The sequence below is a fragment of the Bacillus sp. V5-8f genome (assembly GCF_002863565.1).
Lineage (GTDB): Bacteria > Bacillota > Bacilli > Bacillales > DSM-1321 > Peribacillus.
The window spans coordinates 1-57671 of record NZ_PGUW01000026.1; the positions used below are offsets into that span (position 1 = coordinate 1).

49 protein-coding genes and 3 pseudogenes (1 of these 52 running past the window's edge) are annotated in these 57671 nt (G+C 34.3%); 14 read left to right on the plus strand and 38 right to left on the minus strand.

Annotated elements, in window-relative coordinates; all coding sequences use genetic code 11:
* Positions 1-825 precede the first annotated feature (825 nt).
* The 9 genes from CUU64_RS20420 to CUU64_RS20460 all read right to left on the minus strand — a co-directional run bounded on the left by CUU64_RS20420 (position 826) and on the right by CUU64_RS20460 (position 17618).
* A complete protein-coding gene (locus CUU64_RS20420; RefSeq protein ID WP_101635520.1) occupies positions 826-1071 on the minus strand; it encodes a hypothetical protein in 246 nt (81 codons plus the stop codon).
* Between the two features lie 1600 nt (positions 1072-2671).
* Entirely contained in the window at positions 2672-2863 is a 192-nt protein-coding gene (locus CUU64_RS20430) for a hypothetical protein (protein ID WP_257985611.1), read from the minus strand.
* 418 nt (positions 2864-3281) lie between these two features.
* Positions 3282-3416 (minus strand): hypothetical protein, encoded by a 135-nt coding sequence (locus CUU64_RS22820; RefSeq protein WP_257985612.1) that lies wholly within the window; start codon positions 3414-3416, stop codon positions 3282-3284.
* 477 nt (positions 3417-3893) lie between these two features.
* On the minus strand, positions 3894-4970 hold the full coding sequence (locus CUU64_RS20435; protein WP_101635522.1) for an HNH endonuclease: 1077 nt from the start codon (positions 4968-4970) through the stop codon (positions 3894-3896).
* Entirely contained in the window at positions 4963-6495 is a 1533-nt protein-coding gene (locus CUU64_RS20440) for an AAA family ATPase (protein WP_101635523.1), read from the minus strand. The genes CUU64_RS20435 and CUU64_RS20440 overlap by 8 nt, the downstream gene beginning before the upstream one ends.
* A gap of 402 nt (positions 6496-6897) precedes the next feature.
* Positions 6898-12798 carry an ATP-binding protein gene (locus CUU64_RS20445; protein WP_101635524.1) on the minus strand — a complete coding sequence of 1967 codons (5901 nt, stop codon included), beginning with the start codon at positions 12796-12798 and terminating at the stop codon, positions 6898-6900.
* A 994-nt stretch (positions 12799-13792) separates the two neighbouring features.
* Complete coding sequence (locus tag CUU64_RS20450; RefSeq protein ID WP_101635525.1) at positions 13793-15361, minus strand: hypothetical protein; 1569 nt, start codon at positions 15359-15361, stop codon at positions 13793-13795.
* An 863-nt stretch (positions 15362-16224) separates the two neighbouring features.
* Entirely contained in the window at positions 16225-16443 is a 219-nt protein-coding gene (locus tag CUU64_RS20455; protein ID WP_101635526.1) for a hypothetical protein, read from the minus strand.
* A gap of 278 nt (positions 16444-16721) precedes the next feature.
* A complete protein-coding gene (locus CUU64_RS20460; RefSeq protein ID WP_101635527.1) occupies positions 16722-17618 on the minus strand; it encodes an HNH endonuclease in 897 nt (298 codons plus the stop codon).
* 251 nt (positions 17619-17869) lie between these two features.
* Between CUU64_RS20460 and CUU64_RS20465 the strand changes: the two genes are divergently transcribed.
* A complete protein-coding gene (locus tag CUU64_RS20465) occupies positions 17870-18085 on the plus strand; it encodes a hypothetical protein (protein WP_101635528.1) in 216 nt (71 codons plus the stop codon).
* 15 nt (positions 18086-18100) lie between these two features.
* Here the strand turns inward: CUU64_RS20465 and CUU64_RS20470 are convergent, their stop codons facing one another.
* The 6 genes from CUU64_RS20470 to CUU64_RS20500 all read right to left on the minus strand — a co-directional run bounded on the left by CUU64_RS20470 (position 18101) and on the right by CUU64_RS20500 (position 25684).
* Positions 18101-18367 carry a hypothetical protein gene (locus CUU64_RS20470; protein WP_101635529.1) on the minus strand — a complete coding sequence of 89 codons (267 nt, stop codon included), beginning with the start codon at positions 18365-18367 and terminating at the stop codon, positions 18101-18103.
* Positions 18368-19947: 1580 nt separating this feature from the next.
* A complete protein-coding gene (locus tag CUU64_RS20480; RefSeq protein WP_101635531.1) occupies positions 19948-20286 on the minus strand; it encodes a helix-turn-helix domain-containing protein in 339 nt (112 codons plus the stop codon).
* Positions 20287-21031: 745 nt separating this feature from the next.
* Positions 21032-23650, minus strand: coding sequence for a TrlF family AAA-like ATPase (locus CUU64_RS20485; RefSeq protein ID WP_257985613.1), 2619 nt, complete (start codon positions 23648-23650; stop codon positions 21032-21034).
* A gap of 147 nt (positions 23651-23797) precedes the next feature.
* Entirely contained in the window at positions 23798-24544 is a 747-nt protein-coding gene (locus CUU64_RS20490; protein WP_101635532.1) for a hypothetical protein, read from the minus strand.
* A gap of 433 nt (positions 24545-24977) precedes the next feature.
* Entirely contained in the window at positions 24978-25343 is a 366-nt protein-coding gene (locus CUU64_RS20495) for an LAGLIDADG family homing endonuclease (protein WP_101635533.1), read from the minus strand.
* Positions 25286-25684, minus strand: a complete 399-nt coding sequence (locus tag CUU64_RS20500) for a hypothetical protein (protein ID WP_101635534.1) — start codon at positions 25682-25684, stop codon at positions 25286-25288. Before CUU64_RS20500 ends, CUU64_RS20495 begins: the two co-directional genes overlap by 58 nt.
* Before the next feature lie 758 nt (positions 25685-26442).
* Here CUU64_RS20500 and CUU64_RS23260 point away from each other — a divergent pair.
* Positions 26443-26703, plus strand: a complete 261-nt coding sequence (locus CUU64_RS23260) for a hypothetical protein (RefSeq protein WP_101635535.1) — start codon at positions 26443-26445, stop codon at positions 26701-26703.
* Between the two features lie 100 nt (positions 26704-26803).
* On the opposite strand, the pseudogene CUU64_RS20510 reads toward CUU64_RS23260, so the two are convergent.
* From CUU64_RS20510 to CUU64_RS20525, 6 genes and pseudogenes are all read right to left on the minus strand, one after another.
* Positions 26804-27178: pseudogene (locus CUU64_RS20510) on the minus strand (DUF1643 domain-containing protein); the annotation flags it as partial.
* Positions 27179-27190: 12 nt separating this feature from the next.
* A complete protein-coding gene (locus CUU64_RS22825; protein WP_257985614.1) occupies positions 27191-27316 on the minus strand; it encodes a DUF1643 domain-containing protein in 126 nt (41 codons plus the stop codon).
* A gap of 1081 nt (positions 27317-28397) precedes the next feature.
* Entirely contained in the window at positions 28398-28856 is a 459-nt protein-coding gene (locus tag CUU64_RS20515; protein WP_101635537.1) for a hypothetical protein, read from the minus strand.
* Positions 28857-29059: 203 nt separating this feature from the next.
* On the minus strand, positions 29060-29197 hold the full coding sequence (locus tag CUU64_RS22255; RefSeq protein ID WP_180954698.1) for a hypothetical protein: 138 nt from the start codon (positions 29195-29197) through the stop codon (positions 29060-29062).
* Positions 29198-29738: 541 nt separating this feature from the next.
* The gene (locus CUU64_RS20520) at positions 29739-30605 is read right to left on the minus strand and encodes an ADP-ribosylglycohydrolase family protein (RefSeq protein WP_101635538.1); all 867 of its coding nucleotides are present in this window, start codon (positions 30603-30605) and stop codon (positions 29739-29741) included.
* Between the two features lie 276 nt (positions 30606-30881).
* Positions 30882-31436 (minus strand): hypothetical protein, encoded by a 555-nt coding sequence (locus CUU64_RS20525; protein ID WP_101635539.1) that lies wholly within the window; start codon positions 31434-31436, stop codon positions 30882-30884.
* A 181-nt stretch (positions 31437-31617) separates the two neighbouring features.
* Here CUU64_RS20525 and CUU64_RS20530 point away from each other — a divergent pair, with 181 nt between their 5' ends.
* Together CUU64_RS20530 and CUU64_RS20535 are read left to right on the plus strand one after the other, a co-directional pair.
* Positions 31618-31998 (plus strand): hypothetical protein, encoded by a 381-nt coding sequence (locus CUU64_RS20530; RefSeq protein WP_101635540.1) that lies wholly within the window; start codon positions 31618-31620, stop codon positions 31996-31998.
* A 34-nt stretch (positions 31999-32032) separates the two neighbouring features.
* Positions 32033-33055, plus strand: a complete 1023-nt coding sequence (locus tag CUU64_RS20535; protein WP_101635541.1) for a uracil-DNA glycosylase family protein — start codon at positions 32033-32035, stop codon at positions 33053-33055.
* 1119 nt (positions 33056-34174) lie between these two features.
* On the opposite strand, the gene CUU64_RS20540 is transcribed toward CUU64_RS20535, so the two are convergent.
* From CUU64_RS20540 to CUU64_RS20550, 3 genes are all read right to left on the minus strand, one after another.
* A complete protein-coding gene (locus CUU64_RS20540) occupies positions 34175-34807 on the minus strand; it encodes a hypothetical protein (protein ID WP_101635542.1) in 633 nt (210 codons plus the stop codon).
* Positions 34808-35116: 309 nt separating this feature from the next.
* Entirely contained in the window at positions 35117-36019 is a 903-nt protein-coding gene (locus tag CUU64_RS20545; protein WP_101635543.1) for a hypothetical protein, read from the minus strand.
* Between the two features lie 27 nt (positions 36020-36046).
* Positions 36047-36892, minus strand: coding sequence for an STAS domain-containing protein (locus tag CUU64_RS20550; protein WP_101635544.1), 846 nt, complete (start codon positions 36890-36892; stop codon positions 36047-36049).
* A gap of 720 nt (positions 36893-37612) precedes the next feature.
* On the opposite strand from CUU64_RS20550, the gene CUU64_RS20555 reads away from it, so the two are divergent.
* Positions 37613-38338 (plus strand): hypothetical protein, encoded by a 726-nt coding sequence (locus tag CUU64_RS20555; protein WP_101635545.1) that lies wholly within the window; start codon positions 37613-37615, stop codon positions 38336-38338.
* A gap of 192 nt (positions 38339-38530) precedes the next feature.
* Here the strand turns inward: CUU64_RS20555 and CUU64_RS20560 are convergent, their stop codons facing one another.
* Positions 38531-39160 carry a DUF1643 domain-containing protein gene (locus tag CUU64_RS20560; RefSeq protein WP_180954699.1) on the minus strand — a complete coding sequence of 210 codons (630 nt, stop codon included), beginning with the start codon at positions 39158-39160 and terminating at the stop codon, positions 38531-38533.
* A gap of 607 nt (positions 39161-39767) precedes the next feature.
* Complete coding sequence (locus CUU64_RS20565; RefSeq protein ID WP_101635547.1) at positions 39768-40052, minus strand: hypothetical protein; 285 nt, start codon at positions 40050-40052, stop codon at positions 39768-39770.
* Positions 40053-40303: 251 nt separating this feature from the next.
* Between CUU64_RS20565 and CUU64_RS20570 the strand changes: the two genes are divergently transcribed.
* A complete protein-coding gene (locus CUU64_RS20570) occupies positions 40304-40501 on the plus strand; it encodes a hypothetical protein (protein ID WP_101635548.1) in 198 nt (65 codons plus the stop codon).
* 342 nt (positions 40502-40843) lie between these two features.
* On the opposite strand, the gene CUU64_RS22830 is transcribed toward CUU64_RS20570, so the two are convergent.
* The 4 genes from CUU64_RS22830 to CUU64_RS20585 all read right to left on the minus strand — a co-directional run bounded on the left by CUU64_RS22830 (position 40844) and on the right by CUU64_RS20585 (position 42475).
* Positions 40844-40984 carry a hypothetical protein gene (locus CUU64_RS22830; RefSeq protein ID WP_257985615.1) on the minus strand — a complete coding sequence of 47 codons (141 nt, stop codon included), beginning with the start codon at positions 40982-40984 and terminating at the stop codon, positions 40844-40846.
* A 151-nt stretch (positions 40985-41135) separates the two neighbouring features.
* Positions 41136-41387: a nuclease-related domain-containing protein gene (locus CUU64_RS22835; RefSeq protein WP_257985616.1), complete on the minus strand. Its 252-nt coding sequence runs from the start codon at positions 41385-41387 to the stop codon at positions 41136-41138.
* A 414-nt stretch (positions 41388-41801) separates the two neighbouring features.
* Complete coding sequence (locus tag CUU64_RS20580) at positions 41802-41993, minus strand: hypothetical protein (RefSeq protein WP_048008527.1); 192 nt, start codon at positions 41991-41993, stop codon at positions 41802-41804.
* 35 nt (positions 41994-42028) lie between these two features.
* The gene (locus CUU64_RS20585; RefSeq protein WP_101635549.1) at positions 42029-42475 is read right to left on the minus strand and encodes a YaiI/YqxD family protein; all 447 of its coding nucleotides are present in this window, start codon (positions 42473-42475) and stop codon (positions 42029-42031) included.
* 508 nt (positions 42476-42983) lie between these two features.
* Between CUU64_RS20585 and CUU64_RS20590 the strand changes: the two are divergent.
* Positions 42984-43106, plus strand: a pseudogene (locus CUU64_RS20590) (hypothetical protein); the annotation flags it as partial.
* Positions 43107-43155: 49 nt separating this feature from the next.
* Here the strand turns inward: CUU64_RS20590 and CUU64_RS20595 are convergent.
* Positions 43156-43437, minus strand: a complete 282-nt coding sequence (locus CUU64_RS20595) for a hypothetical protein (protein ID WP_101635550.1) — start codon at positions 43435-43437, stop codon at positions 43156-43158.
* Between the two features lie 76 nt (positions 43438-43513).
* On the opposite strand from CUU64_RS20595, the pseudogene CUU64_RS20600 reads away from it, so the two are divergent.
* Positions 43514-43645 (plus strand): annotated as a pseudogene (locus CUU64_RS20600) (tyrosine-type recombinase/integrase); the annotation flags it as partial.
* Positions 43646-43734: 89 nt separating this feature from the next.
* Here CUU64_RS20600 and CUU64_RS20605 read toward each other — a convergent pair.
* Both CUU64_RS20605 and CUU64_RS22260 read right to left on the minus strand, forming a co-directional pair.
* Positions 43735-44136, minus strand: a complete 402-nt coding sequence (locus tag CUU64_RS20605) for a hypothetical protein (RefSeq protein WP_101635552.1) — start codon at positions 44134-44136, stop codon at positions 43735-43737.
* A 218-nt stretch (positions 44137-44354) separates the two neighbouring features.
* On the minus strand, positions 44355-44516 hold the full coding sequence (locus tag CUU64_RS22260; protein ID WP_180954714.1) for a hypothetical protein: 162 nt from the start codon (positions 44514-44516) through the stop codon (positions 44355-44357).
* A 669-nt stretch (positions 44517-45185) separates the two neighbouring features.
* On the opposite strand from CUU64_RS22260, the gene CUU64_RS20615 reads away from it, so the two are divergent.
* From CUU64_RS20615 to CUU64_RS20630, 4 genes are read left to right on the plus strand one after another with little or no spacing between them, the layout of a single operon-like run.
* Positions 45186-45482, plus strand: coding sequence for a hypothetical protein (locus CUU64_RS20615; protein ID WP_101635554.1), 297 nt, complete (start codon positions 45186-45188; stop codon positions 45480-45482).
* Between the two features lie 22 nt (positions 45483-45504).
* A complete protein-coding gene (locus tag CUU64_RS20620; RefSeq protein WP_101635555.1) occupies positions 45505-45837 on the plus strand; it encodes a hypothetical protein in 333 nt (110 codons plus the stop codon).
* 15 nt (positions 45838-45852) lie between these two features.
* Complete coding sequence (locus CUU64_RS20625; protein ID WP_101635556.1) at positions 45853-49503, plus strand: multicopper oxidase domain-containing protein; 3651 nt, start codon at positions 45853-45855, stop codon at positions 49501-49503.
* 21 nt (positions 49504-49524) lie between these two features.
* On the plus strand, positions 49525-50361 hold the full coding sequence (locus CUU64_RS20630) for a hypothetical protein (RefSeq protein WP_101635557.1): 837 nt from the start codon (positions 49525-49527) through the stop codon (positions 50359-50361).
* An 81-nt stretch (positions 50362-50442) separates the two neighbouring features.
* Here CUU64_RS20630 and CUU64_RS20635 read toward each other — a convergent pair whose 3' ends face one another.
* The gene (locus CUU64_RS20635; protein WP_101635558.1) at positions 50443-51222 is read right to left on the minus strand and encodes a hypothetical protein; all 780 of its coding nucleotides are present in this window, start codon (positions 51220-51222) and stop codon (positions 50443-50445) included.
* A gap of 160 nt (positions 51223-51382) precedes the next feature.
* Here CUU64_RS20635 and CUU64_RS20640 point away from each other — a divergent pair, with 160 nt between their 5' ends.
* Complete coding sequence (locus tag CUU64_RS20640; RefSeq protein WP_257985617.1) at positions 51383-51796, plus strand: hypothetical protein; 414 nt, start codon at positions 51383-51385, stop codon at positions 51794-51796.
* A gap of 12 nt (positions 51797-51808) precedes the next feature.
* Positions 51809-52222, plus strand: coding sequence for a FixH family protein (locus CUU64_RS20645; RefSeq protein ID WP_101635559.1), 414 nt, complete (start codon positions 51809-51811; stop codon positions 52220-52222).
* A 3-nt stretch (positions 52223-52225) separates the two neighbouring features.
* On the opposite strand, the gene CUU64_RS20650 is transcribed toward CUU64_RS20645, so the two are convergent.
* The 4 genes from CUU64_RS20650 to CUU64_RS20675 form a co-directional block, all read right to left on the minus strand.
* Positions 52226-53770: a copper resistance CopC/CopD family protein gene (locus CUU64_RS20650; RefSeq protein ID WP_101635560.1), complete on the minus strand. Its 1545-nt coding sequence runs from the start codon at positions 53768-53770 to the stop codon at positions 52226-52228.
* A 544-nt stretch (positions 53771-54314) separates the two neighbouring features.
* The gene (locus CUU64_RS20660) at positions 54315-54884 is read right to left on the minus strand and encodes a hypothetical protein (RefSeq protein WP_101635562.1); all 570 of its coding nucleotides are present in this window, start codon (positions 54882-54884) and stop codon (positions 54315-54317) included.
* Between the two features lie 67 nt (positions 54885-54951).
* A complete protein-coding gene (locus CUU64_RS20665; protein WP_101635563.1) occupies positions 54952-55140 on the minus strand; it encodes a hypothetical protein in 189 nt (62 codons plus the stop codon).
* 1940 nt (positions 55141-57080) lie between these two features.
* On the minus strand, positions 57081-57671 hold the 3' portion of the coding sequence (locus tag CUU64_RS20675) for a YcnI family copper-binding membrane protein (RefSeq protein WP_101635564.1). It continues 57 nt past the right edge of the window; the window shows 591 of its 648 coding nt (coding positions 58-648); the start codon falls outside the window, past its right edge — the gene reads right to left on this strand; the stop codon is at positions 57081-57083.

Sequence of the window (57671 nt, forward strand, 5' to 3'; positions counted from 1 at the left end):
AACTCTGGTTGATCAGTTATATCAATCGTAGCAGCGGGTTCATCCAACGAGGGAAGAGGAATTTGTTCATATTCCCATTCTAAGTCATCCTCGATATCCTTTTCATCAAAGGTGAGTTCTTTATCATCCTCAAGGTTGAAATCCACCTCTTCCTTAATTAAGAATTTCATCATATGTATCCCTCACTTTTATCTCTTATTAATTATACAAAACAGCAGTGCAGAATAATGGAACCATAAATAAAAATCCTTTAAAGGGACAGTTCTTTATGACGACTGAAAAATTATAACGGATAATGAAAACAAAATGCAGGGTAGATTTGAAAATGTGTTCGGAGGCTTAGAAGACCATTCTTCATTAGGTGAGCCTGACCATTATTATGATTGGCAAAATGCACTTGAAGAACTTAGAAAAATAACTAAACAATGATGTGAACATATAAATGCTAAAAATATTTAAATCAAGAACAATTGTATTACTTGCACATGCACATTTCCTGATATGGTTGTAAATGTTAACAAATGTATTTTTATTGTTTTAAATAAAGTAAACCAATTAACCTAAGAATCAAATGGAATGTGACCTGAATCATATTTTAAGATGTTTATGAAATTCTATGATGAAAACGAAAGAACCGACAGTTAATCGGTTCTTTTTAATTAGGAGAAAACTCATTGAGATTTCGCGATTGGAAATCCACCTAAATATTTATAGAAAACGATTTCATCACCTTTTCCTTCATCTGCCCATTTAATTGAGTGGTAGAAAATGCAAGCCGCAATATTTAAATATGATTTTGCTCGGTCCACTGCTGCATTCCAAAATTTAAAAGCACATTCGTTTGGGATGTTTCACTTTATTGAGAGATTTATTTTTATCTAGCTGTTTTTCAATTTCCTTTAACACTGATTTAGTAACGGCACTGTTGTAGTAAAGTCTCTCTGCATATTTGGTTGTACTATACTTAGTTACTCCTTTAACCGAAGCAGCCTCTGTTTTGGAAGCCCCTGGTAAACAAAAAACTCCTAATGCTAATGAAAAAGCTATTAAAATACTGATTACTTTTTTCATGTTAATTCCCCCTGTTCATAGGTGGTTTTATATATAGAGTAAATATGTTCTTTAAGGCGTGTGTTACAAATAACAAGCCCTTAGTATATATTTTCACCTTTGCCTTGCTGCTTTGCAAGCGTCACCACAATACGCGTTAGAACCTTTAAGAACACTACCAATCTGTCTTTTACTAGGTTTTTCGATATATTTACGACACGTTTGACATTATATATGCATTAAATTGCTTTTTATATAGCCAAATACTTTGCCCTAAGATGTGAAAAATAGCACCTTCGTAAAAATTTTTATCTTCTTCCAAGGGATATAATAGTGTTATATTATTCAATTCGAATTCTTCTTTCCAGACTCAAGGTTTCGTTCTTCTTCATCTAAATGATTCAAAAATTCAGATATCTGTTTACCTAATTTAGCTTCATCAGTTGAATAGTAATCTAGTAAGGGGTCGTTATTGTCGTTAGAAAACAATAGAAAGTATTCTAATCCTTTTTGTAAATGCAGGAGAGGAAATTTATAAAAACAAACAAAGTCTTTTGTATCATAGAGTTGTGGATACATATCTTCTCCGAATTGATTTATTGCTTTAAGCTTATGTTCTTTGGTAAGAATATGACACTGGACATATTGGGCAAATACTAATTCTGCCGGGGCGTGAACAAACTCTGGATACGTATTTGATGCTCTTATTAAAAAATTTCTTAATTGTTTTCCTTGAAAAACTCTAAATTAACAAAGTCCAAGAACCAAAACTGACCTCTTTCCATAGGAACCGTTACCGCCCTTTATATTTTGTTTTTTTTGCGTCTTGCAGCTTTGCAATTTTCACTACAATAAGAATTTAAACTTTAATAGAATCCGAGATATGTTTCTTACTTACGTTATCTATAAATTTTTGGCACACTGCACAAATAACAAAAGCATCTAACTTTTTTATAATTAGAAATGCTCTGAGCTAAAACTGATTCTAAGCAGCTGTATAAACAAACTCATCTTCCTCGGCAGAGTCTAAAAGCATTGTGTTAAAAAGTCGGAATTGTGCTTCCATAGGTAACCCCGATTCATCTTCTGGAAAATTATTAAAAAATTGTTGATTTCTTCCACTAACGAGAAATAAGACCTTCAGCACAAAGATTCTCGCTGGTCTTTTTGTTTTGATTTTCGTTAGGAATTACAATTGGTTTTGTAAGATAATCTTTTTAATTCTGTTCATAGCATTTTTACGGTCTCTTTCTGATTTGTCCAAGAGATCTCTTGCGCTTTTTAGTAGTAGCGGTTTCGGTCTTTTTTTAAATTCAATAATATTGTTATTTTGAACTCTTCTCTCCATCGTTACAGATCCCTCTCTCTTTTTGTATTAATTAAACAATAATATTCATTCCTCTTCTAGCATTTTATTTGCTCGGTTAGTTATACCCTCATATAAATTATCACCATACTGCTCCTTCATTTGAAAAAAACAGAAGGATACGCCCACGCTAAATGTTTCTGTAGTACTTCATCCTTGTTATACCTCACAAAGTTACCGATTAGCCCTTCCTTATCCAACTTTCTATAAAAATCCACTTTATAGCGAATTCCGAATTCCTTTATAATATCGTTTTTACTCCATTAACCCCAGCTGTTTGTGAACGTTGGATTTTATGTTATGAATGGCTTTATCTATAACTGGTTCGGATTTCATGAACTCAATTAAAATGTAGATGGGCTTACCCTCTAGAGCTACTTGATATAACTTTTCCTGAAAACCAATTAGATCCTTTTCAGCTGCGATTGTACGAGCCATGAACCCCATATCATCACCCCTAAATAATAGTTCCGATAGGATAGCTGTTTAACTAGGATTTGCCTGTCGATTTTCGCTATATATACTCCACCGACTAGTTCCCTTTGTTTGGCCCTTATTCATTTTTAAATCACCTTTTTATTTTGTATGTCTGAAAACCTACGTCAGGACCTCTGTTTGCGGGTTTATCAAAAACCATTCACCTTGTGAGACTGCCATAAGAGCTACATGCTGTTCGATAGTCAAATCAACATAATTGCTTACACAGGAATTAGGATCTCTTTGAATGTCACCGTCATTTTAAAGATAACAAGGAAAGTACTTTTTATAGTGAGTGCCGAATAATAATCAGCTGTATCTACAATCGTATCAACTGGATGTTCATCTAATTCCTTATCCCATGTATACATTTCACCAAAGAAATCAATTAACCGGGTAAATCGGATATGGTTGGTCCTTTTTTATAAATCCAGAACGTTTTTACCTGTTCAAAACCTATAAATCCCCAACCTTGACCATTTTTAATCCAGATAATTGCTTCTTGTTGATCTTTTTCTGTCAACTATTCAAATGTACCTTCTGAAGTACCATTTCCCCACCAAACAAATTTAACATTCCTATTTTGTTTTAATACGGTTGGAACATGTAATAAGGTTAAATCTTGTAAAACAAGATCTCCTAGCGTTTCATAGTTGTCCAACGTAACCCATTTTCATTTGTCATGGTTTCCCATTCTCGTTTTTATTGTGTAATTTTCGGTACACGTAAGGGGTGTGCCTAACTATACTTATTCGAAAGAATAAACACAATCAGACACACCCCTTTATAAAAAAGGGAGTCGGAAACACTCCCAGCAGGAAAATTTAGTGAAAACCACCCTTCCTGTCCACCAAAATGCACCTCAAGTTGGTTGTTTATAATAAAGTAGTTAAGTATTGGTTATTTTTTATGAAAATGAAATATTTAAGAGTGCGATAATGGCTATTTTCGCACTCTTATTTATCTGGAGTATAAGAAAGGATTTTGAATCTATTTATACCTAAAAAGGATTTGTAATTCTTAAATTACTAGTTCCAATTTCAATTTCATTAGCTATATACATACTAAGATTTAACAAGTCTTCTTTATTCAATTGCAATTGTTTAAGATAATCTAATCTTAACTTAGTTAAAGAATCTATCTTTTTTTCTTTCAAAATATTTACATATTGGTCTTTAATTTCTTCTTTGATTTTTAATTGAATATCATTAATAGTTATATTTTCAATATATTTAATCTGTTTAATGACATTACGCTGAATTTCTTCCTTCAACTTTATTAATTTCCTTCTACAATACTTATTATATCTTTCTTTTAAGTGAAAGAGTTTGAAGAAATTAAGTACCTTTTCTTTATCTAAAAGTGAAATTGGTTCAAAGAATTCAATTTCAATGCAATCATTTTTATAAGTAAAATAAAAATAATCATCTAAGTTATCAAAATATGGATGCATAATAGGTAAGTACAATTTTTCTTGCTTTATTCTATCATTACAAGCAGAACACGCAACAACTAAGTTTTTGGGATAAATAGCTAGTAATGGATACCGAGATTTGGGAATAAAATGATCTACTGAGGATGAATCAAATTCCATTTCATGAATATCACAATATGGACAAGTACTTTCAAGAGTTAATTCTTCCCTTAATTCTCGTATTGCATTAGTTTCCCCAATTGTTTTATTGAAAATTTTTCCATGGATTAAATCTGAATAAAAATATTCGAATGCCTTAGTTACTTCTTTAGAGTACGAGGTAATATCCATCCAATCCTGGGAAAGAAAATTTTTATAATTAACAACAAACTCATTGTACTTTTCAAATAAATCCATACCTTCATACTTTAATTCACAAATATGGTTCTTTAAGTTAGTTCCTGTAGCTACGTCCAAAAAACTATATTTACAATCTGCATCTTTTTTCAAATCCTGCATCTTTTTAACTAAAATATCTATATCAGACTCATTTTTAGCTTCAAACCTGGGTTCTTCATTTACAAAATTTAATATCTCAGCAACAAAATCATGATATGGCCCGATTAATTCCTCGATTTTATCTGACCACTCTACTTTATACATCTCTATCACCTTTTAATTCTCTAAATGCCTTAATCTTTAAAAATAATTGATATTTAATCTCACTATCAGCTATCTGTGAATATATATTTAGTGCCTTATCAATATCTCCAATCTGCAATAACTTCTCAATTACGTCTACATATTCATTAATCATTTCACCTTTATGATCTTCTATATTAAATATATCAGAAAGAACATCTTCATAATTTAAACCCAATGTTTTGTCATTAACTTTTACTTGCTTAATTGAATATCTATCCTTTTTTAAGCCTATAAGACAGTTCTTTGTGACATCAGAAACTATCAATGGGGAATGAGTAGCAATAATTACATGACATTTTCTATCTCCTAATAAATCTATTAGTGTCTTTATATATCCCCTTATCCATTTAGGATGTAAATGTGTTTCTGGTTCATCGATTAAAACAACAGAATTTTCATTTACATGCTCATGTAGATCAAAAAATCTCATAAACATACTTAACTCCCCTGAACTTAACATCGAGATTGGAAAAGGGTCACTATTAAAATTATTCTCAAACCATACATCATTCAATAAATTAAAAGAGAAAAGATCTAAAAACTCCAAATCCCATAACAATTGTTGATTTCCACCGGGGTAATAATATATATCTGCTATGGATAATAATCTACTTTTACCATTTTTATAGGCTGATTCATAATCTTTTGTAATTTTGAATAGTATAGAAAATTTTTCCAGAATAAACAATGTTTCTAGTATATAATGTTCCCCTTTAAAACTTAAATTCCCATAATCTCTTATATTACTTGAAATCTTAGAAAATGCCCTCTCAAATTTAGTTTTGAACAAATTAGTCCTTTTACGTACGCCCATTTGACTCGATAGTTCATCTAATGTTTTTACATAATTATGTATTTTTTCTTCAACCTTTAAATCTAAATTCAAATAAGATAGGTTGTATTCTTCATCCTTCATCACCTTTAGCCTTTTTATTACTTTATCTAAGGCATAATGAGTTCTTAGTTGAAACTCTGATAGCTCAAAGTATAATTCTCTTTTTTCATACCCAATATATTTTAAGATTGAGTAGACTTCTTCAAATTTATTGGACGCAAATTTCTTTAATATACGTGTTGATAATCTTTTTATACTTTGATCATTTATATTCGTTTTTTGTAGAAAAAAGTTTTTAGAACTCCCTAATTCTTTTGTTACATCTAATTTATCTATAGGAGTATAAGAGGAAACAACAATATTTGAAGGATGTTCTAAACAATCAGTGTAAGATGTTTTAGTATATTCATTTCCCTTCAATTTGTAATTCACTTCATATTTACCCATCTCTCTAGACCTTTCAATTGGAAAAAAACTATTGATTATCAATTGAAAAATAGTTGTTTTCGCAGTTCCATTCTCACCAATTATTACTGAGAGTCTCATTTCTTTATCCTTTTCTAAGTCCATTATCTTAGATTCTGGAAATTCCAACTCGAAATTTTCTAATTTCCTGAATTTATCTACTTTTATTCTTTTAATGAACATTAATTTTCACACCTAACAATTTATTTGAATTCTCTCTCCTATATCTGATTTACAAGGAAATTATAACCTATTTAATAGTAAGTCAAAAGACAGGTTTTTTATTATTCTCGTCTATTATTATTAAGATGATTTTACTATAAAAGAATAAAACCTTTTGTAGCGAAAAATTGTAAATAGCTGTCTTATATCCATAAATTTAAAATAAAACGTAAAAATATACAATTCTTTTCAAATGAGTATATTTATAACAAGTTTCTCTCGTAATAATTCTTATCTATTAAAAGAGTGCGATGGAATTCCCGTAGAAATCACTAATTTCATATACTAAAAATATTGCATGCAAAAAAAGACACTGGGTAATTCCAGTGTCTACAACCTTTCCAATGCTCCACTTTATATTTTTCAGTATAAATATGGCATAGTCTTTAATTTATTAGTTTTATAGTAAGTTAATCCAAATCTACTAACTAAATTATCTATTACCCCCTTATCACATAACCATCTACACAATAATGGTTGTCTAAAGTAATTTTCATGAATGGCCTCTCTACTCGGAAAAACAAAGCGTTCAAATTCTAAAATGCTTTCGTTTTCTTTATTTATCCATCTTAATGGATTTTCCCTTGAAGGAGTTATATTCAATAAATCTTTTAATATAGGCGAAGGATACATCATAGTATTCCCATATACAAACACACTAGTACCTACAAGTTCATTCGTCAAGCAAACTCCTGTATTTTCCAAGAATTCTTCTTCAATAATTAGTAATTCTTCATCCCCTGAAAGATATCGTGAGACAATTCCCCCCATATTTAGAGATTTAGTTATTGATAAATCCTTTACCAATACGTTATTTTTAACTAACTTTGCAGTTTCCATATAAATTATTCCATCTCTACTACCAACCGGGTACCAAATTACCCCACCTATAACATACATATCATCAGGCACATTTTTTTCTAATATCCCCTTCAAATATGGTTTACCTTTCGACAAAGAGTTTTCTCCAAGATATTTTTTTAGTTCATTCTCTATATCCCATTCTTCTTCATAAGTAACCTTTGGTATTTTTGTAATTACCCAAGCATCATCTGTATTCAATAAAGCTTGAGCTTTTATAGATAAAGGGACACTTCTCCACCGTTTCTTTTTCTCTTCGCCATACAGAATCTTCATATCTAATTCAGTATATGACCGTGGGAAAAGCATAGAGTCTCCCGGTCTAGATGCATCCTGAAAAAAGGAATCCTGTCGTAGTGATTTCTTCTCACTTTGTAAAAAATATCTAATATCATCATTAGGATTATAAGTAAAACTTTCCATTATACTTAAAAATCTTTCCGCTGCATTACTTATCTTAGACTTATTAAATATTGAAGGATAATCGATAGGAAGCTCGTACCTTATCTCTTCAGCTTTATATTGAATCTCATCTTCATTTCTATTTTTAATAGTTGAATATAGTTGAATCTTTTTAGCTAAGTCGTTTGTCTCTTTATACTCTTTTTCAATACAAGAATATAAAATATTGAGTCCTTCAATATTTTCTTGTGACCATCTTTGTGACATTAATATTAGATATTCTCTCTGTTCATCAGTATATAATTCCCATGATTCCGAAATGAACTTAAATATTTCTGAATATCTTTCAACTAATAACTGTAAACCTTGTAAACAGATTTCAATTCTGTGAATATTCCTAGTTGAAATTTGTTCTATAAGAATATTACACGTTAATTCCAAAATATTTGTAGGTATCAGCAACCTACTAGTCGATGGTTCTATTATTTCCGAATTAAAATTTAAATGTCCACATCCAGTGATCCAAGCATAATGACATTTTAATTCTTCATCGAAAATATGTCTTACAAATTCAATAGATAGCAAGTCACCTGCATATTGTAATAAAAATTCCATATTAGAGCTACAAGTATAATAATTGTCATCATCATACAGATTGTTTATATTATACTCAGCCAAAATCCACAAAAAGTCTTTATCAAGTATCCCTATAAGTTTTTCCACAATATTTCTACATCCAGACTGTTCCCAAGCATATTTTTCTAGTCTAGTTAAAATAAATCCAGTAAATTTTTCAGCTATATTTTTAGTGTTTTCACCACGTTTTTCAATTATATCCCATGCAATATTAACAGAGGTCCACCTCATTAATGAATCCTGTTCATATTCCAAAAAATGAATTATTTCGTCTGTTTTCATTTCAATTAGATTTAATTTTAAATGTTCTTCCTCTAATTTTCTTCTTTCACTATATTCATCACGAGTTTTTATTTGATCATTACTACTTTCTTGGAAAAGAGCAATCTTTGCATGTTCTGGTGATATTTCTGCTAATAAACTATCAATTTCTTCAAAACCAAATTTTTTACCTGTGTTTACACATTTCAAATAAATATTTTTTAACCCTACCCTATCTTCTTTGTTATACCAAGATAATATTCCGCAGCTCAATATCCAGATAGAAACTATATCTTTAGCCTCAGTACAACTTTCTACCAACTCAAATAGCTGATCATATATTATACTTAGCGAAAAACGAAATTTTTCATCTTGTTGTCTTAGTTTCCAGACATCAGTAATCCCGCTTTTTACTGCAGCAGAAGCAATTTCCTTTTGTATATCATATGAAGCTCTATTATTCCCTTTTATATCTGCTATACTAGATAACTGATATAGTTTTAAACCTCTAGTTTGCCACTCAGAAGGACACTGTTTGATAATCTTCTTAAAATATTTTAGTAATGGCCATAAAGCATATTCCTTATGATCCACATAACTAACAACATCCCAGTGTAACTTCTTATCAATCTCATTCATGAAATCCGGAACTACAATTTCACCATATTTTTTAAAGCATTGATGGGTTTCTTCATAATTACTTTCTAGAAAAAGTTTTTCACCGTTTTCCCCATACAGTTCTAATAGATATCTTTTTACTATTTCTGTGTTTTCATTCCTAGTTAAAAAGTCTAATATAATAGTCTTATAATGCATTCCTAATAAATTTCTTTCAAATAAATGCGTTTTTAATAACTCGTAAAGATAGTCATTTTCAATGGATGTTAAAAGATTCCTTTGATTTAAAGATATAAATAACAGTATTTTAAATCCTTCATTAAAATTAAAAGTTCTTACACCTTTGGTCTTATATTCTAAAAAGTCTCTATAACTTGTGATAAGCAGCTTTTTAGTGTTTGTGTTTTTATTATTATTCAATTCTCTTATAGCTCTACCTATAAAAAAGCCATGGCGAGTCAGATTTTTTAGATATTGGTAATCCTTATCTTCATCTCTCTTCTTTGCGGTTTCTTTTATCAAATTATTTATAAAACTTAATCCAACTATCGTATCCTTATTAAATTCTTGGAATCCTATAATTATTGATAAAAGAATAGCTCTAAAACTAGTGTCATTTGTAATATAATTAAAATTTTCAAACCCGTTCAAATCTATTACTGGAGGAATCTGATTATTAATTATTAGGCAAACATGGGCTAATAAGACATCATTTGAAAGTTCTCTTTCCTCAGCTATTCTAGCTAAAATCTTATTGTAAATTTCAATCTGATTATCAAATAAGATATTTATTATATTTTTTTCTATACATTTATAAGAAACTCCACCATGATAAATAATTTCAAGTGCCTTATCAGTTTCGTTCATTTCAATTAGTTTTTCAAAATAAGTGTCATTAAATAATAAAGTTGACTGTATTTCAACATCTGTTTGTTTAGATTTATCTATCTTAGCATAGTCCTTGTTAAACTTTATAGCCAAATACGCCCAGTTTGTTATTATTTCATCTAATAAACTTTGATCCCAAATCACACTATTCTCTTCTGAGGTAATTGTTCTAATAAAAGATGCTGGGCTGAAATCCTTCATCCATAGATTAAAAGTACAGCTTGCTCTAAAGTAGGATATAGGATCATTATATGTTAATAAATCAATACAAAATTTCAACATGAGTTTATAGCTTCCTAGATTGTCTTGCCTTAACTCATCAGCTCTTAATTCATAGTAATTTAAAGTTTTCGTATATGACCTATCCTGTAGTTTATAATCCTTTTCATAATATTCATAGTAACGAAAATGCTGGTACATTGTGTTTATAGCAAGGTAAACGCTATTGTATTTTTTCCAATCTTTAGATTCAATAGCAGAAAGATAAGCCAAGGTTGCATATTCTTGCAATGTCCCCCTCGACATTCCATTGGCCAATGAATGTATTACATACTCTACATTAAAAACTTCTGATATTAAATCCTTCCTATCTGAACTGATTAATAGCGGTATCAAATTGTTTAAACTCTGTATACTATAATTATCTCGCATAAAATATTCAGCTAGTTGAAATGCAATACTTTTATACTTGGCACCACTACTGTTATTAGCCATCAAGAAGACTCTAAAATCATTATGAAATATTGCATATTCATTGTTATTAATTTTCTGTACTAAAGGAAAGAGCAACTCTAGCAATTCATCCCAATCATCTTTTTGTAAATTTACATTTAGGGCTTTACTTAAAATATAGGAATTTACTCTTCCATTCAATAAAATTATCGCACTTGCTACTACTTTATCTGGAAAAGGAAATCCCAAGTTCTTTTTATTTAAACAATCGGATACAAATTTCCATATATGGCTATAGTAATTTGTTATATCACCGCTCACAATTTTTTCATCTAATATCCTTTTAAAGTCTTCAATTATATTACAATATTTAGCTTCTTCAACTGCAAATGCTACTGATAAATTATTCCCTTTTGTTTTTTCAAAAATAAACTCAGATAAAACATTAATATTAATATCAAGTTTTATCTCCTTTATGTTCAACAACTCAACAATATCTTCTTTTAAAAGAGGTGGTATCTGCAAATGTTCTACGTGTTCAGTTCCAGTTTTTAACCAGAGTGGATATTGGTCGTATAATTGAGCAGGTTGTCCTACAATTACAAATACTACACCTACTGGAATTTCATCAGGGTTGAATAAGCTATGCAAAAAAGTTATCTCATTATTTGCTCTCGCTGCATGATCAATACCATCTATACAGATGATAACCTCTTCACCAGTTTTATCAGCTAAAAGTTTCGCTAAACGAATTACTTCTTTTCTCATTTGCTCAACAGAACATAACGCGTTAGTAACAGGAATATTATATTTGTTTAACTCTCCCTTGAAATATTTTCTTAATTGAATCAATAAGTCATTCCATAGGAATTCAGGTTTACTTAAACCTGAATCAACATCGTAAAATCTTTGTTCAGGTGAAATAGGTTTAAACGTGTGATATCTAGCCTTAAAAAGATTATGATTTAATTGCAAATAACTTATAAGACTTGTTTTTCCACTTCCCGGTTCACCGGATATCCATATTACTTTTTGATCCTTTTCTTTAATATTTTGAATCACACTATAAGCGAATTCTTGACGACTTTTAAAAAAAGGCATTGGATAAGGTAATTCATGCTCCCCATGCTCTTTATCATTATTTAGTGATAAAGCATCAAATACATCTTCAATTGTTACTTTTACTTTATCTTTCCTTCTAGTAGTTGTCCAAATCCTCAAATTAGAACAAAGCTTATCAAATAACCCCCTTGCTACCAGTAGATTACATTTAAAAGCATTCTGTAATGATCTTAGCATCGAATCTTCTAATTCTTCTAATGAACCCTCATTACTTCTAATTACAACTGATCTTAGAAAATCTAGTACTAAGGAATCCTCACCTATTGATGCTTTAAATTCATTCCACTGGATTCTTAAATCTCTATCATTAATTAATCTATTAATTTCTACTATAGAATTTGGTTGTTCTACATATGATTTTATTTGTTGTATAAATTCCTCTAACGATATTGCTTTATACCTTTCGCCATCAAAGGTTCTTGTTGTTCTATTTACCCCTAATTTTCTATTAGTATATAAAACTGGTGTAATAACCTTGCTCTCATTTTCTCTAGCTTCTTCCCAACCACTAGCTAATGCTTTTATTAAACTCATTTTGGTACTTCCATTTTCCCTAGTGGTTGAATCAATTAATTTTGAAAACGTAAGATTGCCCTTCCCTGCATCCCCGACTTCATGCTTAACTTGAAAGCATACTTCTTCCTTATCTCCAACTCCTACAACCACATCATCTATCGTATTATGAACTTCTGATTGAAAAATTACATATGTAATATTGCTGTCAGGATTAATCATTTCTATAATTCGTTCTAAACCAACATACCATTCGTACCAGTATGGATCTCCAATTCCCGGTGTCGACATTTTATCACCTCTAAATTTGCTTTCTCCTGAATATTATCACTTAATAAATTTCTTAATTATTAATTAATTATTTCAACCGCCAATATGTAACTTGCTAAACAATCCATCAATGTTTTCCTTCATAAAACTTCTTAGCCCCATTTTCTTGGTCTAGCAAGACAGATATAGAAATACAGTCATTTCTTTTACTTGCTTATAAGGGGAACCATCTAATAAAGGTACTGACGAATTTAATATTTGAAAATTTAAGCATAATACGTATAAACATAATTTGATTCAATCTAGTACCTTTATTTTACAGGACCAACCAATTCATGTTCAATACTTTGAAGTTTGGCCATGCAGCAATAAACAGGGATAATTATGAACCAAGAAGAACACGCATGAATCTCTGCTCAACGGAGGGTGTAAACCAATAATTGTAATAGCACCGTTTAGTGTTGGATTTGTCGTACAGAGTGGTATCTGGCAAGTAAACTATAAGTCCTATATCTATACACGCTGTGTATCCGTGTATTATTTAGGAGAGGGAGCGCGTTTATCGCATCCCATCTTTCATTCCATATTTAAAACCAAACCCTATACTAAAAGACATACCATATTTAATTAGGATTTTTAGATATTGATTATTAATTAGAATAGTAGCCTGTTATATCAAGGGTTTATGACTAAGAATAATAATTGTAAAAAAATGTATGTTACTTAATAATCCTAATATAGTAATACTGATTAAATTAAGAAATGTATTAATGGAATTTATTGCTGCGTTAATGTTATATATATATCAACTAATTTTAATATCGATAAATCTAATAATTAAAAATAAGTAATTTTTTTACATTTTCCAAACAAAAAAATTACCTCTACCTTTTTAGGTGAGGTTTTTGTGCGAACATTTGATATTAACCTGGGGATCTATGAAGGGGACTGATAATCTAATATAACGTTAAATAGACCGATAATACACTAAAATTTTAATGTATCATCAGTCACTTCAATCTACTTTCAAAATCCAGTCTGGAATTTCAACTTTTAGAGGACTCGCTTTCCTTGTACCTTTAAGCTTTTCTAGATATCCCAACTCATCAGTTTGAATGACTTGCGTAAGATTATTGTATGGATTAGGATAACGGCCAGAGATAAAAGAAACCTTGCTCTTTAGTTCATTAACAGCTTCTTGTAATTTTACTTTATTTGTTAACAAGTTCTGTTCCGCTAACTTCCTCACCATAATCTTGTGAGTATTAATATCCGATTCTCCTACAAGTGGTATAGATTGATAGATAAGTTGAATATCTTTAAACAAGACATTAAAAGGTTTTAAATGGCCCGGTAAATCCTTAATGTTTGTTTCCAATACCTCTGAATATAAAGATATGTTTTCACTATTTAAGCCTGTTAATTCTTCATCTAACTTAATCTTGTGATTAACAGAACCCTTATCATAAAAGAAACGAATCAGTTCATCTCTTTGTTCAGAAGATAATAAAGAATCCTTATTTGAACGCGACGAAACAAACGTCTCTACAATGATTTTTTTGATTTCTTCAAGAATATAGAAATCCTTCATGTAATTAGCCGCTTTCGTTTCATCTTCATCGATAATAAGGTCGTGGTATAGAACATTTTCTTGATGCTCAGCAAAATATTTAATTAGAGATTTACGATAAATTTCTAATCCTAAAAGTCCAAGACGGGCTATCAATTCTTTCTTCATTCCAATAAAATAAGGAATTGTTTCAGGTCGAAGCAGCTCCCAGCAAATTTGGTATTGTGAAGCAAAGAACTTAAATTCTTCTTCATTAGCTACATTTTTAAGAGCTTCAAAACTCTTTTCTTTCCTGGCTTTGCTGAGATCGTGATTTATTTTCAAAGAAATCGGATGTTTGCTTAAAGACTTAGTACGTACTTTTCCGTTTTCAGCATCGAATTCGCAATATTCATGGAATTTTTCTTTATAGCCTTCAGTGTCTTTGGTTAAAGTATTTTTGCCGATCCCAACGTGGATTAAATCTTTCTCAATAAGCTGAAAAAGATTTGCAGAAAATTCTTGGTAAGAATCGTGATAAAATACGCCAAATTGTTCGTCATGCAACTTGTTACTATATAGATTTTCAACAGACGTTCGCTTAGGTAAGCCAACAGTTCCCATTGCAGCAATTTTAAGTAATAAACGTTTAGCGTTTTTCTTCATAGAAAATACTTCGGACGAATTGAATTTTTTAAGATTTTTCATGTATCTTAATTGGCCTGTTTCGCCGTTTGTGGTTACATGAAAGTGAGAAACTAGAAAACCATTTTTCTCAGATAATAGCTCCTTATCCTTTAACTCTTGAATAACCCGGATTAATGTCTTTTTTTGCATATGTAATTCTCTACGGATTTTGTCCCTATCCACGTAGATCCGACCATCAGCACCATCTATGCAGTTAGCTACAAATAGGATAAAATTTATAGCATTTGAAGAGAGGTTAACATGGTTAACTCCAATTTTATGCATAATATCACGATCCAATTTTGCAGTCTTATATGTATATGCTTGTGTATTGTTTAATGCTGCCATATCAAACCCACCCTTTTAAAGTAATGTTATTATTCTTTCTTCGCTAATCATACTCTGAAGAACAGCTCTTCATTTGCTCTTATGCTTGTAAACATTCTACTTTTTTGTATAAGTGCTGCAAAATTTTTGAATGTTGACTTTAGTCCTAACAAGCCTTCCTTGTTATAAATGACACAAAAAAGGCAGTTCCCTAGCGTCTTCGCCCCTGTACTTTTCTGAGAAAAAGTCGGTGACGGAGATTAGACGCGGGGAACTCCCTTATTGTGTCTTTTGTATTTTAACTTGAACGGATATTTTATACATTAAACTCCATAGAAAATATACCACAACTTAATTCGATTTATCAATGAAAAAATATGAATTATTACGTGATAGTATTAATAAGTGTACAATGTACCCGAATTCATAGTTAATGTCAGCAATTGTTTTTGGTGATATTGAAACTTTCATAGGTACTATGCTTTCCGTTCAATTCATTAATATATCTTCCATATTGCTTTATACTCGCGTATATGGGCTTCCATCAACAAAACGTGAAAACATACGCTAAGCAAATTTCGACATGAAAAAAAAAGCTAATTTTCTCTATGCTAAGTAATCAGCTTTTTGATTTATCCTGCTATACAATCTCGCTCCTTTAATTGAATAACTAAGATATGTCTCTATCCTAAAACCACTAAAGAAACTAACACAAAGATTACTCTATATTAGCATGACGTTCTTTCATGGTTTTATTTGTTTCTCCTTTCATTTCCATTAGTTGAAGAACAATACTATCATATAGAATGAAAGAACTTTGCTCAAAAAGAGACCCCATAGGTTGAATAGATTCAGATACCTGTGTATCAATCACTGTAATACTATCAGCTAATTTCGCAATAGATGATTGGGGGTTCGTCAGTACCGCTCCCCACTTTAACTGGTGAAGCTAATTCAGGAAGTAAAATAGATTGCTCGCTCAAAGAAGTGTAACCTTTTTCGGACAGCCATTCGTTTAATTCAGCTTCAAATTGTTCTTGAGAATCAATGTCTATAGAATCTATTAATCTACTAATTAAAAGGCGCATAATAACTACGTACACATTAAAAGTTCTCTTTTTTTCTAATAACTGTTGAATATAGCAAAAAATTATAGTTGCCGAAACACCGATAGAAAGATTGCTCAGAACAAAAAGGATTACATCGACAATTTGATATACGATACTTCCATCCTAAAAAGCCTCTGGATAACCCTCAGTATTGTCCACACTTTACGAGTAAAAATAAGCAATATACAAATAAAAAAATAAACCAAAATCAATGTTATCGAGTTTGTCTACAGTCTGAACAGTATATCCTTTCGGATATACATTTTCTTTTTTTATCGATATTCACTACCACCGCCCCATATAGAGCGACCTCCGCTATGTGCGGTATGTTCGTGAGTTTCTTCATTTACTAATTGTAAAAGGCCCGGTTCTTCGTTGTGGTGCCATGTATACCCATCAGGAGTTTGTCCGTTTTCCAATGCTTGTACATCAGCATTGGAAAGTCCTAACTCTTGAGCAAGATTGGGATTCTCTTGGATAGCTTGATACAACGTTTCATTTGCTACATCGAAATGTACATGGTCACTTTCCAAATACAATTCTCCAGTAAGAATCACACTGAAATCCGATTCAAACACAGGGAATGTTCCTTCAACTACTTGTCCATTTGGTAATTCTACTGTTTTTTCAACAAAAGGTACGCCAGTGTCCGGATGTTCATATCCATTTAAACCACTGTTCATGGTATCAAGTTGTTCGGCATCAGCAACATCCGCTCCGTCTATGATATCTACGACTCCGACTGCTAAAGTGGTAACAGCAACTACCTTTCCAATGTTTTTTAACCCTTTTATTGTCTCTTCCTTATTTCCGCTCGTTATGCCTTTATAGGTGGTGCCAGCATTAACCGCTGTATATTTTACAGCTGAACCTATTCCTTTTACTGTTCGGCCAGCAGAATCTTTTACATTCTCTATTCCTTTTTGTTTGTAATACTCATCTTTTTTAATTGCACCATATGTAGTTTCAGCGATTCCTTCCGCTAACTGTCCGAAATTATCCATCGCGATCTTAGATGCGCCATGTACATTTTCTCCTACTTCTTCAAGCCATTCACCGGCATCTTTATATTTGGTTCCAACTGCTTTGCCAGTCAATTTGACCGCTCCACCTACTAATCCACCCCCGACAGTCCCGATTCCCTTGCTTAAACTCCTAAACAATCCCATGAAGAACCTCTCCTAACATCTATGAATCTTTTGTCCTATTAATTCTCATTTTACTATTTTTTGGTCAAAGATGTTTTAAGATTAATTTATTTTGTTTACAATCTTGTTTTTGAGAAACGCTTCTTCAAAGGCAAAACGATATTAAACGTCAATCTATTGTATACGAAATTCTTGTTATGATGGCTAATATACTATATGAGTTAAACTATAAGTAAAAAAATGAAAGTTTGTTTATATGAAAGGAGTCTAAGATGTATCGTTTAGGTCAATTTATCGCTCTTTTATGGATGCATAAGGAGTATACCGTCATTTACATGCCTCATAATACGTTAAAGTTCAACAAATCCCTTTCTGCATTTACTCTTAGCTATTTGCTGATAGGGATTCTACAGCATTTCTTCTCTTTTCTTGACTACAAGAAATCATATTCTTTAAGCTTTGAAAAATTAAAACAAATAGGTTGGTAAAAGCGCCACCCAACCTCAATTTTCATCACGGTATGCATAAGCCGCCATCAAGCTAAAAATACACATGATTATAAATAATATCCCGAATACATTCCTAAAGATCTTCCATGATAGGAAGTACCAGAAAAATTGCGGTGTATGTATTTCAATAGGGCCTAAGATACCTACTTCATTAATAAAGAAAATGGCAACTGATAACATGACACCAAAAAAGTATATCCCTATTGTAAAGAACACTGCTCCTACCAAACTTGCAAGAATAGCGTCAAAATAATCTCCCACAACAAATTGTCCCTCCTAATATAAATAACATTTCAACTATAGTTCTGTATATATCAACATCATTTAGCAAATGTGCTTCTTCTAACCAGCCCTTATAGAAACAAGACAAAACGGGTTGTTTTAATTATGGATATTTTTTCTTTGTTACTTTCTTCGAAGTTAATTCAGTACACCTGACATATATTGTCCCATTGCTATAATATATTACTGATTATTTTCAATGAGTAAATGAACATTACGAAAAACTCTTTCTAACTCGTCAATTGTAATTAAAGGTTTATTAACTACTTTCTTTTCACTATACAATGCTATCGGCAGCTCTATTTCGATTTATATTGAATATTCGTCAACTGTAAAGATGTATAAATTGATAAAATGTAGGCAGCAAAACTAAGAGATATTAGATGTTGGATAATTAGACAATTTAGGTGGTTTCAAGCTGTTCTATTAACTCTTCTAGCGGTCTCCCTTTACTCAGGGCCTCGCCAACATATTCTTTAGTATAAAACTTCAATGAATTCAGATTCACGATTTGCATATTTTTAATAACCTAAAAATCTGTCTATGCTTAATAATTAGATCATCGCTCTTTAATAGAAGATAATCCGCAATCTTTCCAGCCACTTCAACAAATTAGTAACATTTCTCTTTAGATACTTCTCCAAATAAAACTTAACATCATTATGAAAAACTCTAAAAAGCTTATCTTCTCCTATCACCACTGAATATAAATTTTGAAGTATTCTTTTCCACGCATTATAGTCCAAATCAGAATCCTATATATACTAGCTTTGGTATCAGGTCGTATTTTTTTGTCCAGTAGAGAGAGAACTCCAGCAAGTACATCATTTACATAGAAATATTTCTCAGGTAAATTCCCTAAAGTCGCTTTCCATATATAATCGTAGTAGGAGTTTACCCCACTAGGTAAGTTTTTACTAATTAAACAGTCTTCTAACTCCTCTACTGTATTGTACTGCAATTCTCGCCTTCAAAAATATCAAAAATTGTGGATAGTGTATTTCCTATAGCCTTTTCTTTTATAATTTTTATCGCTTGTTCTTCTTAATCTGAAGGTATTTTGACATCCTCACTTCGATAAAGCAGTCTAGTATCATCATCCTTTAATTCAGATACATTTATCTCCAAATCTAATTTACTACTAAACCAATCTTGATAAGATTTATATTCACTAATTGGCTGTCCATTAAAAAACATACTTCTTGAGGGACTGCTTCAGGTGGTATCAGTGTTTCTAAAAATGTGTTTCTTTCTCCTGTTCTAGCTGCCGCAATCTATTCCATCTATAGCTATATTGTTCTCTTGCCTAACTCATTTGCCAAAGCCACCAGTGTGAAAAGTCACCTATTAGCATCGCCTGATCTTCAAGATGAATCTTTCTTAAATAAAGGTAATTCCGGATGCCTCAAGCTTTTTTGTCTTTATAAAATTTTAAATCAATACTAGTAATTGGGTTAGAATATAAATTTTGTCCCGCTATAATATTAAAAACATTTACATTGAAATATACACATATCACTCACATACCGGCACACGATAACCCGTATGAACCATCATTCTTACTTGGCAATGTGTCCGGTAATGTGTGCGTTTTTTCTATGTATGTTTTGGGTCCTATCAAGACCATACTGTTTACTACCAAAAATACAAGAAAGGAAAATAGTAAATTGACACATGAATTTTTTTGACTGTCTCGTAAAATCTTTAAAATCCGATCCCACAACAATATACTTATTCCCAAAATTGTAGCTTCGCAATTTTCCTTTTCTGCACCAACGACGAACACTTTCTACGTGCATATGTACCATTTCTGCAATATCTTCCGCATGAAGAACAGCGTCATCTGGTACATTAAAAATACTGTGTAATGTTGGGGATGCCTGCTTTAAAATGTCCATCCTTATTACCACCTTCGCTGTTTTTTAACATTTTAGACACATTACATGACATTTATACGTTTACGGGTAATTAACCACAAACCCAAAATGACAATATAACATCATATATTTTTTTTAGTAGGAAAATACATCAGTATCTGCACAGTCAACTTCAAACCGATTAGAGACATTTTGTGGATTACAAATTATGAAACAATTTCAAGAGATGAAATACTACGCCAAGGATTAAAAACATTATCAGCACTTGTTACTAACAATATGGAAATCTCTATTGCTACAGAGAGATTGGCAATATTGTATTATTTTTTAACGCAGGAGAATCACTCTTCTTTAAAGAACTTTTACACATGTTCGCAGATTTTCATAGATATTTCATGCTAATTAAAGACAAAGCATTGAAGGACAATGTTCCCTCAGACTTAAAAGAAGAAATAAAGCTGTATACTAATTCTAATTTAGAAGTTTTTTGGAAAAAGAGGCCGTCAACATGAGGCTCAAACAATGATGTGTTACACTTGGACAGATTTAAATTATGCATAGTTGCGTTACCATATCATTCCGAATTAGACGGGTTCAAGTTTGTTGAAATGTTGGGGTAAGGTTATGGGGAAAATAAAATGGTAAAGAGTTTCTTTATGCAAGGATAATTAGGGTATGTATCTTTTTAATTCCACTTTAAGAACATACCCTTTATGTTTCTTATTTGTTTAGTTTTATTTTATCTCTATATAAATTTATTCTGTTATTATAAATTATATTTTGCTTTTCTCATTTGAAAGGCAACATTACCACCCTCCAAAGTATTAACTACAGCAGTTTTAACATTTGGATTATCAACGGATCCAATACAATTTTCCTCTATTGAACCTTGTCCGTCCACTTCTTGCATTACTACAATTAATTCGGAATCGCCGAATACAGGGATATTTGCATTATGCGTGGCAAAAATAAATTGTCTATTTAGCTTATAATCTCTTAAACCATCAACAAAATTGTTTGCTATATAAGAGTTATCTAAGTTATCTTCTGGCTGGTCGATTATCAACGGATCATGATTATCTAGCATTAAAATATTTAATATTGCTGTACACTGTTGTCCTTTAGATAGTTTATTAAGGGATTTAAAGGATTCTCCATCAGAACCTTCCCCTGAAGTGTTTAATTTTACATCTATCATATCTAGCATTGGAATTAATTCCAGTTCTAGTTTCTTTTCCAAAGGTAACTGCGCTAATATCTCTGCCCTCGTTTTTGTTATATTATATTCTTCCATAAGTTTTGTGCTTCCCTCATTTATATGTCTAATAAATAAGGGAAGTGAGAATTCATCTTGTTCTCTTATCCAGTTCAAACTTTTAGGACCTAATCCCTCAATGTTAGACAAGTATTCAATTAACTCTTCTCTATTTTTCCCTGCAGTAACTTCAACTTGCACTTTTCCTTTTAATTTACCTTTATTTATCTTTTTAATTGCCTTTCTCAATGCATCATATGACTCATCTTGATTTTTACTCAATTTCTCTAACAGAGTTCTTCTCTCTTGAACGATCCCTTTTAACTCGTCTTCTAATTTTGTTGATTCATTTATACTTGGTTTTATTCGTGCAATTTCCGATACCGTTTCTCTATATTCTAACGCAATTTCTGGTCCCGTTTTTCCGTTTAGACTATCTATAGACTTGATAGATTCTTTAATAGCGCCTTCTGAATCTCTTTTTATATCTTGCCAATCACAGTTAACTTCGTCTATTTTCCGAGCAGTTTCTTTAACAAGTTTTTCGTACATGTCTTTCAACTTGATAAGTTCCATGTTAAATTCTTTTATTATTTCTGTTATTTTTCGAAACTTATTGGCATTGGGAGTTTCTTTGATAAACTCGTTAGTAAATGGTGTATCCACTTCAACAAATTGTACAGAATGTTTCTTAATTACTTCTAAGGACTTTTTTATATACTCTTCCTCGGTTGATAAATGCTCGATAGTCCTAAGTTTATCAGCAATACCATTCTCTTTAAAAAATTTCACCTTTTCCTCAAGTTTTGGCAAAGAAGAAACCTTTTCAGAAATTTCAATCCTTTTCTGCGTTGCACCTATCAGAAATTTGGCATTTTGTTTTAAATCTTTTATAATATCTTCTCTTTCAGAAATTTTTATTGTTTGATTAGGAAGAAATCTACTTAAAATATTTAATTTGGCTTCCTCATTAGATACTAATTCAATGATCTCATTTTGTCCGAAGATTTCAACATGTGGTAGTATATCTGTAACAGTTAAATTTGAAACAGACCCATCACCATTTTCAATAACTACAGGATCCTCATATCTTTTAATTATTTTATATTTTTGTCCATAACGTTGGTTAGAGGTTATGTGTAGTTCTATTCTCCCGCTGTCTAAGCCTAAATTTGCTTTTATTAATTCTTTAAAGTATTTTTTTGAGTCTTGGCTTTTTGGTTCACAATCAAGAGCATACCGTATTAGTTCTAACAAAGTAGATTTACCTGTTCCTCTTCCACCAATAGTAGTGTTTAGGTTTCTAGATAAATCTACAGATAGTCCATCAAGATAACCCCCGAACACTTCTATTTTGTCTATACTACTATGATAACGGTCATTTTGTTCATATGAGAGTTTTACTCTAGCACTAGGGTCTTGAAAAGCCTCTTTAAAACAAGAGAAATTCAACTCTGACATTTTTACTAAACAATACGCGTTTTTCTCTAGTAAATCTTCAGGCTTACAAATATCTTTTGCATTAATGAATGCAAAAGGAGTCGTCTTTTTGTACATCGGTTCTTTATTTTTAATTATATTTATGTATTTAGGATCTATTTCGTCCAAATCAAAAGGTATTTGCGCTGCTTTTAGTCTGGAATCAGTCCAAATATGCTGCATCTGACCCATTTTTATTATTCCATTATCGCTTGTAATATGGGCAGCATACCAGAATCCATTAAACTCATCCTCAACAATTTTCGCCACTTTTAAGCATGAAATATGGCTTGGCATAACCCCATTTGTCACATCAGTTAAACCTAACCTACCCAAATACCTATTTAGTTGCTCGGGCGTAGTATTCTGAGAATAAAGACAAACTATATGAATTTTTTCTGCAGTTGCAATTTCAAATCCCGGAAATACTATAATATCGTTCTGGATTAATAAACTTCTGAGTTTTTCAGAGGTATCAATATTTCCATGGTCGGCAAGACCTACTACTTTAATGTCTTCTGATAGACAGTTTGCAAGTACTAATTGATTATACTCGTCTTCACATATTGTATGTTCCCCGCCCCTATATGTTACATAACTGTATGGATTAACTTGCAATGCACATTTGTAAAATTCTGCACACTTTTTCAATATTAGAACCCCCACCTTCCATTTTCTACATTTACAATTCCATTATATAACAAAAAAAGACAAGTAAATTACCTGTCCTTTGATTTGTATAAAAATTGTGGATTGTTAGTTACACATTGCATGTAATTTCCAAATTTGACTTCCATCTCATTCTGACATGTAGTCACGTATTCTTGTCCTCTCATTAACAACAGCTATCAAAGTATCTACACTAAAATCTTTTTTTGCCATTCGATCAATCACATCTGCTATAACTTGTTCTTCATAAATTTCCATTAGCGACTCAATAATCGTATCAATATGTATACTGTTATATGTTTCAATATGATCGCTTATTAATTGTGCCTCGTTATCAGTAAAGAGTAGTAAGTCATTTAGAGTTTCATTGGAATATCCTTGAGAAATTAGGATTTGAGATACTTTTCTATTCGTTTTAGTTTCAGCTATATAGTGTAACCAGTATAGCTGATTTTCTTTTAAGGTTGTAAGTAAGCGGAACTCTGACATAGTCCCATTATATAAACAATCGTGAATATTCTCTTTTATTGATTGTCTGTCAATTAATCCTTGTGTGGATGCAACCATATTTGCTTCCTTCAAATCTGTTCTTTGTTGTATGCTTTTTTCTTTAACATCTTTCCCTTGGTCTACAATTTTTTCTTTGTTTTCATTTCTGATTTTGTTTGCATTGGGATGTGTACATACATTCTTACCTGCTTGTTTAGGTAAATCCTCTTCAAATTTTTCCTGTATTCTCTCTACATCACTTAACGCTACATTTACCTTATCTGCTATTACTTGGATGGATTCTCCTTTTATTAATGATTTAATTACATCAATTGTTTTATTAACCATCATTGATACATTTTGGTCCAACTCTTTTTCACCCTTCATTTTTCAAACTACCAAACATTTTCCGATAACTTTAAATGTTTAAGCGGTACATCTTTACAGGGAATTTTTCAAAAATACATATTCTATTGATACACACTTATTGCTAGCTGTTTCCACTCTGAATTCCTTTTAAAACACATTGTCCTACTACATAAGAACTTGAATGTTGTATTCCAAGATTAATTGAAAGTTGCTTGTCTAAATAAATTTCAACCCTCTTAATGGGGTGATAGACATAGAAATCATCATATATCTGTAATTTTTTATTTGCCGGGCTACCGTCAGTTTTATACCCTCCGACCCAATGATGCGTGTTGAATATTTTATTTTTTCTTAGGGAAACTATTTGACCACATTTTAAACATAAAAGCATCATCTGATAAGCAATTTGAGAACTTGCTGTCGAATATTCTATTTGCTTATTTCTTTTATATCAGTCCCCTTCCAAATAAAATTGCAAGAACGGTATCAACTTTTTTGGCAAATTCATAATAAAGTCAGGAATCCGTTTATTGATTGCACCATTACCAAACAAATGCGCAAACAAGAATGCCAAATCAATCGAGTATGCTCTTAATCCAATCCCTTGAGTGCCATCCGATTTTGGATAAATTGCTGATTTCACTCCAAATTGTTCACTTAAATATTTAGCGAAATTTTTTAAAATATACTCTTCTTTTGTATGAGCGGATAATGAAATAAACCTTCCTTTATTTGATTTTAAAGAAGAAAATCCCTCTGCTAGATAAAAGCCGAGTAATGAAAGAAAGTCCCTGTTAGGTAATATTTTTCCAGGCACGTTCTTATATCTTGTATGTATATACATTCAGTATCCTCTATCAACTGAGGTACTGGCATCAAAATAAAATCCCTTGGCAATAATGATTTAATCTCAACCCACTTTGGAATCATTTCTTTTTCACGGCATGCCCATACTTTTTGATCACCGCTACAAATCAATGGCTGATTATATCTATGATAATCCAGTTTAACAGTTAAGCCACGGTGTTCTTTTTCCTTAACTTTTTCTACTTGTTGAAAAAATCCGTTTCCGCAATATACATCGTCTCCAAGGAGAACCTGATCAATTGATATCATGCCTTTTCCTTTTACATATATCAGCTGTCCTTCATGAATCATCGTTACACCTCTGAACATTATGGTTTGATCACATGCCTACCCATAAGTTCACAACTGTCTCGCTCAAATTCACAGACTTATTTTTTTTATTTTAAAAAAGCCCTCTAAATCAACGTTTTTATGCCCAAAATACGTAATTTACATTACCAACAAAGCTGGCAGAGTAAGGGTCAGTTTGGTACAAACCCTAAATAATTTATGTATCTTCAGGGCATCAATAAAAAATGCAAACCCATTTATTGGATTTGCAGACTTGTCGGTAACTATCGGAAGACAAAATTAGAAGATTTTCTTTCTACCTTTTATAAAACTGATTTGGTCACATTTTGGTCACATACTTAAAAGAATCAAAAATAACAAGACAAAACTAAAATACCATTCATTTGTACGAAACCCTTTATTATTAAGGAATTGCAATAACTTGACGTACTTAAACGATATTAGAAATAACGGTTCCCCTCTAACTTCAAAACCGCGTGAGAGGCGCGTGTCGTCTCTGGTGGGTTCGATTCCCACACGGTCCCGCCATATTAAGGTTTTCGATGTTTTTGTACATAACATGTTTGTACGGTCTTCACGGTAAAAATCGACAAAACCGATTAAATCCGATTTAAAAAACCCGAGTAGGACATTTACTCTTAGTCGCCTTTAAAATTCGTAGGGGGCTTTTTTAATGGAAAAAAAATTTCCGTAAGTACAAGCGTGGACAAAACAGTAAAAGAACAAAAACGGTTATTCAGGAATTTTCGTTTTTTGAAATGTTTGAACGGTTCATGACGGTTAAAAAGACAGAGGCACTCGCACCCAGAACTATTACTGATTACTACAATAACTTTGAGTATTTTAAAATGTATGTTGTTGAAGATTTATCCGCTAATGAGATTACTATGGACGTTTTCCGTGGGTTCATAGGTTATATGTTACACGAAAAGCAATGCCCGTTTACTTGTTGGCTGAAAAAAATAATCCAGGGTGTAGGCTATGTTTGCGTTTGGCTACCCTTACTAGTTTTTTTGTAACTTATTTGTGTAAACCCCTTCTCCGATATGGTGCGGGTGTTTTTTTTGTTATTGAGCGATTATAACATCCATAGAAAAAATAGTTACTTCTATGTTAAATTTACTGGTAGCTATAATCGATAAACTTAAAATCTTTTTTTAATCTTCTTGGGTGTCTTGGTAATTGCCAGCCACGTGAATCTGTAAAACATTTGATTTTCCCTTTATAACTAGTTAGCAGATTTAGTACGGCCTCGTTCCTTCGCATATATTTGTCATCTTTACCCCAACCAACAATTTTTAGTTCAGCATCTTTGACAGCTTTATTTATAAAATAATTATTTTCCTTTCCTACTGGTTCAGGAACCTTCTTAAGTTCTGAACTATCTGTAACCCTATAGGAAAATAAATTGACTATTTCCATTTGCCCAAAATCATTATCAACCGAAAAATTTAGACAGAAAGAAAATGTTGCATCGTTTTTTAACTGATCCGCTTTACTAGGGTTTTATAGAATAAAGGTAACTTTTGGCTTGTTTTCATCCCATATTCGTTTTAATGAATAACGGTATTGATGCGTTTCATCAAATATCGCTTCAGCTTTAATTGTAGCTACTTCTTTTTTAACTTGCATACATCCATCCCCCTTAACACAAATAGTTTTTCTATTTTGCTTTCTTATTTAATCTATAAACTTTTCCTTTATCATTTATTTATATAATTGTTAAATTTGAGAATAGTTCTCTGGCCACTTTTTTTCCGTCTGTGTTGTAGCAGAAGATCAATTTGTTCTAAATTTTTTAGAAGTACATTATTACTAACCATTTGTTCAGGTAATGTTTCAATCTATTCCGGGCAATACAATTTTCTCCCTTTCTCGGGAATGCTACACCATTCCATATCATTTCCATCGTCATCTTGCCACATTATATGGTGCTTATTATATGAAGACCAACCAGCCGGACCTAAAGTCTTGGTATATGGGGCAGTTCCTACATCTACTAAAATGAGTTTTTTATCAAGTGTTCTCTAAGTTTTTCTGTTCGTCTTTCATAAACTCCTGATTAAATAAATCTTCTTATTGGGAGAACAACATTGGACAGGCATAGTATATTTCCAAAAATTTCAAATTCTTCTCTATTTCACTCAATAAATGATGCTGTAACACCGCAGCAGTCTTACTCGGTACAGTTTTTAGTTGCGATCTAAAGTAACTCCCAGTGTAATAATGAGGTATATAGAATCTTCTTTTTTTTGCTACATAAGTCTTTTTTTCCACAACTTTAAACTGCAATCGATAAGCCAAGAATCTCGTTGATTTCGATTTACCTTCAATAAGTTTATAAAAAAATGGCAGGGCGAGGTCTTCTGATGTCCGGCTGTGACGAAGTGGTTAACGCATTCTTTGAACTTTTCGAAAAATTCTTCTGAAAAATTATCGTCCTGGTATTCTAATGATAATCAGTTGCTAACTCAAAAGTGTGATTTTCGTTCTGCTCTATAGGAGAAATCCATATAAATAATGGTGTATCTGACTTTTAATGCTGACAAGGGGCTGAATTTTTTTCAGTGCCTCTTTGTTCAGATTAATTGATTATGGCAGTGAGCCTGTACCTGTTGTTCCTTTCCTATGCTTCATCCATATTTGGTACGACTTTACGTTAGCTTTGAATCCTTATTCGGTTCCCTGCTTCTTCGTGCTTAAATTTTCATATTTACTGATTTGCTTCCAGAATATGATAAGCAATAGAAGCATGGGTAATTTTGGTTAATTCATTTCCTGTTTTTTGTCTATTTAAAGATCCCTCTACAATCAACCAGATTTGCACCTGCAACTTTTCAAACCTGACTCCCTCTGGATTTCTCCTTAATAAAAGAGCAGTTCTCCTAAGAAGACTTTCATTTGCAATGGTTGTCATGATTTCAATAAAAATAGACAGCAAGAATCGATTTATGTATATTTTGGGCCTATTACCCTCTAATGCGGGATGATTTACTACATGGTTTATGAGTTTTACATCAGCAATTCTGCCAGCCATTCCTTCATGCAGCGGACCTTCTTTTCTAATTTTAAAAAGTTCACTGATTTTAGTAGCAGTGGACCTTTTCCTCATGATATTGATAAAATTATTTTGTTTCGCCGCTGCAGCACATTTTGCTGCAACCGCATCCATATTAGAGCCGACGAGAAATTCTGTATAAAAAAGGATTTTCCTTAGTTAGATTACTCTCATTTTCATCGCATTTCTCAATGGAATCGTGAAGTTTATTTAACGACCTTAATGCTATATCATCCACTTCAGGATCTTTAGTCTCTTTATACACTTCGTATGCTCTTTTTATCAGTGTGTCGATATTTTACATTCTTGAACTTCCATCATCCTTCATTCATGTTAGGAATCACTTCATTGAGTTCCAATTTCTGTTTGACTTTTTCAAGTTTAAAGTTGATTACCTTTTCATTGTATATCTCTAAAAGTATTGCTTCATCATCCGTGTAGTTTGCATCAACCACTGTAAATGGCTCTCCATTAAAATACACAAGTGAACCATTTTGATTTCTCCTATGACAGCTTTTGAATGTACAATAACCGTTTTTGTCATAATACTGCCCGGCACTTTACAATCTGTTAGGTATACAAAAAATCACTATGAAAATTCTACCTCTAGTTCTGCTTGTGAACGTAACTCTTCAAGTTGTCTTCTGTAAATTGTGGCTCTATCCCCTGAAAAACTAGGTTCATATGCTCAATCATTGTTGCCAGCCAATTGATTTCATGAAAAAAATGATAGTCGGCGCTCCAAGGTGAATCAGCCTTTTGGCGCGATTATACCTGTTCTCCACCTGCCGCCAAACCAAACGATTTCCGGTCAAACCTGCTGTCTTCATCAGAAAAAGTAATCCTGAATAAGTAAATATTGTTCTTTATTCGGTCCATGACGGCCATTTTTTCTTCATATGATTCTTGATTTCCCGTTATTTGCAGGAGCTGAGCCACATCAGTTTGTAGGTGTATTAAATAACTAGATTGATTGTTTCGTAATAATTCTGTGTCTTATTCGCGAATTTCATTTAAAATAATTGAAAGCTGTGTCAGTAGCTCTCTATCTATTAATTGGTTAACATATCTTCTAGGAAGACTATTAAAGCCAACTTCCATTCCTTTCAGCCCGCCTGCGATAGCTGCAATTGTATCGCTGTCTTCCCCCATGTTAATAGCGCCAACGACAACTTCCTCAAACGTTTTACTGTTCATTAACCAATAAAGCACCCATTTCATGGTATGAACAACATATCCATCTGGGGGGCAATCCGGTTGCTTGTCAAAAGAAGATTCGTAAATTGTATTATTTGTTTCGGAAAGAATAGCTGTCTTTATATCCTCACCTTTAAGGATCTGTCTAGCGATATTATTATAGATGACACAAGCCACTGCAGCTGATTCATCATAATGTGTCATTTTCGAATGGAGAATAGATAGTTTTTTGATTTTCTTTTTATCTGAGTAGGCTAAGGCAATTGGCAGGCATCTCATCAAACTGCCGTTACCAGCACTTTTCCCACCCAGGAATTGATGAGTATTTTGTGCCGATTGGAACCAGTCACCTTCGTAGTTTTCCAGTACATTTCTAATTGTAATTCCGATATCCTTTGGGTTTGTTTTTGACCATTTCAAAAACTCTTTGCCGATTTCTTCAATATGATTTTGGGAATTAGCGATAATACCTTTTGCAACCGCAATGGTCATAGCGGTATCATCAGTCGTTTCACCGGGCAAGACGTCCCAGTAACCACCTCCAATAATTTCAGTTAGTGTTCCATATTTTTCTTTTACTTCATCCCTGCTCATAAACTCTGTTGTGGCTCCAAGTGCATCACCAATTGCGACTCCGAACAATCCGCCTTTTATTTTATCCAGCATTGTTTCGCCCCCTGTTTTCTCACAGTCTGCAGCATTCTGTGTTGGATTAATAATTTAACTGCCTGCTCACATTGCTTTTCTATTCACGGCTGAACTTATTTAAAAGTCTTTCCGTTACGTTTTGCTGGCTTTCTTTTATGAATTCTTGCATTATTATTTCTTTCAGATCAACCAAAAGTTTTAAAGCTAACTCGATGATTAGCCTTTTCTGTGCCAACAAGTGGATATCGTCTAGAATCACTAAATAACGTTGTAAAAGGTTCAGAAACGATTTGTTTAACCTTTTGAAGAAAGCAGCTTTTCAACCGTGGTCCAATCAAAATAGAATCGGCTGCAATCATATTCACCTTCACGATCATCAATCCAGCGGCCATGAATGAAATTAATATAGAAATGATAAGTTCCGTTAGAATCAGCAGTTTTCGGACCCACCCAATCCATTAGGTCTCGCTGATTCACAACAAGGATATGCAGCTTGGAGACAAAATCCTTCACAACAAAAAGATAAAGCTCATATTTGTTAACCAGGTCTTCATTCATCGTAATCCATCCAGAAGGATACCCTTCTTTTTCCCGAAAAGATTTGCTAGTTCGAATAAGTATTCGATTTATCGTTTGTTTCCCATTCGAAATCGTTAACTTTCCATATTCGCGGCTGCCATTCGTAAACTCTAAGAGAGGATTTATAGAAAGCAACTCATTTTTAATAAAATCACGCACTTCATTAATGGTAACTTTATCCTCCCCATGTGGGGTTGTTACCTGTCTCCCCTCAACTTGTTGTCTTAATTCTTCAATCTCTTCCCGTAAGCCTTCTACTTCATTTTTCAAAGCACCGATTAGAGATAAAAGCTTTAATTATTGGGTGAAAAGTGATGTATATTTTTCGTTTAAACGCATTAATGTTTTCTACAAAATCCAAAATTTTTTTAAAAAATTTCTGTATAACGGGTGAAATAGACACCCGAAAACCGATAAAAAATAAGAAAACCAATATACAGGAGTGTTGTTTATGAGTTCAAAACTGAAGGAAGGTTCGGTGGTGCAGAGTAACAAGTTTGTTAATGGGATTTTCGAGGACGGATGTCTTCTTGTTGGTGATTACATTGAAAATAGTATTTCAGGTTTTTCAAATGGAATTCGAGACAACAACATTTTAAGGGCAGATAAAAAATACGTGATAGTATATGCCTGGGAGGTGCACCCGCAATTTATTAATGGCAGAAAAGTAACATTTTACGAAAATAAATTTATTGCTAAAGAACTGCAAGAAGATGAAACTTTTATGGAAAACGGAGAGGAAATAACCTTTTCAACATCTGGGGTTTATAGAGGTTCAATCCGTGAATCAGATATTAACATTTTAAAAGTTATGAGAAAGGTTTTTATTTAAATAAATCAAGTAAACGTTAAGGGGGAAAAATAATATGAGAACCGGAGTTTGTCCAGAATGTGGGAGTAAAATGATAGAAGATGCATTCGAAGAGATTAAAGAGCTTGCCAATGGATCTATACAATTGGACCCCGTGTATCCAGCATGGGTTTGCAGTAGTTTTTGTGGATACTATGAGAAAATAGATGAGCATTCAGATCATGCAGGAGAATCCAAAGGGAACCGCGTTACAGAAAAATTGAAAAAATTGAATTTTGACCAGTTGCTCAAGCTTTCCAATGTGGAAGCTAGCAGTTATTCATTTGATAAGTATCGGAAAAATGGAAAGAAACATATAATAGAAGGTTTTTGTACTTCATGTGAGAAGAAAGAGTACAATTATTCAAAAAAATCTCCTGAGTTTAGGCTGTCCACCATTTCACATGGAACACATACAAACGATTTTATAGATGCGCTGAAAACAAATAAGCCTGATGTATCCTCTTGGCACGAGGAAGCGGTCATGTTTATTTTTGAATCTCCGAGCGGAGTGGATAAGAAATATACATCTATTACATATAATGATGTGGCTAAAAAGCCAACACATGAATGGTACTGGATCCATAATGATAAAGAATATGCTGAATTTCCACAGTTTTTTGAGAGAGGAAAGCACTATGGCAGATTGGTACATAGTATGATAAATACCTTTAAATTAAAAAATGCTTATGTTACTAACTTAGTTAAATGCGGGCTAAATAACGAAAAGGGTGAATTTAGAGGGATCGACCATTTTTCTTCTGAGTGCATCAATAACTGTTTCGAAAACTTTTTAAAGCAGGAAATAAATATTGTTCAGCCTAAAGTGATCTTTTCTTTTAGTAAAAGTGTAAAGAGATGGGTTGAAAAACTTGCCCCCGGCTTGCCTGTTTATTATTTACCCCATCCGGCAGGACGAGAAAAGAATAAGGTCCGTAAATTATTTTACTTTTGGGAGCTAACGCAGGGACTTTATGATACAGGGATATTAAGTGAAGAAGAAGTAAGCAATCTTGCCTTAAAATACATTAATGCTTAAAAAAGCGTTGAAACTTTTAATACATTAATATGAGATTATCCTATAACGCGATCTAACCAAAAGTACCTTACAAGCATTGCAAGGTGCTTTTGGTATCTCTCTTTTAGATAAACTTAAAATAATAGAAACACTTGCCATAATAGGTACTGATGCAACTAAAATTATTGATTCATTAGACTTTAAATATCAAAATAAAGCAAAAACAGAAATTCAACAATTAAAACACAGCACGAAACCCAATCTGCACAAATAAAATTAATTAATCTTATTTTCTTTAGTTTGTTGCATGTTGTTCCTTGCTTTTTCAACTAAAGCGCGCTGTGGTTGAACAACCCATTATATATCTAAAAATACCAGAAATAACTTACCCACTAACTTATGATTTTGAGTTAGACCTTAACATAAGAGCTTTCCGTTCCGATTTTAAAGGTCCTCTGCTTTTTCAGTATCTAACACTGGCTGGAACAAAACTGTTTTCTATAATACTAGCGGTAATTCCGCAGTTTGTTCCATTTTGCGTCTTTGCTTTGTACAAATCCCCCAATAATTGATTTTGCCGATTTGAAATTGATTCAGAAGCTAAAGCAAAAGGGTTGAATTTTATGGTTCAATTACAAGAGTTAGATTACTCTTTAAATCGAATTCAAGTAAATCAAGTCGAGCATTTCTATAAATTAAATTAATGTAACCTACTGGCTAAAAAACAAGCTGCAAAGCCATTTAGTAAATTTTTCCTATTTGACAAAAAGGGGGATTAAATATCAAATACTAGATTCAGTTTATATTGAAAATTAGTGAAGGTAATTCCAGCATTGTTCTTCAAGTTACTGGAATTATTTGGATTTCAGACTGTCTTTTGGCAGGTGCTTTACTTACCTTATTCCACTAAACACGGCTGGTAAATATAATGTGATAGTATATAAATACACCTTTGTTAAGTGAGACCTTTCTAACAGTCACATTTAACAAAGGTGTATTTTTTTATATGTTACTCTTTTAATTTTCTACATCTTCGAATTCATTCACATTCATGTTAACTAAACCTTTTTCTCCTGAAAAGAAAGTATATGTTGTATATTTAGAGACGAATTGTGGTGGTGTATTGTCTACGACAATAATTTAATTATTGGAGCTTAGTTCAATCAATATATTATATATTTCTTCGTACATCTCAGGGTCGTTTATTCGTTCTTCGCCCTGCTCTTGTTCTTGATGGTATTCAGGCTTTATAGTTCCTAAATATTTACTTAAAGAGTCTAATAACAGTAATCCAGGATGCCCAACTGCGTATCCCTTATTTCTGTTAGATAGTATTGCTGCCAAATAAGATATTTGCATACACTCTAAAAGACCACCGCTTTCATGATCAAACACACTGGCTCCATCGTGGTAAGGAATATATTTATTTTCATCAATAAACGTATCCTGAGTTACATTATATTTTAATCTTTTCATATAACTTTTATATTTCTGATTAAGAAACGAGAAAATTTTCTGCTTTTTATCATCTTTTATTTTCAACGCCTTTAATTCTTTATGTACTCTCTCTATTTCCTTATCCAATTCCTCAATTAGTTTGTTCTTCTCATCTATTTTACGATGTACTCTAATACTACATTCATTTATTATTTCCTTATCTTTATTGAAGTTATTAATGATACTATTTATACTGTCAATTTGGGAAAGAAAAGGAACTGAGGTTTGTTTGGAAAATTCAATAATTGCAGTTTTGCTTATCGTTGTACATTTCACGATATAGATACTGTTTCACACGTTCCGTATATTTCAATGGAAGTTTTTTTACGCCCCGTTCTACTTCCGAGAGAGTGGAAATACTCATACCAAGAATAGGAGCTAATTCAATTAATTTAAAGCCATCATATACCCGCTTCAAACGTAGTTGCTTATGTAGTGGTAATTCATCAGGGAATATGAGAACATCCTTGTTTTTTCCATTGCCCTAAGAAGGGAATCCATTTCTTCTTGATTAGCGGTTCCTTTCTTCTATAAAGACAAAAAAAGCTGCGAATCGGATTCATAGCTTTTTTTGTCTTTATTTAGTTATTTAGCGAATTCTTCTTTTCTCTCCAACAGCTCCTTTTCTAAATTGAGCCAAGCTTTTTCTGCTGATAACGGAACCAAAACATTATCTTTATAGGAACGCTTATTATGGTTTATAAACTCTTCCTTTATATCTTCTAGACTAAGATTTAATTCTTCACTCAACGTTTCAATATATGCCAAGATACCTGGAGCCAAAAACGCTGATTCTAACCGAAATGGAGGATATTCTTTCATTAACTCAGGGTGTGTAGTTGCGTTTGTTGCTCCGTTAATATCTAAGAAGCAAACTTCCAAATAGAACAAAAGAGAATGTTTGAGTTTTCCCTCTTGCTTTAATAAATCACCCATATCCATTCGAACATTACGATATAGACCAAATTTCATTTCACTTGCTCTTTCCATAGCCACTCGATTTAACATACCCCATGCGATGTCGTAAGGGTAAGGAGAACCAGAACCGGTTTTTGAATGCTCTTCTTCCAAAGTTGTTCCATATTTGTTGAAAAAATCTTCAATCCATTTGTCTTTGTAATATTTGGTTCTCTCTTTTTCATATTCAGGAAGCTGCTCTTCTTTTAGTATCATTTTCCTCTTAGATTCATGGTGAGTACGAACCAGCAAAGTGTTTTGGCAACTAGGACACTTTCTTTTCCTGGTCACTTCTTTTTCGAATTGATGTGCGCAGTGCGGACATAACCATTTATCGAAAGCTTCATAGTGTGCTTTATATTTATCATCTTGAATAGGCTTGCTAATAACGGCTTTATTCGGCTTTGTTGTAGTTGGTTGGTTAAACTTGTTAGGTATTTGATTTTCTGCTTGGTTATTAACTGCTTTAGGTTCCTCTGGTTGAGATTCATTATTTTTCAAAATATCTTTGAAGAACCTCAAAATTTTCACATTGATATCCCCTTTTATTTTCGATTGTTAAAACCGATTCTTCATGTTTTCTATGGCTTTCATGACATTTGCATATGTCTCAATCATTGAAAAATCGATGCCACCGTTAATAACTTGTGTTGCTAAATCAGGGCGAATGCCAGTAAAAACTACATGTATTCCTAACAAACGAAGAATATCATGAACCCTAAACAAATGGCTTGCAACGTTTGTATCGATGGTCACAATACCAGAGAAATCAATAATAAGATACTTAATATTTAATCGAGGAATATCAGGTAAAACCTTATTCAAGAAATATTCAACCCTATAAGAATCTACTTCTCCAATCAATGGGAGAATAGCAATCCCGTCTTGAATTGGAACAATTGGAGCTGATAATTCATTGATGGCTTTTTGCTGTTTGTTTATTTCTCTTTCTCTTTTATCGAGCACAGTATCTTTTTCACGTTCGAAGGCAAGTATTGTTTCTGTAACACTGATGTCAAGCATATGACTAACTGTTTTATTTAAAGTCACTGTATCTTCTACGGAAAGCTTATGTTCTATTGCAATTTTAGTCATTTGTTCTATAAAGCCTAAACGAATAGAAGGATAGCGTCCTATCATTCCTGAAATATTTCCTTTTAGAGCTGCTTGTCGCTCTCCGTTTTCTTTGCTCATTTCTATAAAACGCTGTGGCACTCTATCTTCACCTAACGTAATAGCTTCAGCCAATAGTTCTATAAATTCAATATAAACATCATAATAATACTTTTTCTCTGCTTCGGGAAAATCGACACCTAATCTTCGAAGAATATCATCAACGATTTTTTTAGCTAATGTTTCAGAGTTATCAGTTAAGTATTTTGCTACCATCAAAAGGGAATTCATTTTGCCACGTCCTTGTCTCTATGTTAATTTTCATGGTTATTTGAATGGAATTAAGCTTGTTATCTTTAATGTAACTTTTTAAGTGTAGGTAGTCTATAGTTGATTACTTAATCACATAAAAAAAGAGGCAAAAGCCTCCTTGTACATTTCTATTGTCCATTTTCTTCTTTAGAATTCATTTTTTCTAACTCTTTTTTCACAAATTCCGTCATTTCTTCTGAGGTTTCTCCTAAAATCCATAAGAAGCCCTGAGGATGCATTAACGAAATATCAGCAACAGTTTATAGAAAAGTTTTGTAACATCTATTTAAAGCATCATTATTGAAATCATTATACAAATAGTGGTAGCTCATTCTAATTTATTGCTGCTATACAACTGATATAACAAAGGTGAACAAAGCTGTTCACCTTTTTTTATTTTAATGTGGATTCTTCTTTTACTAAATTAATCCTTCCATAAACAGGCTGTACTCCCTGAATAAAGTTTCTTAGCATGAATAAATTAACAAATTTAATGCTTAGTTAAACCACTTATGAAATTAAATTACTCATCAAAATGATCCTTGGCATCTACCTTTCTTGTCATATCGTATTTGCCCAATGCTTTGATTGGGTTGGGAGAAAGTCCTACCTTTACCCCAACTTATTTCTGAATCATCTATACAATCATTGTACGTTATCCGATAAGAAAAGAAGAATAAAGTAAGGAGTCATTATAGAGTGTCAAGACGCAGGAATAGAAGTTCTTTCATATTAAACTTATTTGCATTTTTATTCGTATTCATCCTAATTGGCATGATTAACGGGTATACGTCCTTAACGGATTTTATAACTACTGAAAGGAAACATAAAAAGCTGAAAGAAAGCTTTAATGAAAATGAATTTAGGCAGAAATTAATGCCCCCCCAGCCGGTTATTGAAGCTTTAAAACAGGAATTCCCTGCAGCTTCCATAGAAACAACCAAATCGGGATTCTCACAACCGACAAGCCTAGAAGATTTTGAGATAGAAAATGGGGAGACTGGCGTTTATATTCTGGTGTCAACATATCATAAGGGAACGTATTTGGATTTTGTTCATGACTCGAATGTTGAATTCAATGAAATAGAAGGAAAATTACAATATATTTATATCAATGCTATAACAGAGGATACCGCTATTGACTCCCTAGTTATGAAAAAAATATTCAAAGCGATTTCTACAGGTTTGGGGTATGGACTGAATGATAATCAAATAGCGGATTTAACATCTGCATTAAAAGATGAGAATAGTGTTTCGCCGTATCCAAACCCCTATTTAACGTATGACCACCAAAATGGTGTAAGGGCAGGCGGAGGACGGCATTTACCTTGGAATGACGTTTTGATCCGCTCGGTTCAACTGCAACTTTTAGACGATGAAGAGGTCGAAAAAGCATTTAAAGTTATGTATAACATTACAGAATAGAATTGGTGTTCCAATGCGTCGATTGTTCGATTAATGGCGGCACATTTTTTATATGTAATGCGGATATATAAACTTTAATTTTATTATATATGAACAATTTTATAAGTTTGATAGCTATCTCAAATATGTAAAAAGCATGTTTGGAGATGAATAACCAGACATGCTTTTTTAGTTCTTATTTTTTTATGAGAGTCATCTGAAAAATAACTGGATAAATTCAAGATCTGTTATCTGACGTATTGGAACATCACGATACTTTTCTTTGTCAGTTTGTGGTCGTGGATGAGGTACATAATATACAGGTCTTTTAATAAATTTTTTATTGGTTGATTTCAACACATCATAGCAATATATTTTACTTGATACATTTTGAAAAGCATTTACTAAGTTAGAATTATAACTTTGATGTCCAAGCATACCTAATTGGCCCTTCATTCCCCAACCGAGAAAAATAACATTCGCCTCTGTCATCGCTGTTGATATAAAATTCCAATTAATCATTTCATAAGCAAAATGAGCATTATTTAAATTGTTGCTTGTTCCATCAATAATACTAGAAATGTTTACAACATGTAATGCATAACAACCTTGATTTTTTGCAAGATCTATTAATTGGTCAACAGAATCATCTGTCTCATCATGAGATGCACTGCTCGGATTCATCATAATGGCAGTAAGGACTGTGCCTTCTTCTGCCCAACGCTTTTCCAAAAAATAACGACGTGTCCTGTATGTATTGAATATGGCCTTTCCTTCAATGTCAGCATATGTACCTGATTCTAAGTCCAGTTGATTGCTATCAGCCAGTTGTTTAAACCACAAAACCAAAAACCCCTTTTTAGTTAGAACTTTTACTGAAAGTTTAAACTAACATGAAAAATTAGACAATATAGTTGCAGAATAACTTTCCAGCTATGCTATATAGCATTCTTTTTCTCGATCACGTTTTAGGCGCGGGTAATAATGGCAGACCACTAACAGGAGCCCATTGGGTTAAATTCATTTGTGTGAATGGTTACACGAAGACAATTATCTCCACATATAATCTCAGGTAGAAAATTATCTAAGCGATATCTGTAAATGTGAATATAAAAATGTACATTTTTGCTCGTATAAGGAAGTACATATTTGATTTTATTACTTTCAACAGTCGGATATGGTTAATTGCTTACAACTTGACATGGAGCCTCTACGGGCATGACTATAACTCCAAAACGCCAGCCGTATCAAGGGCTGGTTAGCCTATCAAGGCTATCATGCCCGCCACTCCAGTAAAGTTGTAATAAGCCAAGTGTCAAAAATGCAGAAAATTATGCAATCATTTTTGTACATGCTTAAATTAGCATTTGCAGGATATCCAATTAAATTAATTTAAATTAAGTCAATCTAAACAGAAAAGAAAATAATACCCTGTTGAACCCTTCAAGGATTACTTATTCACGTTATATTGAATCCAAGATGTATCTTTCCATTGATATACATTTTCAACTTCCGCAAAGATTTCTGCTCTAGACATACCTTTCTTAACCAACTCATTGAATAAAGCGTGAAACTCCATTTGTTCAAAATAAGCATCACAGCATTTTTTACCTTCCACATAACATTGGCATTTAGCTTTTTCAACAAATCCTTGCCCTGCTTTATTTGCATAGCAGAAAACAGAGTCGTTAATCGCATCCCTGATTACGTCCACGATAGCCTTTTTATTCTCCATTTTGTCACCTTCATTCCTTCAGGGTTATTCCCCATGCCCACTATGTTATTAAACTAAAATATTAATAAATTCCTCCAGTTATCTCTAAGGCATTATACCAATATTTAGGCGTTAAATACAGTTGTGTAATATCTAGATTTCTTGCCCAGTAATGACTGGGGTTTTCATTTATAGACATAAATTTTTTTTGAATAAACTGTTTGTTCATTGTCTTTAATACGGGTAAACAAAAATAAAGGAGGCAGGATCATATGGAATTCTTTAAAAACAAAGAAGACATGTGTAACCCCAGAGTAGATCGCTTTGACCTAAAACCGACAGGTATTCACAAAAAGGAAACACAGAAAAAGCATATTGGACTAAAGACTAAGCAAAAGAAAATCGAGAAAAAGCTAATAAATACAAGGGACAGGACGGCTGGTAATTGTTACTGGGTCACTGAAGTATGATCGCCCATATGTATTATTAATTCCAAAAGGCAGAAAGGAGCAGTATTCTGATGTGATGCTCCGTTTTTTTGTTTCAGTTTATAAGTATGTATTACCAAAATATCTGCCCTGTTCGATCACTTCACGTCAACTAAATTGTCTTTTGGTGATTAAAGCAATAGACCTTACCTTGAAACTTCTTATTAGATAGACCAAAAGCAGCAACCTTCTCAGACACAGGTTCATTACAGGTAGCACACTTGGGCCTGCTGTGGATACTGTTTTGCTGCTGTTCTTTATTGTTTTGAAGGGCTACATTGTGTGTTTCTCTTAGTTCAGGCTCTGTTATGTTAGCCTTTTGGATTATCGCAAAGATGGTTCAATTTCTTGTTCAGTAATGAGTGGAGTATTATTTTGTAAATTAAGAACAGAAACCTTTCTGTGAAGGAAATCGGATAACTCCACATCGTAAACAATCAACTCATTGGAAGAAATCTTTCTCATTTCTAAATCCACTTTAAAGGTACATCTTTTCGTAAAGGATACGATTGATACGAAATGCGCTAAATTTACCATCGATCAAGCTCAACAACGCTTTGATATGGCCATGATTTTGCATAAACGGATTCATCATTTTAAACTTACCGTTACCTGATCACTCTTTCCGATTCTTTGCTCCGTAAATAGTATCCTGATAATTTTTAGTTTCGATAACAAATATGCCATATGGAGTAATAACGATATGATCAATCTGTGAATATCCTGATATGCATTTTGGATTATGCACCATTTTATCCGATAAGTGACTGAACTCTTTTGGCAATTGATCCAATTGAATATCTATCTTGTATTCTCCTAATTCCCCTTTTCTTACCAAAACCCGCTCATTTTGACCTTTATTTGACAACCGTAGGGACTACATATTCTTATTACAAGAAAACGATTAAGTTAAAGATTATTCGAAAAAAATGGGGCGTTTAGTATATTTTGATTACGGCCAATAGAATTTGTACCATTATTTGAAAATAATTCGCCACATTTTTCCAATTTCTAACAAAAGACTCCACTAATTCACTATTTTGGTAGGGCTAACGTCAGGAAAATGCATATTTACAACGTGCCTAATTTCTCGGTTTCATAAGGAGGAATTAGGCTTTAGTTACTTTATAAAAGCGCCCGATTGTAGAATATCGTTTATCTATTGAATAGTAACCATGTACTACCCAGCAACCTACTTCATATTTTGGTCAATAACTTAATCCACTTATATCACCCAGCATTTATAACAGAATTTTCAGTAAGTGTAAATAAGATATAAGAGTCACTTTTTGGGCTGATCAAGTGCTTGGTAAGCTACCTGATACTTTCCTCCATCCGCAACTTCTGAATGGTACAAGGCCTTGAGGGCATTGTTTTTTTCAAGACCATGCTCAGCCTTTAGTTCTTTAAAGCGTGTATGCAGTTCTTTATTCTCCTTAATTAGTTGTTGCATTTGCGATTTTAAATACTTCAAAATATTTATCTCCTTTCTAAATCTCTGAGTTTAGCCTAATTTTTAACAGAAATAACCTGTTTAAAAAGATCCCTAAATTGCTCCCGGTCTTCTGCTGTAAAAGGCTTTGGTCCCTTTGTTCGCTGTCCGCCTTTTCTAGCCATTGCACTTAAATAACGTGTTTGTAATAATTGGTCAATATTTTCATTTGTATATCTAAATCCTTTATGGTGGAGGACGATAATTCCTTTTGCTAAACCTAGTGACGCAAGACCATAATCTTGCGTAACGATAATATCTCCTTTTTCCACTAACTTCACAATCCGATAATCTGCAGCATCTGCTCCAGAATCAACATAAATGGTTTTCACTCCTAATGGCTGTTCTGCATTAGAAAAATGAGAAAAGCTTGTAACAAGGATAACCTGAATTTCAAAATCGCTTGCTTCAGAAATAATAATATCTTTCACCGGACAAGCATCTGCATCCACATAAATTTTCATCTTTCCCCTCCTGTTAAGAAGTTCGACTTACTATTTAACTTGATCTTTTTCAACTATAAAAGGGACTGGTGACTTTTGTTTAAAAATAATAAAGAGTTCTTCCTTTTGCTGTATTTTTCTATCCTCATATTATACTTTATAGAATTTTGTTGGCAAATGGTCGTTCAATTGCCAACAAAAGATATCTTAGAACTAAATACTTGATTAGAATGTCACACATTTTATAGGTGTAAAAGAAAAAGGATAAATGTACAGGATGATCACCTGTATACATCTATCCTTTTTATACAACAAAAGACCTAATTTACCACAATAACAATATTGTTTGTTGTTCAACTCTCGCTCCCGTTTGTATAAGTACAATAGTTCACAAATTTACTTTGCTAAAGCGGTAACACTTTTAATCATTTCATAGTATCCTTGTACTGTGCAGTAAACTTTTACTTTTTAGAAATAAACGCTATGGCGACCGTCACCCTTCAAAAAACGGTATAATTGTTATTATACGAATAGTTGGGGAATATTAGAAGGTAACACAAACGTCCCATGTAAAAACTGTGATGGAAAAGGGACAATTCCTACAGCAGAAGGGCAACAACTTCTAGACTTTATAAACAAATACTCGAAATAAACACATGCGCCTCCGAGCAACTTAGGTGGGGCGCATAAAAATAACTATTTTAATTAATTACTGGTTGCAAAGTAATTATTCCGGAGATTTCTTTTAATAAATCAGGATTTTTGTTCATTACCTTTTCGATAAATTCGTTATAACCAATATGATCGTTGATTATCACATTGGCTACTCTTATATCAAATTCAAAGTCCCCTTTACATCTCCATTCTCGTTCATGTGTCCAATCTTTTATATTATCTAAGTCACTAAGATCCAAACTGACAATGCGCCAATGTTCTCCCTCCGGTAATATCTCCTTACCCTTTTCTTTAGTTTCATATAACACAGGCCTTACACCTTTCGTAAAAGCGTAGGGTTTATGGAACGCTATACCAACTGGTCTATATCTTATTTTATGTGCTCACCTATTGAATAATGGTGCACCACTGGAAGTCATCCAAAGTTTACTAGGCCATGAGAAAAGTGAGACTACTAGGATATACACACAGTTAAGCGGCAGCCTAAGACAGGAACTTTATAGAAAGTACTTTTAACACGCTGAAAAGCAGTGCAGCAAAATGCATTACTTTTCTTTAATTCTTGCACTTGTTAGTTCAATATTAACCTTGAGAGCAGCAGGTCACTAAAATTTAACGAATGTGGTAACGCTTTGTTTTGATGCAATAGTTCGTCTGGAAAGCTCTTCTTTCCATTTCTTTGAGTCTAATTGATATTCACCGTATTGATCTTTGTAAGTTTTTTTTAAGAGATTAATTGTTCTGGCCTCTTCTGGATAATTATGTGATAAGGGATAACCCAGTCGTCCTTCCTCAAATATATATTGTTCTACAACATCCCCCATTTCCATAAATGAATCTAAGAATGTAATAAATTCAATATCTTCACCTCCAAGTTCATAAACATAAGGGAGGGTAAACGGCAAACTTTCCTTATACGCTTCACCATTTAGAAATGGATAATTATTTTCACTTGTGTGATATTCAGGAATTGGTTTTAATGTAGCGATAAAATAATGAGCTGTCATTGAAAAATCCCTTTCAAAAATACAATATTCTTATTAAAGCAACCCATCATAAGTATAACCTTGAATAATATCAATGTTAATGGTTCACCTAACGTCTTCTTTCACTAAACTGCAACATTAGTGACATAAGAAATCATCCAACGCACCGGTTTGTTTAAGTACATTTCTTCACAAACCTAGTTTCATTACAGGAATGCTGCTCCGTTAGCTATGCTCTTTTAAATAAAGGCGGGTAGTTCTATATCTTTCGCATCGACACCTGCGGCCCCTTTATTCCTTTTCACCTTTAGAAAAGCTTGGTTGAGATTTTCTCGACTCACGATTCTTCGAATTAATTCCGTATTTGATTCCATATTGTTTCCATGTAATCGAGTTTGCACAATTAGAACTCCACACTTCAAAAGAGGTCCTAGGATTCCGTCCATGCTCCCCAATTGAAGTCCTAACAGTTGGCTGTGTCTTCGTTCCGTTGTAAAAAGCTCTAACATGGTCGCTCCTTTCGTTCTGACCTTCTTAACTGTAAGGTTAATACTATGACGTCGGCTGACTTCTCTACGCTCAGCTGCCTATCCGCTAGACAGGTTCCCTTTTTAGGGAAGCATAGAGACCTCCCAGGGTAAGTTCATTCACTTTCACCTCGTATATCTGCCACATTTATCCCTAGTTTGTGCGGGGATATTTCGGACTTAGTTTTGTTTTGCAAACCCGTCCCAAGCTAGGAACCTCAAATGTGATTCGTATACCTCAGACCGAGGATTTGCCTTGGACTTCCTTCAGATTCCGAGTCATCACGGACACCCTTGCCTTCCGCTAATGGTTCGCATATCCCAACGCCCATAGCGGACTTGCACCGCCTAGTTAATGAACATGCCTGGCACACAAAAAGACTGTAGGCAAACTCGATTTTCATCGAGTTTGTCTACAGTCTGCAACCGCACAACAAGTGCGGTTTTTTTGGTTAAATCTAAATTTTCGTCAAAAGCACAATCATGTCCAAGATTAAACCATAAAATAGGACTATAAATAAGTTACAGGAGGAAGGTAACAAAATGAATACAGACAGTTTCCCATTAATTCCCGAGAACGAGTTATTTGAGGATTTACTTGAAACAGAAATCTTGCTAGTAACAGACCGGGATCAATTAAATCTTTTAGGACAAACATTTCGTCCCATTTTTACAGGTAGGGTAGCAAAGGTGACAAATGGCTTTCTTACTTTAGATCCAGTGATCATCAAAATGCATAATGCCCCATTTTATAAGTTTCCGACTCCCCTTAGCTTTCCATTTGAAAGAATCGCCTGGTTTACTCCATTTGATCCACAAAGACGTCTCCCATTAGTCTAACCTTAATGATAGAGGTGAAAATATGACAAAGAACAGTGAAGCAAGAGAAAAATTTCTTCAAGAAATGGGGCTCTCGCACGAATGCGGTGTTAATGCAATTCGCCAAGCAGCGGTGAGCTATGAGTATAAAAGAAACAAAGAACGACGAGCTTTTATTCTTATGGGACCTTATCCATTTATGGTTATTGGAGTGATCAAAGAGGTAACTAGTGATTTTGTCATAATTAAAGTAGAGGCAACCAATATATCCGAATTAGATGAGGAAGTGTTTCGAATTCATCTAGATCAAATAGAAGTATTTTTCATTGAAGATGGGAAACATAAAATTCCAAATCTAAAGGAAGGCTTTTGCTAAAGGAGGAGGAGATTGATGTTAAGAAAGTTTCATATTGTAGCAATCCCCATCAGGATTGTTTTTAATAAATTCGGAGATCACGACCCTGATGGTATGATGTATGTACTAAAAGAAAACGAAGATTATGTGAAAGCTCAAGTAGCCGCCAATCCTTTCATGCCGGTAGACCTTGTTCAACCACTCGTTATCCGTGCAAACTTCGGCGATGATATTGAAATACTATATGAAAATCAGTTGCCCTTTAATACGTCTATGCATATCCAAAATGCAGAATATAGTGTTTATACGTCAGATGGTGCCTTTGTCGGTGTAAACCCAGATACAACAGTTCCTTCCGGTGGACAAATTATTTATCGTTGGGGTGCTACTGAACTAGGGATAAACTTCTTTTCAGACCTAGGAAACACCTTATCAAGCGAATTAGGGAGTAATGTCCATGGTTTATATGGGGCTTTGTTTGTCCAGCCAAGAGGCTCCTGGTGGACAGATCCTATTACAGGGAAACCGATCAATAGTGGTGTGTTTGCTGATGTTCATAATCCTATCCTCCCCTCCTTCCGTGAGTTTGGCTGGTTTTTTGCAGATGAACCCGAAGTCAAGGATTTAACAGGGCTAAATCCCCTAAGTCCCCACACATTGCAGCCCGAATCGACGTTCCCAATCAATTATCGATCCGAACCTATGCGTAATCGGCTTAGATTACTTCAGGAAGGAGTAGTATGTCCAGATTGCGAAAGTGAGGAGGTCCACCATGATTCATGGGTATTTGGCGATCCCGATACCCCGATACTTCGCGCCTATCTGGGGGATCCTATCAAGATTCGACTTGTTCACGGCGGGGTAAAAGAAACTCACACCTTTCACTATCATGTACATCAATGGCTCCAGGAGCCTACTGACCAAGATTCCGAACTTATCGACGTACAAGCCATTTCGCCTCAAAACAATTACACGATTACACCACTTTATGGTGCTGGTAGTTTACACAGAGCTGCCGGAGATGCCATCATTCACTGCCATCTGTACCCTCACTTTGGTGAAGGGATGTGGGGAATCCAACGGAATTTTGATACCTTACAGGATGGAAGTCAGTGCTATCCAAATGGAGTTCCAATTGCCGCACTACAGCCATTGCCCACCCAGCCGCTCCCTCCAAAACCAACTCCGGAAAAACCAGGGTTTCCAAACTTTATTCCTGGGATTGTAGGGTGCAAAGCTCCAAGACCTCCACTTGTTGGAGACCGAGAAGTAACGGTGTTAGAGAAAAATGCCTTTCACCCTAATGCTGTACCGGGGGCGGTATTTACCAATCCATGTCCGCCAGATGCACCCGTTCGTGAGTTTGATATTTCCTTGATACAGATGCCGATTGTCTATAATAAAGAAGGCTGGCACGATCCGGAAGGACGGCTGTATGTATTAGCAAAAGACGAAGAAGATATATTGGCAGGAAGAAAACCGCCGGAACCGCTGGTGATTCGTGTGAATGCCGGAGAATGTGTTCGTCTTCATTTCACCAATAAGCTCCCTGAAGTTTTAGGTGGGAATGCCTTCCAACTCGCCACTCGTACCTATGAGGCCGGAATGCACGTACATTTTGTTAAATTTGATCCACTTGTTGCGGATGGTGCTAATGTTGGCTGGAATTATAACTCAGGAATATTACCTGGAGAAACCATCACTTATCAGTGGTTCGCTGACGTAGAATTAAAGGCAACCTTCTGGCACGACCATTTATTTGCAAATCAACATCAAGAACATGGGGTATTTGCTGCTATTAATGTACAAGCAAGATTTTCAAAATTCTTAGACCCGCACACAGGGCAAGAAGTAGAATCAGGAACCCAAGCGATGATTATCAACCCACTAATCCCTGATTTCCGAGAATTCCACTTGTTTGTCCATGATTTTGCCATGCTGTTTGATGCAAACGGGGTACCGCTAAATCCACCACCATTTCCAGGTTCACCTGACGACCCGGGGGTCTTTGGAATTAATTATCGCAATGAACCCTTGCAATTCCGGCTAGCAAAACCTGATTACGACCCTGCCTATGTATTCAGCTCTTGGGTACATGGAGATCCAGTCACCCCTCTACTCGAAACATATAATGGCGATCCAGTTAGAATTCGTTTAATTCAAGGCGCCCATGAGGAATCCCATAGTTTTAACCTTCACCGCCAACGTTGGCATCGTGAAAGAGGGGACCTGGATTCAGAATTAACGCAGCAACAGCATATCGGGATAGCCGAATCGTTTACGTTTGAAACCTTTATTGATGGCGAAGGCGACTTTGATATGCTTTACCATTTTGGAACCCTCGATGATATATGGATTGGAAACTGGGGATTAATTCGAACATTTAAAGAAAAGGTGCCCCATCTTCTACCGTTGCCTGACCAGCCATGCCCACCGCCTAGAACAAAACCATTACCTTGTAAAACAGGCTCACCTCCTCCCATGGCACCATTCCCAGGGGAACCAAGTCCGCCAGGGGCACCAATCCGTCATTATGATGTGGTTGCCCTGCAAACTCCCATTATTTATAACGATTATGGTGATCATGACCCGTTCGGTATTGTCTTTGCACTAGCGGATGATGTGCCAAAAATCTTATGTGGTGAACTTAATCCACAACCACTCATAATACGAGGAAATGTTGGCGAATGTATTGAAGTACGTCTTCATAATCAACTATTTGGTCCTTTTTATAATGAAGTGATTCATGGGTATCCAAGTGTCCCGGTGGAAGCTCCTTTCCCTCCATCACGCAGGATATCTATGCATGCCCAGCTCGTTGAATATGACGTTCGTTTTTCCGATGGTGCAACAGTCGGTTATAATTTCGATCAAACTATAGGTCCTGGTGAATGTATCACCTACCGTTGGTATATTGACCAACCATTCGGTTCGGCAAACCTTTGGGATATGGCTGATATTCGCAATCACCGCCACCACGGTGCGTTTGGAATGCTAATATCAGAATTTCGGGGTTCAAGATATCTGGATCAATGGACGAGAGAATATGCGACATCTGGAGATCAAGTAATTATTTCCCACCCTTTTGGGGAATTTCGTGAATTTGCCTTAATCATGCATGATGGTATACGACTAGTTGATAAACAAGGAAATCTAATTATTGATCCCGAGCCATTATTAGTAAATCCAGGAGATCTTAGAGTTGAGGATTTTGAGGACCAAGGTTCAAGAGCTTTTAACTACCGTGCAGAACGGTTTAAGCATCGCTTGGCTGAAGTTCTAGACATATCCAAGGTATTTAGTTCTTATTGCCATGGAGATCCATCAACTCCTCTATTTTTATCCTATGCTGGCGACCCAATCGTTGTACGATTTACATTCCCTGCAGATAAACCACGTGGCCATTCCTTCACGATCCATGGCCACAAGTGGCTCGATGATGACGACGATGTTAATTCAAGGGTTACGGCCATAGATGGTCAGATAATTGCCGGTTACGCAGATGATTTTGCTTTAAAGTATGGTGCAGGGGGCTATTGCAGCCTACCGGGGGACTATATGTACAGGTCCGGTCTTATCCGTTGGGACATTGAACTTGGTGTATGGGGGATTATGCGCGTGTTCGGTGAGCCTAATGAATTCCTGGCACCTTTGAATTCAAAATTCTTCATCAAGCCGTTGGAATAGGAAAGGAGGTGTACCACCCTAATGGAAATGAACCAATGTAATTGCCCGTGTCATCATTCAATGGAAAATTCATGTCCCCAGAGAGGCTTTTGCTGTCCTGGGCGGATACCAGCCCACGTTCCCAACGATCGTTTCTGTTCTCCTTTTGTCTGTCCTGAACCAATTCCAACACCTCGATTTAACTCTCCCAACAGCCCTCTTCCTCCAGATGAGTTAAATCAATTACAGGTCTGCCTAGAAGAAATCAATGATACTCTTCGGACAATTGGCAACCCGAATGAACCCGAAGAACCCGATCAGAGACAGAGGCAAAGACAATTACAACAACACTTCCGGGCACTTCGATGTTCTCTTGTAAAAGTTGTAGTAGATTGTCAAGATAAGGAAATAGAAATCCTAGGGATACTAGAGGAAGCGGGAGCTAATTTTATCCAGGTTAACACGCTTGGCCATAAAAAATTCATTCCTTTCGAAAAAATTTGCACTTTAAAGCATGAAAATTTTCAAGCTGAAACATTTGAGCATGAGCAGGAACTTCTTAGCATCGACACTTGCATTCGTCGAGAAATCACCTTCAATTTTGGAGAAATTGTTGGCCGAAGTCCGGAGTTAATCAATATCTTCTTTGGCATTCCGCTTCACTTGTTCCTTCTTTCTTTTCTTGGCTGTGAAATACAAGTAAAAACTGAAAGCGACGAACAATTAATATCCGGTATCCTCTGTTTAATTGATGAGAATCAGTTTAGACTTCAATTGGACCAAGAGGAAAAACAAGTGGAAGAAAACAATCCTTACAATGGAGAGGGAGCTCGGACAATTAATTTTAATGCAGTCTGCTACATTTCGATAGATTCATAGAAAATTAATAAATAAGAGATGCTGTCCAAGACAGCATCTCTTATTTGTATTTAATTATTTGATAGAGAATTTAACTATCTATTACTTATTCCAAATACGGCTGAAGCTCTCTTTTAACCAGCGTATAAATATTGGTAATAGCTGCAACGGTGTACTTCGCTTGATTAGATGTATTTCATCCATAGGGATGGTATGGTTCCCTTTTCGACCTTTTACTGTTAAGCGACCTGAAGTTATCTTCACCAACTTCCCCTTATACACTTCTCCCTTTGTATAAATCCTTATCTTTATCCCTTTCCAAGATTGTAAATGAACCTCCAGTGTCTCTTCATAAAACTGCCGCCTTATAACGTCATTTTTTAGTAAAGTTGTTGAAAATTCTGTAAGCAGCTTCCTCCTTAGGGATTCATCATAAATAACCTGTTGATGACTATTTGGCATATCGGATATTCCGTAAGGTACGCCGGCCGACTCGATAGCAGCGTAAGGAATCCAAAATCGTTCCGTTACCGTCGTAAGTGCAGTAAAATCCCTTCCCACCTCACTAACCCTTCCTAAGATTTCAATTACATTATCTCGAACCTTTGTGTGAACATTGACCTGCTGATTTCGTCTGCCTTTTAAAAATCTTACTAACAACATATTCTTCTTATTATTTGGCAGGCTTTCACCAAGCTGCTTTAAATTAATTCCATGCATATATTCCCTCAGTAGTTTTAACTCATGGGCGGGCATACTGCTTGGCGGTGATGTATAGCCATTTTCCTTTTGTAGAACATAATAATCATTTTTTAAAAACTTGGTTTTATCTGAAAATTTTTGATAATAGGCTTTAATTTGCTCGTTTTGCTTCTCGTCCAAATGTTATCACCTCTTTTCCACTTCTTTTTATAGACTATGTTAGGAGAGGAAAAGAAGCACGGAGACAAGTATAGACTCTAGCACATTTTAGTGTATTTTCCCTCGTTTATAGAGCAGTCCAACAATTGGCTTCATACATATATGGATAAGGGGGTAGGATGTGGTGGTGCCTTTTATTTGGGTAATTTTTGTCAGCTATTTTGTCACAGCAATCGTTTCCTATTTTTATTTGCGTAAATCAAGAAATCTGATTAGTTACCATTTTGGTATGAATATAGCGATGACATCGAGCGGGGTAATGGGGATCTCCTGCGGTATTATACTTGGGAGTCAATTCCCTCTACTTTATACAGAAGTTACTATTCTTACATTATTGATTTCCATTTGTGTTGGCGCCATATTTGGCGCGCTGGTAGACTATCAGACAATGGTGACAGGGGTGTCGAGCGGGATAATGGCGGGAGTGATGGGGCCGATGCTCGGAGTGTCAGCAACTGTTCCAATGATTATTATCGGAACTCTGCTTGTATTCTTAAGTTTTGGACTTTTATGTTTTTCACTACGATCTTTATAGAGGAGCGATAAAATGATAAAAAACGGGATAGTAATGATGGGGTCCGCTATTTTTTGCTTGACCTTATTATTCGGTTGCACTAATGCATCAAACGGAACAAGCAATCCTAAAACGGAAACAGATGCCCATCAGGAAGAAGGTCTTAGCTTTGAAATCCACTCGCCTAACACCGAAGAAGCCGGATTAGAAACAGATTTTGATGTTGTCATTTTGAAAGACGGGCACCCTCTCACAAATGCAGATGTAGGTTTTGAGTTTTGGAAAGAAGGTGGTGTCACCCATCATTTCGTGGCTGCGAAGGAAAGTCAACAGGGACACTACAAAGCATTACTTAACTTTCAAACGGCTGGAAAATTTACTGTTAAAATCCATGTTGAAAAAGGAAAGCTTCATGGACACAAAGAAGATTACTTTACGGTTAAATAATCTTTAAGTAGATTCAATTTTCACCGTTTCAAATATTCTAAAACTCTTTTGTAAAATAAACTCCTCTCCTTTATTGTCAATGACTCGCACTTCTGCCAGCCACTCACCTGGAAAAGGGAGGTAGTACCCCTCAGCCAAAAAGCTCCTATTTCTTGTAGTTGATTTTAATGGGACCTGGATGGGAGCAATTTCTTCGTTTTCTTTGTAAAATAACCAGAGCTCCACTGTTTTGACAGTATTTTTCTTAAAGTTGATTGAAAATTGATTTTTCCCTGGTGCTCTTGGTGTAATCGTCAAGGTCATGGCTCCCTTGGCAACATTGGCGGTCCATTCCAGTGGTGTATTAGCAGGAATCGGACTAATATAGCTTAGACCGCCAACAATTAGTGTTATCATCAACATCATTGAAAAATCAATTTTAAGCCAATGCCAGGCATCCGTAAATGACTTATTTTTTATAGTCCCTCGGATTTTAAAAGCAGTTGCTATAACCATTAGAATTAGTATTATTTTTGCTAATAGAAGTTTTCCCCATGGGGTTATCCACAAGTAATTAACTTGCGGCAAAAAGAAAAAGGTAGTAAATGCGCCTGAGATAAACAGGATAATCATACCTTTAAAAGCTACTGTTGAAAAAAGTGATAAATACTCCTTTACGTGAAGCCGATGCTTTCGCCAAAATACAATAATATAAAGCAGTCCCCCTACCCAAATCGATGCGAACAGTAAATGAAGAAAGGTCAGGGGAATTGATACCCATTCCGGTCCATAGGATATGGCATGCCCATTAAAGCTTTTGGCAGTTAACATCAGAATAACCCAGACTGAATCCAGCCATTTTGATCGAAATAAAATGATAAATCCCAGAAGAGATAAAACCAATGATATTAGCCACGAAACGCCAAAGACTGTGTTTATTGGGATGTCTGCCGTTTTTGAAGCCATCAGCCATTGAGTAGTTATTAAAATTAGCAGGCTAAGCAGCTGCATTTGCTGTAATATCAACACAGTGAAACGATACTTCTTCTGAAGTTGTACTGAGTGGCCATCCGTTTGAAATAAACCCCAGAAAACCCACCCTGTTAGACCTAATAAAGAGAGGTAATACACCGCTCTAGTTAAATAAACTTCTAGTTGGAATGTTATATTTTCTGACTGGTCCCAATCAGAATTTTGTGGGTATTGGGCCTCACCTACCAAGAAGACATAAGAACCGTTGACTGGGTGTCCATCTGCCGATACGATTTTATACGTTACTAAATAAGCTCCATCATACAGTTTTGGAATCATGATTTGGATTTTGCGTTGATCCTTACTTAGACGAGGATTGCCCTTAGAAATGATTTCCTGATTTTGATTTACTACTTTTAAACTAAACAGGCCTTTCTTAATTTTCTCATTAAAGGAGAGGGTCACAGAATTTGGACTTTCTTCTAATCTGCTATCTGCAGAAGGACTCCCTTCTATAAGGACAGTATGTGCAAAAATATGCCTTGGAAATAGAAATAGACAAATCATAATTATTAATAAAATTAATGGCCTCTGCACTGAAACCACCCCTTAACAATGGTATTATGACTATCCTATTCAAATGCAAAGTAAATGACATTATAAATAATTAAGGTTAAAAGCCTAGGGTAACCCCAATTCTTGGAAGAGGTTGCTTCTTGGTTAATGGATGGTTTGAGGAAGTACTAGTCTTCTTAGTTATTTTCTTTTTGCTTATCGGCTTTTATTTTTATCTAGCTTTTCTACCTCTTCTTCCTCATCATTTTCATCATCATCTTCTCACATATCGTCACAATGCGAACAAATACGTTTTCCAAATGCCTATGATGGCAGCAAACAGGACAAGGATTACAGTGCTTGTCTAGCCAAACGATTCTACAAATTTTTTCTTTTCTTACTGTTACTACCTTTTTATTTTCCTTTAGGATACTAACAAAATCGATTCCGACATTACAAATAATACCGACAATTTCTTCTGTACTTCCTGAACATTCTAATACGAGTTTGACTTTACATCCTTTGAAACGAAATAATTGAAAAGCTAAATTACCATTAAGACCATTGAAATTTAGGCGGAAGTTATTTAGACAGAAGTTAAACGGTGAGACCTTAAATGGAACACCACGTCTATTTCCAATAAAATGTCCATCAAAATGGTGGTTGTGAGGGTGAAGAAAATTACATATGCTACGATTATTTCCATGACGAAACCCATGGAATGATCTATGATGGCTTTGTTCACATCCGCAATTAGAATGGGAAAAATGTTTTTGTGGGTTGAAGTGGTGTTGGTTGAAGTTAAAATAGTGCTGGCTTGCATCATGATAGTGGTCGTGGTCGTAGGAATGTTGATTTCTACTGTAGTATTGATGGTTATAATTGTAGGAATGTTTGTTTTTACCGTAATCTTGATGGTTATAATCGTAAGAATGTTTGTTTCCATCGTAATGGTGGTGGTTATAATCGTAAGGATGTTTGTTTCCATTGTAATGGTGGTGGTTATAATCATCGGAATGTTCATGAGTATCATATTTGTTAGTTGATTCACAATTGCTGCTGGATTCATCGCTATAATCGTGATGGGACTTATGATCATCACTTGATTCACAGCTAAAATGGTTATGTGATTGATGATTGTTATCACTAGATTCACAATGACTGAATTGCTCTTTAAATGATTCCATTTCCTCCATTAAACGTTCAACCTCACATTTCAATTTTTAAATATCGTCATTTTGGAACAGTTCATTAACAGAATCGATTTCCTTAAATAGATCCTTAATCATATATCTAAATTTTGAAATATCATCTTGGTGGATCTCCTGTTTAATAGAATCTAATTCCTTAAATAAATATTCTACAAGACACTTAAATTTCTCTACGTCATCTTTTCTTGGGGATTCGTCCATACATTAACTCCTTTCATAATTTTTTCAAAATATTATACGTAACAGCTTATCCAATGGATTGTACAAGTGTTTAATCCCTATAAGAAAAAACGCTTGTCCTCGTTTTGGATTAAGTTTTGGAGGGGGCGTTTATAACGTTAGGCAATGAGTGAATTGATTTGAGAGAGAGAATTATGCTTGGAAAGGGGATAATAAGCTAACTAGCAGTTAATCATCAAAGACATAAAGAGCTGGTGTTTTTTGAGGTGGGATTCGGGAATGACTTATTTGGGCTTCTGTAAAGTGCCACCATTTGTGAGTGTGAGCCCCCTCCCCTAGAGTTAAAATGAATTTTACCTTTAATTATTATCCGTAGCCTAAATAGGTTATCTTCTAGCAATGTAAATCTTAGCAGTAAATTAAGTAGATCATTCCAGCCATTCAATGTCTGTTCGGTTAATAGGTATTATCCATTCAACAATTACTTTCATAAAAAAGCCCTCTTTGGCGGGTAATCAAAGAAGGCTAAATTTTTATATTTGGCATACTATCACATCTCAAAATTTTACTGTTTCCTATACAACGAGTACAGTTTATCACATCAAATCACTGGTCACCCACTGGTAACATTTTGGCCACACACTATAGACAACTACCGAAAATTACAGTTCATTTCAAAGCTTACTAACCCCACAAAAGCCTTGATATAAAGCCATTTCCGGGCACTTTAGGACATTATAGGAAAATGCACCGACTACTCTGGCAGAGTCGAAGTCACATTATAAATAAATAATATCTATCTAGGGGTCTTCAATAAAAAATGCAAACCATTTATTCTGGATTTGCAAAAATTGTCGGTAACTATAAATTTTGGGAAAGATTTTATCATTTCCTATATAAATTTTTTTGATCACATTTTGGTAACACACTTCAGATAATCAAAGATAACAAGAAAAAACTATATCTCAATCGTTTCGAATGAAAACCCATTGAAACCAACGCCATTTAATAACTTGACGTACTTAAAAGAAACCAGAAATAATGCATTTCCTCTTACTTCAAAACCGCGTGAGAGGCGCGTGTCGTCTCTGGTGGGTTCGATTCCCACACGGTCCCGCCAAAAATGAAAAGTAATCGAATATTTATAAAATAAAACAATAAGAGTAATTTCAAAGAAGTCCCGCCTACTGGTGATAAAGAATCCTAAGAGTAACAAGGATAACCGCTGCTAATTTTAAACGCAGCGGTTTTATTGATTTCCTTAGCACTATTAAAGCGATTCTGTTACATATTTCACCGACAACAAAAGACTCATGTTTAGTAAGGAATCTTATTGAACTAAACCAGCTAATAGGAGTGTATTGATTCTCTTCGAGACATTGAATAATTGGAGTGTGATAATGTCCCGTAGATTCAAGTATGACCGCTGGCCTGACTGCTGTTTTTCTCTCCATCTCTTTTAGGAACAAAACGAAAGAATCCAAATCCTCCCTAGTATGTTTTACTTTGAAGCTCTTCCCAAAAGACTGATCTTTGTCTAAAAAGGCTTGAGCTTCACTTTCTCACTTGGCTACATTCAGACCAACTACTGGATTCATTTAGGTATCTCTCCCTCACTTGTACTCACCAGTAACCCCTATTCCTTCCTGTAGTTCCATAGCTTCGCTTGTTATACGAGATCTTTAGTCCCAACCAGCCTCAAACATCTTTCTACAAGTAGGGGGCGAACAGTTTAGTTGACGAGATCTAAGTCCTACGCAGCCGTACGTTCTACCCTGGCTACTGAAATAATAGGTCCTATAAAAAAAGAGCAACCAGTAAAAACTGGTTACCCCTATAATACGAAGCACCCTTTAGTTATGTACGTTTTTTCACAACTTGCTTTTTTTGTGCTTGATTAACATTATATCTTAACGAAAAAACCCTATCTGATTACATAAAATATCAGGTAGGGGTAAATATCATTTTCTCCTAAATGATATGACTAGTGCAAGAATGGAAACAACCAATGCTATTATGGATATAGGGAGGACTATAGTATTAAACCCAGATTCTTCTGAATCTGTCTTTGTTTCTGTCCTCTTGTCTGTATTGGCCTGGTCACCATGGGTTTGACCTTCAGGTTGGTTGTCAGTAGATGCTGTGATCTTGGTAATGGAATGAGGTGCATCCGAACCTTCTTCGCCCGTCCATTCTACAATGGAGCCGTCTTTATAATATTGAAAAGCATCCCATGCTGCTTCTGTTTCCTTATCAGGGTTTTTTCCTACGAAAGAAAATTGCTGAAATTGTCCTGCGGCAATTCCTGCTCCGTTTGCAGTCCAGGTGATGGTCGTGGTCTTGCCCGAACCATCTTTTGTCTGGGTAACATCCCATCCGGGAACCGGTTGGTATGACATGACTTCAACACCCTCCGGAACCTTCAAGGCAACCTTGACTGTATTCGCATTTTTTTCAACCGGTACTTTCATGGTATACGTTTCCCAGGCTCCGGGTGTTGATTCACCGGGAATGACCGTAACGTGTGCACTCGCCGTTCCTGTATAGATAAA

What these genes read in the sequence shown, in the direction of transcription:
- CUU64_RS23260 (WP_101635535.1), top strand. Translation starts at nt 26,443, where the DNA reads ATGTTTGAACGGTTCATGACGGTTAAAAAGACAGAGGCACTCGCACCC.
- CUU64_RS20515 (WP_101635537.1), bottom strand. Translation starts at nt 28,856, where the DNA reads ATGGATGCGGTTGCAGCAAAATGTGCTGCAGCGGCGAAACAAAATAAT.
- CUU64_RS20605 (WP_101635552.1), bottom strand. Translation starts at nt 44,136, where the DNA reads ATGACAGCTCATTATTTTATCGCTACATTAAAACCAATTCCTGAATAT.
- CUU64_RS20520 (WP_101635538.1), bottom strand. Translation starts at nt 30,605, where the DNA reads ATGCTGGATAAAATAAAAGGCGGATTGTTCGGAGTCGCAATTGGTGAT.
- CUU64_RS20625 (WP_101635556.1), top strand. Translation starts at nt 45,853, where the DNA reads ATGTTAAGAAAGTTTCATATTGTAGCAATCCCCATCAGGATTGTTTTT.
- CUU64_RS20480 (WP_101635531.1), bottom strand. Translation starts at nt 20,286, where the DNA reads ATGGACATTTTAAAGCAGGCATCCCCAACATTACACAGTATTTTTAAT.
- CUU64_RS20435 (WP_101635522.1), bottom strand. Translation starts at nt 4,970, where the DNA reads ATGTATAAAGTAGAGTGGTCAGATAAAATCGAGGAATTAATCGGGCCA.
- CUU64_RS20550 (WP_101635544.1), bottom strand. Translation starts at nt 36,892, where the DNA reads ATGAATTCCCTTTTGATGGTAGCAAAATACTTAACTGATAACTCTGAA.
- CUU64_RS20585 (WP_101635549.1), bottom strand. Translation starts at nt 42,475, where the DNA reads ATGAAAATTTATGTGGATGCAGATGCTTGTCCGGTGAAAGATATTATT.
- CUU64_RS20665 (WP_101635563.1), bottom strand. Translation starts at nt 55,140, where the DNA reads ATGGACGAATCCCCAAGAAAAGATGACGTAGAGAAATTTAAGTGTCTT.
- CUU64_RS20440 (WP_101635523.1), bottom strand. Translation starts at nt 6,495, where the DNA reads ATGTTCATTAAAAGAATAAAAGTAGATAAATTCAGGAAATTAGAAAAT.
- CUU64_RS20420 (WP_101635520.1), bottom strand. Translation starts at nt 1,071, where the DNA reads ATGAAAAAAGTAATCAGTATTTTAATAGCTTTTTCATTAGCATTAGGA.
- CUU64_RS20630 (WP_101635557.1), top strand. Translation starts at nt 49,525, where the DNA reads ATGGAAATGAACCAATGTAATTGCCCGTGTCATCATTCAATGGAAAAT.
- CUU64_RS20430 (WP_257985611.1), bottom strand. Translation starts at nt 2,863, where the DNA reads ATGGGGTTCATGGCTCGTACAATCGCAGCTGAAAAGGATCTAATTGGT.
- CUU64_RS22830 (WP_257985615.1), bottom strand. Translation starts at nt 40,984, where the DNA reads ATGAGAAAGATTTCTTCCAATGAGTTGATTGTTTACGATGTGGAGTTA.
- CUU64_RS20490 (WP_101635532.1), bottom strand. Translation starts at nt 24,544, where the DNA reads ATGAAGGGTGAAAAAGAGTTGGACCAAAATGTATCAATGATGGTTAAT.
- CUU64_RS20645 (WP_101635559.1), top strand. Translation starts at nt 51,809, where the DNA reads ATGATAAAAAACGGGATAGTAATGATGGGGTCCGCTATTTTTTGCTTG.
- CUU64_RS20465 (WP_101635528.1), top strand. Translation starts at nt 17,870, where the DNA reads ATGTATCGTTTAGGTCAATTTATCGCTCTTTTATGGATGCATAAGGAG.
- CUU64_RS20565 (WP_101635547.1), bottom strand. Translation starts at nt 40,052, where the DNA reads ATGGAGAATAAAAAGGCTATCGTGGACGTAATCAGGGATGCGATTAAC.
- CUU64_RS22825 (WP_257985614.1), bottom strand. Translation starts at nt 27,316, where the DNA reads ATGCAAGTTAAAAAAGAAGTAGCTACAATTAAAGCTGAAGCGATATTT.
- CUU64_RS20500 (WP_101635534.1), bottom strand. Translation starts at nt 25,684, where the DNA reads ATGATTCATGAAGGACAGCTGATATATGTAAAAGGAAAAGGCATGATA.
- CUU64_RS20570 (WP_101635548.1), top strand. Translation starts at nt 40,304, where the DNA reads ATGGAATTCTTTAAAAACAAAGAAGACATGTGTAACCCCAGAGTAGAT.
- CUU64_RS20615 (WP_101635554.1), top strand. Translation starts at nt 45,186, where the DNA reads ATGAATACAGACAGTTTCCCATTAATTCCCGAGAACGAGTTATTTGAG.
- CUU64_RS20530 (WP_101635540.1), top strand. Translation starts at nt 31,618, where the DNA reads ATGAGTTCAAAACTGAAGGAAGGTTCGGTGGTGCAGAGTAACAAGTTT.
- CUU64_RS20535 (WP_101635541.1), top strand. Translation starts at nt 32,033, where the DNA reads ATGAGAACCGGAGTTTGTCCAGAATGTGGGAGTAAAATGATAGAAGAT.
- CUU64_RS20445 (WP_101635524.1), bottom strand. Translation starts at nt 12,798, where the DNA reads ATGTCGACACCGGGAATTGGAGATCCATACTGGTACGAATGGTATGTT.
- CUU64_RS20450 (WP_101635525.1), bottom strand. Translation starts at nt 15,361, where the DNA reads ATGGCAGCATTAAACAATACACAAGCATATACATATAAGACTGCAAAA.
- CUU64_RS20620 (WP_101635555.1), top strand. Translation starts at nt 45,505, where the DNA reads ATGACAAAGAACAGTGAAGCAAGAGAAAAATTTCTTCAAGAAATGGGG.
- CUU64_RS20460 (WP_101635527.1), bottom strand. Translation starts at nt 17,618, where the DNA reads ATGGGATTGTTTAGGAGTTTAAGCAAGGGAATCGGGACTGTCGGGGGT.